This is a genomic window from Agrobacterium tumefaciens (genome assembly GCF_013337285.1).
Lineage (GTDB): Bacteria > Pseudomonadota > Alphaproteobacteria > Rhizobiales > Rhizobiaceae > Agrobacterium > Agrobacterium burrii.
Genome location: NZ_SUPW01000013.1, coordinates 1 through 57,671 on the forward strand (window position 1 = coordinate 1; position 57,671 = coordinate 57,671).

A 57,671-nucleotide genomic window follows, 5' to 3' on the forward strand; every position below is an offset into this window, starting at 1 on the left:
AAAAAGGAAGCCGCGCCTCGAGCGCGGCTTTTTTCGTTCACCATCCCCTCGAAAGGAACTGAAGTTCGCTAGTCTGCCGTTTTTTCGTCGACGGCAAAATTGAGCGCACCTCGAGATTATGCAATTGAAAAACTGGCGAAGCATCAGCCACAGCGTATCGCCATTTCGAACGCCGCATCCGGAGACGGGTGCGGTCATATTATTTTTAACTTTTTTAGATGATTTACACGTAAAAATTTTACCTTATGCTTTTTACTACTTTAAGTATTTATTAACCATGAAGCAGTTAGCTAGAGCCATCGAAACGGCGAGCTAACCTTTAAAAATCAGCTGGTTAGCAGGCATGACGCTGCGCGCCGTTCCCGGTGAGACCGGAATGTCCCTTTTCTAATCAGCCATTCAAGGGGCAATTTATTATGACCAGCATTTTGACAAACGTTGCAGCCATGTCTGCACTCCAGACCCTGCGTTCTATCGGCCAGAACATGGAAGCCACCCAGGACCGCGTGTCCTCCGGCCAGCGCGTCGGCGAAGCTTCCGACAACGCCGCATACTGGTCGATCGCGACCACCATGCGTTCCGACAATGGCGCGCTTTCCGCCGTACAGGACGCGCTCGGCCTCGGCGCCGCCAAGGTTGATACTGCCTATTCCGGCATGGAATCCTCCATCGACGTCGTCAAGGAAATCAAGAACAAGCTGGTTGCCGCCCGCGAACCCGGCGTCGACAAGTCCAAGATCCAGGAAGAAATTGCCCAGCTGCAGGATCAGCTGAAGTCGATTTCCAGCTCCTCGTCCTTCTCCGGCGAAAACTGGCTGCAGGCGAAGATCAGCGATGGCACGGGCAACCTGGCCAACGTCACCAAGCAGGTCGTTGGCTCATTTATCCGTGACTCCGGTGGGAACGTGTCCGTCAAGACGATCAATGTCGCACTGACTGCCGACACCGTCCTGTTCGATACGTCTTCTGGTGCCGCAAAAGACAAGCAAGGCATTCTCGATTCCTATGCATATTATTCCAAGTCCGGCACCTACGATCTCTTCAAACTGACAGCCGGTGCCACTGCTGCTGCGGCAACGACCAAGGTCGTAGCAGCCGAGACCTATACTGAAGCGCAGCTGAAGGGCAGTTCCCCTGGAAATGGCGCTGCTACCGCCAACTATGAAGTGATGGCAAACGGCCTGGCGGTCATCAAAAACGCAGCCGCGGGCTCCCCGATTGCTGCTACAGGTACATACCTGAAGATTGGCGACGACAAATATGTCAAGATCGTTTCTGCCGCTGCCGGCGCACCCGCCACCACCGATGGTCCAACGGCTCCAATCGTAAACACCTCAATTGGCTCTGTCGGCGGCGTCGCCGTATACCTCGATCAGGGCGCTGCGGCCACTGCGGACCTACTCGCTTATTCCCTGACGTCGCTCGACATCACCAAGGATCTCGCCGGCCCGACCGGTGTGACCCTGACTGCCGAGCAGGCTCTGGATGCCATGGTTTCCTTCGTGGACAAACAGCTCCAGAGTATGATCTCGGCCTCCGCCGACCTCGGCTCGGTCAAGATGCGTATCGAACTGCAGGAAAACTTCGTCAACAAGCTGACCGACTCGCTTGACAAGGGCATCGGCCGTCTCGTGGACGCTGAAATGAACGAAGAATCCACTCGCCTCAAGGCTCTTCAGACCCAGCAGCAGCTGGCTGTTCAGGCGCTGTCGATCGCCAACAACGACTCGCAGAGCATTCTCTCGCTCTTCCGTTAATCGCAAGCGACATCAAAAAAGGAAGCCGCGCCTTGAGCGCGGCTTTTTTCGTTATGGTTAAGCGAAATTATTATTTCCTAATTTTTATTAATAGCAATTTAGGCTTTGTTAACCATTCGCCGCCTAAAACCTAGTCATCGAAACGATTGGTTAACCAAGACGAAAAAGAGGTTAACAGGCATCAAGCCGCTCGATCGTTCCCGGCGGCAATCCGGAATGTCCCTTTTCATTTAAGCCAATCAAGGGGCAAATAATTATGACCAGCATTTTGACGAACGTCGCGGCAATGGCCGCCCTTCAGACCCTTCGCGCCATCGGCAGCAACATGGAAGAAACGCAGTCGCGTGTCTCTTCCGGCCTGCGCGTCAAGACCGCATCCGACAACGCCGCCTACTGGTCGATCGCGACCACCATGCGTTCCGACAATGGCGCGCTTTCCGCCGTACAGGACGCCCTCGGCCTCGGCGCCGCCAAGGTCGACACCGCTTATTCCGCCATGGAAACCACCGTCGATGTCGTCAAGGAAATCAGCAAGAAGCTGGTTGCCGCCCGCGAAGCAGGCGTCGACAAGGCCAAGATCCAGGAAGAAATCCGCCAGCTTCAGGACCAGCTGAAGAGCATCGGCGAATCCGCCTCCTTCTCCGGCGAAAACTGGCTGAAGGGCAAGATCAGCGACGCTTCCGGCAACCTGACGCCGGTCACCAAACAGATCGTCGGTTCCTTCGTCCGTGATGGCGCAGGTAACGTCGCCGTCAAGACCATCAACATTCAGGTCGACAACAAGACCGCGCTTTTCGATACGTCGACCGGCGCGACGAAAAACGGCATTCTCGACAGCTCTGCTTATTACTCCGACACAGGTGTTCTGCGTGAATTCGAAATCACGACCACAACGCCCGCCGGTGCTGCGACAACCACGCCATATACCGCAAAAGTATTTACCCAAGCTCAGCTTCTGGGTTTCCCATCCGGCACGACAACCACGGTTTCCGCTGCAGACGCAACAACCGGCCTCGTAACCGTTGCTGCGGCAACAACCGCAAAAAACAACGGTACCTACTTCAAGATCGGTGAAAACGCCGCGGGCGAAGCACTTTACGTGAAGGCTAACAATACGGTGCCAACACCTGCAGGCACGACGGTGACGACGATCGGCACCGGTGGCTCCTCCAACAACAATATCTATCTCGAAACCGCTGCGGCAACGTCGCAGATGGCCCAGAAGCTCGACTACTCGCTGATCGATCTCGACATCACCAAGGACCTCAGCGGGCTGACGGATGCCAAAGGCCAGCCGCTGACGGAGAATGACGGTCTCGACAACATGATCCAGTTCGTCAACACGAAGCTGGAGTCGCTTATCAGCGCAAGCGCCGATCTCGGCTCCATCAAGATGCGCCTCGATCTGCAGGAAGACTTCGTCTCGAAGCTGACTGACTCCATCGACAAAGGCATCGGCCGCCTCGTTGACGCCGACATGAACGAAGAATCCACCCGGCTCAAGGCTCTCCAGACGCAGCAGCAACTGGCCATCCAGTCACTCTCCATCGCCAATACCAGCTCCGAAAATATCCTGTCGCTATTCCGCCAGTAAGCGGCGCCCGTTGGCTACGGGCGGTTTCGTCCCGCTCTGGCAGCAACAGAATATTCGGATATGGAAACCGCGCTTCGCAAGAGGCGCGGTTTTCCGTTCGCCTGGATTTCTGTTCTCCAAGGCGTCCACGGAGCGCTTGAGAAAGTGCGCAAGCAGCGCGCGCGGCAGACCAATGCCGGCGGCTCGGGCAAGTGCGTAAGATTTTGAATTTATGGGAGAAAATGGTGCTGCTAGAGAGATTTGAACTCTCGGCCTCTCCCTTACCAAGGGAGTGCTCTACCCCTGAGCTATAGCAGCATCCGGTGCCGAAGCGTTTGCTTCAGCATCAAGCGTGGCGGCCTATTGCCATAGGTTTTTGACGAGCGCAAGTCGCAAAACGATATTCTTCATCAAGCGGGGCAAAAAAGCGTGCCCCCTGTTGAAAAACGCATTTTTCGGATATTGCTGAATTTATGAACGAACATCATGACAAACAGGCGAAGGCAACGGTTTGCGCGGGCGCTGTCGCAGAATCGTCCGCCGTGGCGGCGACCGGTGGCCAGCAGGCTGGGCCGGGCGAAAAGGCACGGCAGCGCGAGGCGGAACGCAAGGCGCGGGCGGCCAAGAAGCTTCGTGAAAACCTTCTGAAGCGCAAACAGCAGGTTCGTGCGCGCCGCGCCGGCGATGCGGACGATACAATCGGTCTGCCTGCCGCAAAAACGGACGAATCATCCTCATAGAGAATTCACCAGCATAAAATTGAAACGCCGCGGAAATTCGTCTAAGGACGCGCCTTTCCGCAAGGCATGATAAGAAAGGCGGGCACAGGCCCGTAGGACGCATGGATCGCATCAGAATTACGGGTGGCAACAAGCTAAACGGCATCATTCCCATCTCCGGCGCAAAAAACGCCGCCTTGCCGTTGATGATCGCATCGCTTCTGACCAGCGACACGCTGACGCTTGAAAACGTGCCGCATCTGGCCGACGTTGAGCAGCTCATCCGTATTCTCGGCAATCATGGCGTCGATATTTCCGTCAATGGCCGCCGCGAAAGCCAGGGCGAAGCCTATTCCCGCACCGTGCACTTCACCTGCCGCACTGTTGTGGACACCACGGCACCCTATGAGCTGGTTTCCAAGATGCGCGCCAGCTTCTGGGTCATCGGCCCGCTGCTTGCCCGTGAAGGCCGCGCCCGCGTTTCCCTGCCGGGCGGCTGCGCCATCGGCACACGTCCGGTCGATCTGTTCATCGAGGGCCTGCAGGCGCTCGGTGCGACGATGGAGATCGACGGCGGTTACATCAACGCCACTGCCCCCAAGGGCGGCCTGATCGGCGCGGTTTATACCTTCCCGAAAGTCTCCGTTGGTGCAACGCATGTGATGCTGATGGCAGCGAGCCTTGCCCGCGGCACGACAGTCATTCACAACGCGGCCCGCGAGCCGGAAGTGGTCGATCTGGCGCAGTGCCTGACGGCCATGGGCGCGAAGATCGAAGGCGCCGGCACCTCCACCATCACCATCGAGGGCGTCACCTCGCTCTCCGGCGCGCGCCACCGGGTGCTGCCTGATCGTATCGAGACCGGCACTTATGCCATGGCGGTTGCCATGGCCGGCGGTGACGTGGTGCTGGAAGGCACCCGCTCTTCGCTGCTGGACAACGCGCTGGACACGCTGCGGCTTGCCGGCGTGTCGATCAGCGACACGGAGACCGGTCTTCGCGTCGTGCGCAACGGCAACGGCATCCAGCCGGTCGATATCGTCACCGAGCCCTTCCCCGGCTTCCCCACCGATCTGCAGGCGCAGTTCATGGCGCTGATGACCCGCTCGCAGGGCGTTTCCCACATCACCGAAACCATCTTCGAAAACCGCTTCATGCATGTGCAGGAACTGGCCCGTCTCGGCGCGAAGATTTCGCTGTCCGGCCAGATGGCCCGCATCGAGGGTGTCTCCCGCCTGAAGGGCGCGCCCGTCATGGCGACCGATCTGCGCGCCTCGGTATCGCTGGTCATTGCCGGCCTGGTGGCGGAAGGCGAGACCATGGTGTCGCGCGTCTACCATCTTGATCGCGGCTTCGAGCGTCTGGAAGAAAAGCTCACCCGCTGCGGTGCATTGGTCGAGCGCGTTAGCGATTGATCCTTTCATTGCCGCTCATCCGTTTCCTACCCGTTGCAGAGCGGGCCTCGACTGCCTATTTCCAGTACAAGAAATAGACATTGCGGCCCGTGGCCCGCGGAAAAGGAAGAAAAAGATGAGCGGCCTGAAATTGCTCGCGCTGGATACTGAAGATCTCTCCGTCATCTCGACGCATATGCAGGACAGCGTCTTCAAGCTGAAAGACGTTGCCTTCGAGCCGAAGCATGGCCAGTTCACGCTTTCCGCCAATCGTTTCGTGTGGGAAAGCGCCGACAAGAAGAACCTGCCGCCGGAGCGCTGCCGCAGCGTCGTTTTCCTCAAGCGGGTCTCGGCCGTCCGCTCATATGGTATCAACCGCACCGATAAGGAACAGGTCCTGTCGCTTCTCGCCATCCGCTTCGTGCAGAATGGCGAAGGACCTGATGGAGCCGTTGAACTGACGCTTTCGGGCGGTGGGGCGATTGCGCTCGACGTCGAATGCATCGAGGCGCAGTTGACCGATGTGAGCGGCGCCTGGGAAACCGCCGCCAAACCGCATCATCCCGATAGCGAATAAACACTCCACACCGTCGCAACGGTTGCCTTTCGTGACCGTTTCGATTTATGCCACATACCTGAGCCGCGATTATTGCGCGGCGAGTTCGTGAACCTCGCGGCATCGTCCGCGGGGACAATGAAAGGGTAATGGCGTGGCAATCTGGCTGGAGCAGGCATCGGCTGATTTCGAACAGAAATTCGCAGCCTTCCTGACAACCAAGAGGGAAGTTTCCGAAGACGTCAATGCGACGGTTCGCGACATCATCAACGATGTCCGTCAGCGCGGCGATGCGGCCCTTGCCCATTATTCCCAGAAATTCGACGGCCTCGATTTTACCAAGGTGTCGATGCGGGTAACGGCGGATGAAATCGATGCCGCCTATTCGGCGGTCGACAAAAACATCATCGAAGCCCTAGAACTCGCGGCCCGGCGCATTGAAAAACACCATGCGCGGCAGATGCCGAAGGACGACATCTACGAAGACGATATTGGTGTGGGTCTCGGCTCGCGCTGGACGGCCATCGAGGCTGTCGGCCTTTATGTGCCCGGTGGTACCGCCAGCTACCCCAGCTCTGTCCTGATGAATGCCGTACCGGCAAAGGTCGCTGGCGTGGAGCGCATCGTCATGGTCGTGCCGGCCAATGGCGGGGTGATAAACCCCGCGGTTCTTGCTGCGGCGCGTATCGCCGGTGTTGAGGAAATCTATCGCATCGGTGGCGCGCAGGCCGTCGCAGCCCTTGCCTATGGCACGGAAACCATCGCGCCGGTCGCCAAGATCGTCGGCCCCGGCAATGCGTATGTGGCTGCCGCCAAACGGCAGGTCTTCGGCACTGTTGGTATCGACATGATCGCCGGACCGTCCGAAGTGCTCGTCATTGCCGACAGGGACAATGATCCCGACTGGCTGGCTGCGGATCTTCTGGCACAAGCGGAACATGATCGCGGCGCGCAATCCATCCTCATCACCGACAATGCCGAACTCGGTAAGGCGGTGGAAGCGGCCGTCGAGCGGCAGTTGAAGCGCCTGTCGCGCGCCGAGACGGCGGCAGCAAGCTGGGCCGATTTCGGCGCGATCATTCTGGTTGAAAAGCTCACCGACGCCATTCCGCTTGCCAACCGCATCGCCGCCGAACACCTAGAACTGGCCGTTGACGATCCGGACGCGTTGATGGCCCACATCCGCAATGCGGGCGCGATCTTCGTCGGGCGTCATACCCCGGAAGTGATCGGCGATTATGTCGGCGGCTCCAACCATGTTCTGCCGACAGCACGCTCGGCGCGTTTCTCCTCCGGGCTTTCGGTGCTGGACTTCGTCAAGCGCACCTCGATCCTGCGTCTCGGCCCCGAGCAGTTGCGCCAGCTTGCCCCGGCGGCAATCACCCTTGCCCGCTCGGAAGGGCTGGATGCGCATGCGCGTTCGGTCGCCATTCGCCTCAACCCGGAAAGTTAACAGATGGCTTCAGGCGATTTCCGGCTCTGCGACGTGGTTCTGGACGACAGCATCGGCCGGTCCACGCCTGATGTGGAGCATGAACGCGCCGTGGCCATTTTCGACCTGATCGAGGAAAATACCTTCGAGCCGTTTGGCCATGAGGGCGGGCCATACCGGCTGCATATTTCGCTTGTTGATGCCAAGCTGGTTTTTTCGATCAAGACCGAAGACGAGAAGGATGTCTCGACCCATATACTGTCGCTGACGCCGTTTCGCCGCATCATCAAGGATTATTTCCTGATCTGCGAGAGCTATTACGAGGCGATACGCTCCTCTACGCCGAGCCAGATCGAGGCGATCGACATGGGCCGGCGCGGCATTCACAATGACGGCTCGCAAACTTTGATGGACCGGCTTTCCGGCAAGATCAAGGTGGATTTCGACACGGCGCGCCGGCTCTTCACCCTTGTCTGCGTGCTTTATTGGCGGGGTTAGAAATGAGCAATCCTGCCGCAGCGCCAAATGAGGGACGAGCGCCGAAATCGGTCCTCTTCATGTGCGGCATGAACTCCATCCGTTCCCCCATGGCAGAAGTCATCGCCAAACGCCTGGTGGCGCCCGGCATCTATATACAGTCGGCCGGGGTCAAGGCTGGAGAGCGCGACCCCTTCGTGGATGCGGTGCTGGAGGAACAGGGATTTTCGCTCGGCAAGCACAGGCCGCGCACTTTGGACGAGATCGAGGATGATTTTTTCGATCTGATCATTACATTGACGCCCGAAGCCCATCATGCCGCGCTGGAACTGACGCGCTCGAATTCGCTCGATGTGGTCTATTGGCCGACCATGGACCCAACGGTGATAACAGGCACCCGCGAACAAATCCTCAATGCCTATCGCGAGGTGCGGGACCATCTTGCCAGGCTGATTGCGGAACGACTGCCGGGAAGGCCGCAGCCGGTGGCGGATACGGTTTCAAAAGAGTGAAAAACGCCCCTGCTTCGTGAAAATCGGTACTGATTTTCAAGCCGATGCTTTAGAGGTTCACAAATGTGCCGGGATTGTGTAGTTTCCGCGCAATTTTCCCGGACAGGACATGTCCGGCACTATCAACAGGAAGAAAACCCTTACATGACAAAAGAAGAAGTCCTTGAATTCCCGGGCATCGTAACCGAATTGCTGCCGAACGCAACATTCCGCGTGAAGCTTGAGAACGAACACGAAATCATCGCCCACACCGCCGGCCGCATGCGCAAGAACCGTATCCGCGTTCTGGCAGGCGACAAGGTGCTGGTTGAAATGACGCCTTACGACCTGACCAAGGGCCGCATCACCTATCGCTTCAAGTAATCCGTTTTCGGCATCGGACGCCCGGGCAGCGCAATGACAAACTCGAAACAAAAGCTCGTTCTGGCTTCCGGCTCACCGCGGCGTCTGGAACTGTTGCATCAGATCGGCATCGAGCCGGCACGCCTGATGCCGATGGATATCGACGAGACGCCCGCCAAGCTCGAGCATCCGCGCACGCTGTGTCGTCGTCTGTCGCTGCAGAAGGCTGAAGCGGCGCATGCCGCGCTCAAGGGCGAGCAGACGTGGAAGGACGCGTATGTTCTCGGGTCCGACACCGTCGTGGCCGTGGGCCGTCGTATCGTCGGCAAGGCGGAATATACCGAAGACGCCTCCGCATCGCTGCATCTTCTCTCCGGACGCAGCCATTGGGTCTATACCGGCATCTGCCTCGTGATCCCCGGCGGCAAAATCCGTCAGAAGGTGGTGGAAACCAAGGTGCGCTTCAAGCGCCTCTCGACGCGCGAGATCGATGCCTACATCGCGTCGGGGCAATGGCGCGGCAAAGCGGGCGCCTATGGCATTCAGGGCATTGCCGGCGCATTCGTGCAGAAACTGACCGGTTCCTACACCAACGTCGTGGGCCTGCCGCTTTACGAGACCATGTCACTTTTGTCCGGTGAAGGATTTGAGGTGACGTCGGGCTGGCTCGAAGGATAGACCATGGCAAAACCCTCCACCGAAGGCGCCGGAAACGTCACGCCGCTTCGTAAATCCCAGCCCTGCCCTGAATGCGGGCGGCCCTCGACGCGCGACGATTATCCATTTTGTTCGGATCGCTGCCGCTCGCTCGATCTCGCCCGCTGGCTGAATGGCTCCTACGCCATTCCGGTCGCAGACGATGAAAGCAGCGCCGGCGGGCAGGACACAGGTAAAAATACATCTGAATAACGTTACGCACCGCCGGAGATTCCGGCGGTGGATTGCATGATATTATTTTTGAGCTTCCACTTACATCTATATTCATAGGGCTGAAAACGGCCCGAAAATCCATATCAAAAAAGGCTGCCGCCCTGCCCCGGTAGCCATAGGGTCCTGCGATGGACGCAAGCCTGCAAAAAAGAGTAAGCCATGGCGCGTTGCTGTTTACAGTGCTGGCCGTCTGTCTGGCCATATTGGCGACGGTGCTGCTTGCCAATGACAAAAAACACCTCAGGAGCCTGCTGACCTATTTCAATCTGGCGCCTGCCATCTATTCCGCCGAGCCGCCGCCCAAAGTGAAACCTGTCAAACGGCAAAAGCTCGCCGCCAGGAAGGTCTATCTGCCGCCTCATCTACTGAAATTCGAGAAAGCTGGCGACAGGGCATCCTTCGCACGCGATTTCGTACTTTCAGGCAAGGACCTCTGTGACCGTTTCACCACCGAGGGTTTTTCCAACCTGGAGGGCTGGCACGCCAGCCCAGTGAATATCCGCAATTTCGAATGCATGGCCGATCTTGCCGAAGGGAATGCGGCAACGCCTGCAGAGCGGGCATCGCTGTTCCTTGAGATCAGGGGGGAGGCTTCTGGCGAGATCAAATCCATCCGAATGAAGGCCGTAGCGCCTGAGACGCCTGACGGCGCCGCCGTCAGGGTGAAGCTTGACGAGGCACTGGCCCTGATTATCGGGCAAACCCGCTGGGCTGACCTTGCCGCCATGCTTGAGCCGGCACGCGGGATGCAGGCCTATCAGGCGCAACATTTCGGCATTTCGGTCTCCGTCAAGCCGGAGCCGACCGCGCCGCATCGCATGAACGTGATTTTGCTCGCGAACGAACAGTCGTCGGGGCTGAAGCTAACGCGCCGTTTTTTTGACAGGGAGCGATGGCTGCCCGTCGCCAGCGCTTCGGATCGGCCTGTCGTCTATCCCTCCGTCAAGAAAAACAGTGCCCGCTGACGCGGAACCTGCTCAGCCTATCGCCGCCAGCTTGCGCCGGACCGGGGGGATTCTGCCGCTTTGCTGCGCCTGGCGCTTTGCTTCCCACTGAAGAGCAGTGCGAACGATGATCGCCAGATCGTTGAAACGCGGACGCCAACCCAACTCCAACTGAATACGGGTGGAATCCGCTACCATGGCCGCAATATCACCCGGCCGGCGCGGACAATGGATAACCGGGAAATCGTGCTCCGATTCCTGCCGCACCGCGTGCAGCACGTCCAGCACCGAATAACCGACGCCATAACCACAATTCAGGGTTCGAGTGCCGCCACCGGCGCGCAGATGCGCCATGGCCAGCATATGTGCATCGATGAGATCGCTGACGTGGATATAGTCGCGAACGCCCGTGCCGTCAGCGGTCGGATAGTCCGTTCCGTAGACCTCCACCCGATCCCTCCGGCCGGTTGCGGCCTCGCAGGCGACCTTGATGAGGTTTGCCACGCCCGTTGGCGAAGGTCCGGCGCGGCCCTGCGGGTCGGCTCCGGCGACATTGAAGTAACGCAGCGCCACATAGTTGAAATCATGCGCCTGCACGACGTCGCGCAGCATGATTTCAGAGGCGAGTTTCGACAGGCCATAGGGGTTTTCGGGGCTCAGGATCGCCGTTTCAGGCACCGGGCCATCAAAGGGCTGGTTTCCATAGACGGCGGCTGTCGACGAAAAGATGAAATTGCGAACGCCATGGGCGACCGCTGCCGCGACAAGGGCGCGGGTCGTGCCGGTGTTGTTTTCGTAATATTCCAGCGGCCGGCTGATCGATTCAGGAACGCTCAGGGAGCCGGCAAAGTGGAAAATGGTCTCGATCTGGTTTTCTTCGAAAATCTGGTCAAGCAAGGCGCGATCGGCCGCATCCCCCAGATAGAAGCGCGCAGCCGGCGCAACAGCCCAGCGAGACCCCGTGGAAAGCCGGTCGACAACAACGACCTCTTCCCCGGCATCGAGCAGCGCCCACACCATGTGGCTTCCTATGTAACCTGCTCCACCCGTGACCAGAACAGCCATGACTTTACTTCCCTGTTTGCTTTTCTTGAGCCCATCAAAGCCAATAATTCTTCATCATTGATTACTTGCACAGCAAATACGCGACCCAACCCTCAGCCCTCTGAAAAGGTGGCTTACGATTGGTTAGCGCAATGAAGTGCTTTTTATTTATTAGATGAAAATGTTCTCATAAAAGGAACAGAAGGCGCATATCACAGAAAAGCCCGCACGTCGATGGTTACGCCGTGGGGTTGTAGTTTTGGAGCTACACTGTGATTTTTTGAGCAATGCGCCTGTCGCGGTGGAATAGCAACGCGACAGGCAAACACTGTAGGAAGATCGAAACTTATCTGCTGAGGATGTAAGATGCCAGCCGGTCGGCCGCATCTTCAATCTGCTTTGGGTTGCGCAGGAAGCAGGCGCGCAGAAACAGTTCGCCCCCCGGGCCGAAGGCCGTGCCGGGTGCGAGGCCGACCCCGGTTTTATCGACAATATCAAACGCGGTAGCGCGGCTGTCCGTCACACCGTCAATCTTGAGGAAGGCATAAAGAGCGCCGTCGGGTTTAAGCGTTTCCACCCGGTTCGTTGCGATCAACGCATCGCAGAGAATATCGCGCGATGCCAAAGCGCGCTCGTAGTTTTGCTGGATGAAACCGTCGCCGTGGTCGAGAGCCGCAACTGCGCCGCGCTGCATGAATGGCGCCACGCCTGACGTGGAATATTGAATGAGGTTTTCGATGACCTGACCGATGGCCGGCGGCACGACAAGCCAGCCGACACGCCAGCCGGTCATGGACCAGTTCTTCGAGAAGGAATTGGCGAAGACGATCTTGTCGTCCGGCTCCATGATGTCGAGGAACGACGGGGCACGGGTGCCGGCATAGTGGTAAAGCGCATAAATCTCGTCCGCGACGATCCACAGATCGTGTTTGCGGGCAAGCGCGAGAACATCGCGGAGATTGTCGAGTGTTGCCGTCCAGCCGGTCGGGTTGGAAGGCGTGTTGATGAAAAGCGCCTTCGTCTTGCCGGTGATGGCGCTTTCCAGCCTGCCGATATCAAGATCCCAGCGACCGTCGCGGAAGTCGATGCCGACTGGAACCGCCTTTGCACCCGCCACACCGATGGCGGCGACGATGTTGGGCCAGGTTGGCGAGAGATACACCATCTCGTCGCCGGGCGAGGTCAGCGCCTGCACGGCAAGCACAATCGCCTGCATGCCGGAACCAGTAGCATAAAAATGCTCCGGCGGCAGCGACGCTGAGAAGTGCCGCTCATAATAACGGCTGAGCGCCTGACGCAGTTCTGGAATGCCGCGCTGCCATGTGTAGAAAGTCTCACCGTTGTTCAGTCCATCAATCGCACCCTGATTGATGAAGCCCGGGCTGGGCAGATCGCCTTCGCCAACCCAGAGCGGCAGGAGATTGTCCCGTCCCCGGGCATAGTTGACGAGTTCGACGATGCCGCTCTGCGGGGCCGCCAGAGAGCGTGCACTCAGACTGTTCAAGATGGACATTAAAGACACTCCGTTTGGTGCTTTCTAGCGCATCGAACGGGCCATATGCATGATATTCCGTGAGGCGAAGATGGATTTTCTTTATGGATCCATCCCCGGCAGGAGATTGCTGTCCGCGTGAGCCAGCAAAATCGGGCCGGGGATAATCTCGGTCTCAGCGAGTCTTGAGCAGATCGCGGATTTCGGTGAGAAGCTTGACATCTTCCGGCGGCGGAGCCGCTTCCGTCTTTTCCTCGGCCTTCTTTGTTTCGACCGAGGCACGAAGCCTGTTGACGCCCTTGACCATCAGGAAAATAATCCAGGCGAGAATGAGGAAGTTGATGAGAACGGTCAGAAAGTTGCCATAAGCAAAGACGGCACCCTGATCACGGGCAGCGGCAAGCGAGGGGGCGGTGACGCCCGAACTCAGCGGCAGGAAGTAGTTCGAGAAATCGAAGCCGCCGAAAATTGCGCCGACGATCGGCATGATGAGATCGTTGACGACGGAATCGACGATCTTGCTGAAAGCCGCACCGATGATGACACCGACGGCCAGATCCATGACATTGCCGCGGGCAATGAAGGTTTTAAATTCGTTTAGCATCCAGATTGTCCCTCTCTCCTGCTTCGAAAGCTGAAGCTATGTGACTGTCCCTACGCGCTCAACCATATAGATTCCCCTTCGCATTTGGAATTCGTCAAGATTGCATTTGTTAGCTTTTTTGCACGCTCGTCTTGAACTTTATGATCAGACCGCACTCATTCTCAACGGCATGGAATTCGCCTATGCTCATATCAGGGAATTCTTGCATGGGGAGGATGCGTGCTTCCTGGGTGGATCATATTCGGTTCGGCCTTCGCTTATGTCCTGCTGCTGTTTGCGGTTGCAAGCTTCGGGGATAGAAACAGCCGGAAAAGAAACGCCCCGAAAAAGGGGCGGCCGTTCGTTTATGCGCTCAGCCTGGCGATCTATTGCACCTCCTGGACCTATTTCGGCGGCGTCGGGCTTGCGGCGGACAAGGGGCTGGAGTTCCTGGGCATCTATACCGGGCCGATCCTTGCCTTCACCATCGGCATGCCGATCATTCGCCGCATCGTCGAGCTCGCCAAAACCGAGAAGCTGACATCGGTTGCGGATTTCATCGCCGCCCGTTACGGCAAGAACTCCACCGTGGCGATGATCGTCGCCATCATCGCGCTCGTTGGCGCCATTCCCTATATCGCCCTGCAGCTGAAAGCCGTTTCCAATTCGGTGGCGACGATGGTCGATCCCGGTGACTACGGCATCGGCAGCGGCAATCTCTATTTCCTCGATCTACCGCTGGTCGTCACCATCGTCATGGCCGGTTTCGCCGTCATGTTCGGGACCCGCCACACCGACGCGACAGAACATCAGGACGGGCTCATTCTGGCGATTTCGATGGAATCGCTGGTCAAGCTGGTCGCCATGTGCACCGTCGGCTTTTACGTGCTGTTCGTCCTTTTCGACGGGCCTGTGCATCTGTGGCGGCTCGCCACGGAGAATGAACAGGCCATGCGGGCCATATCCTATCACACGCCCGTCAGCCGCTGGATCGTCATGACCCTGCTGTCCGGCTTCGCCATCATCCTGCTGCCGCGCCAGTTCCACGTCACCGTGGTGGAAAACCGCACGCCGGAAGAGTTGCGCATGGCAGGTTTCCTGCTGCCGCTCTATCTCATCGCCATCAACATCTTTGTGCTGCCGATCGCGCTCGCCGGCATTCTGACGCTCGGCGCAAACGGCAGCGCCGATCTCTACGTCCTGCAACTGCCGCTTACGCATCAGATGCCGGTCGTATCCCTTATCACCTTCATCGGCGGATTTTCGGCGGCGACCGCAATGGTTATCGTTGCTTCGGTGGCGCTGTCGATCATGATTTCCAACGACATCGTCATGCCGATCTTTCTGCGGCAGAAGCTGTTGAACCGCTCGCCGCACCGGGACAATTTCGCCAAAACGCTGCTCAATATCCGCAGGACGGCGATCTTCGCGGTGATGCTGCTGGGTTATTTTTATTATCGCGCCGCCGACAGCGCGACGGGGCTTGCCTCCATCGGCTTCCTGGCATTCGCCGCCATCGCCCAGATGGCCCCTGCCCTTTTCGGCGGCCTGTTCTGGCGGCGCGCCAATGCCCGCGGCGCAATTGCCGGCCTCAGTTCAGGCTTTATTGTCTGGGCCTATCTGCTGTTTTTGCCGAGCTTCGGCGGGCCTGATAATTCCGAGGTGGCTGCGAATATTCTCGGTTTCCTGTTTTCCGGCAGCACCGTCTTCAACGGTCCCGAAGCCGATCCTTTCGTAAATGCGGTCATCCTCAGCCTCCTCGTCAACAGCATGGCCTTCGTGCTCGGCTCGCTGTCGCGCAACCCGCGTCCGGTGGAGCGCATCCAGTCGGGCATTTTCGTCAAGCGTCACTCGAAATCACAATTCGCCACGCGCGGCTGGAAAACCCGTGTCAGCGTCGGCGACCTCAAAAGCGCAATCGCCCGTTATCTCGGCGAAGAGCGCATGCTGCGTTCGCTCGCGACCTATGAGAAGACGGCGGGCCGGAAGCTCAATGACGACCAGCCGGCGGATATGGCGCTGATCCATTTTTCCGAACAATTGCTGGGCAGCGCCATCGGCTCCTCCTCGGCCCGCCTTGTGCTGTCGATCATTCTCCAGAAGGCGGAGGATACCAGCGCAGACACCGCCTGGCTGCTCGATCAGGCGAGCGAAGCTCTGCAATATAATCAGGACATGCTGCAAACGGCGCTGGCGCAGATGGATCAGGGCATCGCCGTTTTCGACAGCTCGCAGCAGCTGACCATCTGGAACCGGCGCTTCCGCACCCTGCTGGATCTGCCGGAACAATTCGGCCAGGTGGGCGTGCCGCTGACGGATATCGTCTCCATGCTGCAGGAGCGCGGCGACATGCCGGCCGGAGATACGGACGAGCTGATCACCAGTTTCCTGACCATGGACCTGCCCTTCTCGTTGGTGCTGGCCGGCGGTGAGCGCATTATCGAGGTGCGGTCCAACACCATGCCGGACAAAGGCATCGTCGCCACCTTCACCGACATTACGCAGCGGGTAGCGAGCGATCAGGCGCTGAAGCAGGCCAACGAGACGCTGGAGCAGCGAGTGGCGGAACGAACCGTCGAGCTTACCCGCGTCAACCGCGAACTGGCGGAGGCAAGGGCATCCGCCGACGAGGCGAATATCGGCAAGACACGGTTTTTCGCCGCCGCCGGTCACGACATTCTCCAGCCGCTCAATGCCGCGCGCCTCTATTCCTCCTCGCTTGTCGAACGGCTTGGCGCTTCGGGAGAAAGCGACCTCGTCCACAATATTGATTCAGCGCTGGAATCGGTCGAAACCATTCTCGGCGCTGTTCTCGATATTTCCCGCCTCGACACGGGTTCGATGAAGGCGCGCATGACATCGGTGCCGCTGAATGAGCTGCTGAAACGCATCGAAACCGATTTCGCACCGATGGCGCAGGAAAAGAACCTCGACCTCGTGGTCATGCCCACCTCGCTCACGGTCCGTTCCGACCCCAATCTCCTGCGGCGGCTGGTGCAAAATCTGGTGTCGAACGCCATCAAATATACGCTGAAAGGCAAGGTGGTGGTCGGTGCCCGCCGCCGGGGCGGCGAAGTCGTCATTCAGGTGACGGATTCCGGCATCGGCATTCCCGCATCCAAATTCCGCACCGTCTTCAAGGAATTCGCCCGGCTGGACGAGGGAGCAAAAACGGCCTCCGGCCTCGGGCTCGGCCTTTCCATCGTCGACCGGCTGTCGCGCATGCTGCACCATCCCGTGCAGCTGATTTCGACGCCCGGCAAGGGTACGACCTTCCGCATTCATCTGCCGCGTGAATCAGACCGCGTTGCGCCGGCCAAATCCGGCGGCGCGGTCAGCAATGCGGCGGCAAGCGACCGCCTTCAGGGGGTGCGTGTCCTGTGCATCGACAATGAGCCGAAAATCCTTGAGGGCATGACGCTGTTGCTGACGGGATGGGGCTGTGAGGTTCTGCCGGCAGGTTCGGTGGCAACTCTGGAAGAACCCTTCCTGAAACTCACCGCAGCACCGGATGTCATCATCGCCGACTACCATCTCGATGATGGTGACGGCATCAGCGCCATCCGCCTCATCCGGACTTTCTACGGCAAGTCGATCCCTGCCCTGCTGGTGACGGCGGATCGCAGTCCCGAAGTTCGCAGCGATGCCGAAAAATACGGTATTTCCGTTCAACACAAACCGGTCAAACCGGCGGCGCTGCGCGCCTATATCAACCAGGTCTCCAGCACGGCACGGGCAGCCGCGGAATAAAAAACTCCCGGACCTTGCGATCCGGGAGTTTTTTTGATTTTGCAAATTGGGGATATCAGGCGGCCCGGTTCAATCGATCCCTGCCCGCCGCCGAACCCTGCTCCATCTGGAAACGCTGGACGAGATCGAGCAAGGCCTCCACCTCGCCGGACAGCACCCGGCTCGCTGCACTCGATTGTTCGGCAAGGGCCGCATTCTGCTGCGTCATCTGGTCCATCTGGTTGACGGAACCGTTGACGTTGTGAAGCGCGGAAGACTGGTCCTGCGTTGCCGTTGCGATGGTTTCGACATGCTGGCTGACGGTGACGATCTGCTGGCTGATGGCGGAAAGAACCGTGCCCGCCTCCTGCACCAGTTTCGAGCCGGTGCCGACTTCGTGCGTCGACTGGTTGATGAGCTGCTTGATTTCACGCGCTGCGTCGGCGGAGCGTTGCGCCAGTTCACGCACTTCCTGCGCCACCACGGCAAAGCCCTTGCCCGCCTCACCCGCACGCGCCGCCTCGATGCCGGCGTTCAACGCGAGAAGATTGGTCTGGAAGGCGATATCGTCGATGACCTCGATGATCTGCTCGATCTTGCGTGAGGCGCCTTCGATGCGGCCCATGGCATCAACGGCATTGCTGACAACAGAGCCGGAACTGTCGGCGCTTTGCTTGGTAATGCGGACGGCCTCATTGGCCTCCCGCGCCCGCTCGGCCGACGATCTGACCGTCGCGGTGATTTCCTCGACGGCAGCTGCGGTTTCTTCCAGCGATGCCGCCTGATTTTCGGTGCGCTTCGACAGGTCAACCGAGGACTGCTCGATTTCAAAGCCGCTATGCTGGATGATCAGCGTCCGCTCACGGATCTGTCCCAGCGCATCGCGCAGGTTGAGCAGGGAACCGTTGAAATCCGTGCGCAGACGGTCCAGACGGCCGGCGAAAGGTGTCTCGATCGTACGGCTCAGATCGCCACGCGAGAGCCTGCCGAGACCGGATGCGATCTCGCTGACCGCGAATTCGATCTGGCTGTCCAGCTCCTGCTTTTCAGCGTCGTTACGATGGCGTTCGGATTCTGCCACGGAGCGTTCATCGGCGCTTCGTCCTTCGATGGCGAGTTTCTCAAGCGCGTTCTCGCGGAAGATCACCAGCGCGCGGGCAATGTTACCGAATTCGTTGGTGTTGGTGGCATAGGGGATTGGCGTTTCGAGATTACCCTCAGAAAGAGACTTCACCGCATCGGTCAGCTTACCCAGCGGCTGCAGCGTGCGCCTGATAACGAAATAGGCGAGCAGCCCGACACCGACCATGGCCAGCGCGCCGCAGATCAGCATCAGGTCGCGCAGGCCGAATATCTGGGCTTCGTAGACGGCCATGGGAACGCCGACGAAAAGAATGCCGACGGTGGCTCCGGTCTTGTTGGTAACTGGCATGTAACCGGTCATGTAATTGACGCCGAAAAGCGTGGCCGGACCGAAATATGCTTCGCCCTTGCTGACTTTTTCGAAAGCAGGATGATCGGTGGCAAGCTTGGTGCCTGCCGCCCGTTCGCCCTTCTCGTTTTTCAGATTGGTGGTGATACGGACATATTCACCGGCCTTGGTTTCAAAAATTGTGGCGATGCCGCCGTTTCCGGCCGCGGTGCGATCAACAAGGTCGTTATCGCGCAGCGTCCCGATACTGGCGCGGCTGACGCTCTTCAGCGGTCCATCACCCATGTCGAGGGTGACGCCACCGACCTTCATCTCGTAGAGGATCGCCATGCCGCGCATCGCACTGTTGGTATCGCGCAGCGCGGTGGTGATGATATTGTCCTTCAGGCGCATGTAGGTGGAAAAACCAACTGCCGCCACGCTGAGCATGATCAAGCCAATCGTCAGTGCGACGACCTTACTCGCAACGGTCTTAAAGAGCCGGTTGTGCATGAAACAGTTCCCCAAAGCCAAACCTGCGACAGTTCTAGTTGGCAACTGTTAAAAAACGCGAAATAAGGCACGTGAATCATGCCCCGTCGGCAGGAATACCACGGTCAACGACCCTTGAGATGGCCGGATTTGCAGGACGGGCAAACCCCGTCCGCAATCAATGGATATAGCCGAGCCGGATAGCCTTGGCGATTGCCTGAATACGGTTGACGGAATCGAGCTTGATCGTCGCGGAACCGAGATAGGCATTGACCGTGTGCACGGAAAGCCCGAGCTTGACCGCGATCTCTTCACTGATACGGCCGTCACCCGCCAGTTGCAGGCAGGCGATTTCCCTCTCGCTCAGTGCTTCCGAGGGTGCCGCCTTGCGCTCGTCGAGCGCCAGCATGTCCACCATGATCTCGCAGCATTTGATGTGCTGCTCGATGACGACCTCGTTGTCGAGGACGAGATTGGTGCCGCAGAAAACGATGTAACCATTGCCGATGGTGCCGAGCCGCACCGGCATGGCCAGCCCCGCATAGGGCAACGTGTCGTTTTCGATCCGGCGCAGCAACGCCGGAACATCCGGAAGATCGGCAAAGCCGCCGGCGTTCTTGTTGCGCCAGATAACCGGCAACAGCGACGTCTCGATATGATCGAGAAGAATATCACCGACCGCGCGGATGAACTGCGTGCTCTGCTCTGCGGCATTCATGCCCCAGTTTTCCAGCTCGCAGGTCATCTTCTTTTTGTTGGGGAAACCGGAAGCGGCAGCCTTCGTCACCACGAAATTTCGCGCGCCGACCAGCTTCTGCATGGCGACGAGCTTCGGAAACAGATCCGACCGGCTCGTTGCGACAGGAGTGCGGTAAAACATGCCCGTTTGACCTGTACCCTCATTGTCTTTCGTCTGTACCATCCGTCCGACCATTATACGAGGTTGTTGCGCACGGCGTAGGCAATTGCCTCCGAGCGGGTTTTTGTCGCGGTTTTACGCATCACGCTTGTAATGTAATTATTGATCGTATTGCGCGAAATGCCAAGGATCATCGCAATTTCGTCGCTTGTCTTGCCTTCTGCAATCCAGAACAGGCATTCGAGCTCGCGCTCGGTAAGATCGATATCACGCACAGGCTTTGCTTCGCTGGCGATGCCGAAACTGATGCAATAACCTGTTAGCAGGGCGATTTCGCGCAGACGCTCCGGTGAAGGAACAACGTGTTCGGGAAACAGCAGCAGGAGGGAAAGCCGGATGCGGCCTACGCAGAAGGACAGTGCGGAATATTGCCGGTCGATACCGTAGGGAACAGAAACGTCGTCAGGAAGAAACAATAATCGTGGCCGCAGAAGCGAAAGGCATTTTTCCATTTCGCTCGATCTGTTCTGGCTGTTCGTCAGTTCAATACCCAGCCTGCGTACCAGATCGAAAGGCCAGTCGGATGTGACGATGAATTTCAGCCCGGTTTCTTCGAGAAGATCATCCCGCGCCAGCAGATAATGCGAGGCGCCGGCGTAAGTTACAAGCAGATCCAGTGCACCTGCAACGTTACCGGCAGCGGCCGTGGCTGCGACATTTTTGGCAAGCTGGTCGCGCGGCAAGGGCTTACCCATGCCCTCCATAGGCTTGGCAGACAGCCTGCGGATATCAACATCGACTTTCAATCGCCTACGCCCTCTTGCTCCCAACGGGAGATTATACCTCGGGATGGAATCATTCCATTCAAGAAGCTTACCAAAACGGAATGGCGCGCCCCCGGAGACCGAATCATTTCATTTTATGGAACCGACCGGAATTTGCCATTACCTGACAACAGCCTTTCCACGTATTTCCTCATTCGTCTATTGCTAAAAAAACATACTGAAAAGCTGGCTGATTCATAATCGGCATTCTCAGCCTATTCCCAGCAAACTGTATCGTTGATGAATGATTTGTAAATGCTGTCCTGAAACGAGAATGCCACGGGCCGGCGACCAAGGATAGTAAAAAGCCCGAAAATGCGAAAAAGGCCGGGTAAACCCGGCCTTTTCAAAATCACGCTGCTTTTTCCACCGCCCATTTGCGCAGGATCTTGGCTGCTCTTTCCTCGCTGATTTCCACCATGCGGGAGAGCCTGCGTTCCGGTCCTTCGCGAACCCGGCGGTTGAAGGTGCCTTCGCTGTCGCCACCCGCCAGAAGATCGTCGGTGCTGTCGAAGCCGAAATCCGCTCCGAAACCTTCCATAAGACCACCAGCACCTGCATCCATGCCGGGAGAGAAATCCGGCAGTTCGAGACCGGCGGTCTCCTGGCTGAGCTGACCGGCAGCCGCACCATTGCCGGCAACCGTGCGGACCAGGGGACGCACACCGAGCCAGACGACGAGGAAAGCGACGGCGACGAAAGCGAGCGAGTTGATGATGCCGGCGGAATTGCGGCTCAGCACTTCCATGACGCCCGGACCGCTGGTGGCCTCGTCGAGCAATTGCGTTTCCAGGAAGTCCATTGCCGTCAGCGTGACGATATCGCCACGATCCGAAGAGATGCCTGCCGCCGACGTCACGATCTTCTGCATTTCGGCAAGATAGGCGTCGATCTTGGTCTGATCGACGGGTTCGCCGACCATCTTGGCAATACGGCCCTTGTTGACGACCACGGCAACTGAAATCTTCTCGACGGTATAGCCGTTCTTGACCGTGGCGACCGTTTTCGAGTTGATCTCGTAATTGGTCTGCTCTTCCTTCTTGGCCGACTGGTCGGAAGACTGCGGGCCGCCAGCGCCGCCCTGAGGGGCAGCCTGCGGCACGTTCTGTTCCACGGTCGCTGCCGTATCCGGCTGCGTCTCCTGGGATTTCTGGTCTTCCTTTACCGTGCGAACAGAGCGCTCGACACGCGATTCCGGATCGTAGACGGTTTCCTGAATCTGGCGGCTGTCGGTGTTCAGCTGCGCCGTGACGCTGGAGCGGAAATTGTCCATGCCAAGGAAAGGCGCCAGCGCCTTGTCGATATTGGTGGTGATTTCCTGCTGGACATTCTGCGCCAGTGTCAGCGAGCGGTTCATGGCGGCGTTGGTGACATCGTCGCCGGAAGCGAGAAGCTGGCCGGTGGAATCGAGCAGGGTCACGTCATCGACTTCAAGACCGGGAACGGCCGAGGCGACGAGGTGACGGATGGAGGCGGACGCCTTGCGACCTGCGGTGGCGCTGGCGCGGATCATGACCGATGCGGTGGGCTTCTGTTCGCCACGGCGGAAATTGCCGACATCAGGCATGACGATATGGACGCGTGCAGCCGCAATCCCGTCGATCTGCTGGATGGAGCGGCTAATCTCACCCTCAAGGGCACGAACGCGCGTCACTTCCTGCATGAAGGAGGTCAGGCCGAGAGAACCGACATTGTCGAAAAGCTCGTAACCGGCATTGGCGCTATCAGGCAGACCGCGCTCGGCCAGAAGCAGCCTTGCCTTGCTGGTAAGCCCTACGGGAACTTGAAGGCTCGAACCGTCGGTTCCGACCTGAAAGTCCAGCCCCGATTCGGCGAGCGCAATGCTGATCTTGTTGAGGTCGCTTTTTTCAAGCCCTACATAAAGGGTCTCGTAAGCGGGACGGTTCACGTAGAGCGCTGCTGCAAGGATAACGGCCATGGACAAAACGCCCACGCCGCCCAGCATCAGCAGCCGTGTCTGACCCAGCGCCGCGATATTTTTCAGGACCTGAGGGATTTGATTTAACAGATTCATTCTGTTCCGCACCGTCATTCATAGAATCCGAGACCTTTTGGCCCCGTAATGACAATAGGGTGCGAAGCTTGCGCGAGCGTTGCCTTTCTCCGCATTCGGCGAGGAAAGGAACGTCGGCGGGAATACGGTCTAAAACAGGTCGAAGTCGCCGGAAGCCTTGTCCAGCGGCTGGGAATGGCCATGGCGGAAGGCGGCGCCCAGCGCCTTTTGCATTTCGGCAAGCTTGACGAGGCTGAGCGCCGTGGAGACATCGACGATCCATTCACCGGGAATGGAACCGGTGACGGTGTCGATGAATTCGGCAAGACCGCGGGTCTTCTGGACGGCGAGGTCAATACCCTGCAACAGCTTGATGCCGTCGCCGGACAATTGACCGCTGGTCACTTCCAGCAACTGCGGCTCGATACGTTCGATGAGATAGGCGACGTCGTGCAATTCCGACACCACGCGCATGAGAACATCCGGCAGGGCTTCTTCGAACGGAGCGGTACCGGCGTGGTCTGCAATCTGCATTGGAAACTCCGTGACTAGAAAAATTCGATGTCGTTGGCGACGGGCTTTGGGGCCGGCACCGGACGCGTTTCCATGGCAACCGTCTTCTGAGTTTCCGCGCCGCTCAGCGGATGCTGACGCGCGCGACCAGAGACAGGCCAGAACTCGATCTTGCGGCCATGCTCTCCGCCCGTGGAGGAGCTTATGACAGGAATGCCTTCATCCTTCAGAAACTGCATGGCGAAGATGGCGTTCTGTTCACCGACATTCGAGAAGCTGGCGATCGTCTTCGCGCCGCCGAAAACCTTGGCCTCCAGCCGGTCGCGGCGGGCGCCCTTCTTCAGAAGGCCGTTGATCAGAAGTTCCATGAGATGCACGCCGTAACGCGTCGCATCTCCCCCGGTCACATTGCCCGTTCCCGGCAGCAGGAAGTGGTTCATTCCTCCAAGGCCGGCAACGGGATCTCTCAGACAGGCGGCCACGCACGAACCGAGTATCGTCGTCATGACCACGTCGGGATCGCTGACAACCTTGTACTCGCCCTGAATGATATGTACGCGCTTAGCCGCAGCTTCAATCATTTCAGCGATCCGAAAACCGCCTCGATGGCTGCACGCATCTTGTCGATGGTGAAAGGCTTGGCCAGCACGTTGTTCGCACCGAGCTGCGCCGCCTTCTGCACCAGCGCGCGGTCACCCTGCGCGGTGAGGATGATGAAGGCCGCCTTTTTGAGGGTCGGGTTGGCCCGCACGGCGTGCAGGAAACCGAGACCGTCCATTTTCGGCATGTTGAAGTCGGAGATGACGAGATGATGGGGCTGCTGCTCCATGATCTTCAATCCCTGCTCGCCATCGCCGGCGGAAGTGATCTGCTTGAAGCCGAGCTGTGTCAGCGCATCGCTGAGGAGCAACCGGCTGGTCACCTGATCGTCAACGATCAGAACTTTGATCTTTTCTGCGAGAGACATTAGTCAGCACCTTCTTTGCGGGCAATGGTTAGTTTCAGGATTTCTTCGCCGATGGAGGCCAGCGGCAATTGCTGTTCAACGGCGCCAAGCTCATAGGCCACGCGGGGCATGCCGTAGACGACGCAGGTTTTTTCATTCTGGCCGACAGTGCGCGCACCGGCATGCCGCATTTTCAGCAGTCCGGCCGCGCCATCACGGCCCATGCCGGTGAGAATGACGCCGACGGCGTTGCGTCCGGCAAGCTCGGCCACAGAATCGAACAGGACATCGACGGAAGGGCGATGGCCGTTGACCGGATCACGCTCGATGAGCCGGCAGCAGGGTGCTGCGCGGTTGGCGATCTGCAGGTGGCGCTCGCCGCCCGGCGCGAGATAAATCTTGCCCGTTTGCAGCCGTGCGCCATCCGTCGCTTCTTCCACGACGGGCGCGCAGATGCGGTTCAGCCGCTCGGCGAAACTCTTGGTGAAGGTCGACGGCATGTGCTGGGTGATGACGGTCGGCGGGCAATTGGCCGGAAATTTTTGCAGCACGGCGATCAGCGCCTCGACCCCACCCGTGGATGAACCGATGGCCACGACTTTGCGACCGGCCCGATAATCACTGACCGGCGTAGGCTGCACTGCCGCCGTGCTTTCCGGACGAGCCGCGCGATAGGCGGCATGCTGGGAGCGGGCGGCGGCTTTCACCTTGTCGGCGAGATCGCCAAAGGGACGCGCATCACCCGGAGCCGGTTTGCCGACGCAGTCGAAAGCACCGATTTCAAGGGCAGCGAGCGAGGCATCCGCACCGCGATGTGTAAGCGACGAGACCATGATGACCGGCATCGGCCGCAGGCGCATGATCTTTTCGAGGAATTCAAGGCCGTTCATTTCCGGCATCTCGATGTCGAGTGTCACGACATCGGGGTTGAGCTGCTTGATAGCTGCTCTCGCTTCCATGGCGTTGCCGGCCTGTCCGACCACCTCGACTTCCGGATCAGCCTTGAGGACAGCCGAAATCAGCCCGCGCATCGTTGGACTATCATCGACGACGAGTACCCGTGCGAGTGCGCTCATGCCTTCCTCCCGGATGCGTGACCAATGTAGCGGTAGGTGGTGATGCCGGTGTTATCGAACAGGTTCTTGGCGTCGCCGGAGACGCGTTCGGAATGGCCGATATAAAGATGACCACCTTCCGGCAGCAGTCCTGCGAAACGCGACCAGATGCGTGTCTGCGTCGGCTCGTCGAAATAGATGACGACGTTGCGGCAGAAAATGACGTCGAAATTGCCCTTGAAAGGCCATTGCGTCATCAGATTCAATTCGTTGAAGGTGATGAGACGCTTGACCTTGTCGTCGATGCGGAACTTGCGGCGACCGCCGGCATCGACCTCCGTGAACCATTGCTTGCGCATGGCGGGAGACACGGTTTCGAGCGCGTTGTCGTCGTAAACGCCGGCGCGGGCCTGCGCCAGAATCTTCGGGTCGATGTCGGTCGCCAGAATTTTGAAATCGTAGTCCGCCGCATTCGGGAACATGGCGAGCACGGTAAGGGCAATGGAATAGGGTTCCTGCCCGTCGGAACAGGCCGCCGACCAGATGCGGACACGTCCACCGCTCTTTGCTCTTGCAATGAGACCCGGCAGGACCTCGTCACGCAGATGTTCGAAATGATGGTTCTCGCGGAAGAAGCGCGTGAAATTCGTCGTCAGGTGCGACAACATTTCGCGCCGCGCCGGGGCGCCCTCGGTTGAGGAGACCAACGTGCAATATTCGCGGAAACCGGAGAGGCCGAGATTGCGGATATGCTTCGAGAGGCGGGAATAGACCAGCGACGCCTTGGTGTCGTTGAGATAGATGCCCGCATCCGCATAGATCATCGCAGCGATCTCCGACAGATCGCGTCGTGTCAGCGGATATTCACCGCTGGCAAGAACGTCGTCCGGAGACTGGCGCTGGTCGCTGAGATTAAGTGCTGCCATGGATGATCCGCTTTCAACCTGTCGCCGCAAGCGACATTTCCTGCTTCAGGGGCTGTCCGCGCGAAGCGCTGACAATGGCATCGACATCCAGAATGAGCGCAACGCGTCCGTCACCGAGGATAGTTGCGGCGGCAATGCCCGGAACATGGGTATAGTTGGCTTCCAACGACTTGATGACGACCTGGCGCTGACCCTGGATCGCATCGACCATCAGGGCGCGCTGGCCGCCGCCTTCCGATTCCACCAGAAGCGCGACACCTTCCACCGGATCGGCCTGTGTTGGACGGAAATTCAGAACGCGTCCGACATCAACCAGCGGGCAGAAGGAATTGCGGATGGAGATCAGCCGCTGGTTGGAGCCGAAGGAATGAATGTTCTTCGCTTCCGGCTGCAGTGTTTCCACGATTGCGGTCAAAGGCACCACAAGCGTCTGACCGGCCACCGTGACCACCATGCCGTCGAGGACGGCGAGCGTCAGCGGCAGGCTCATGGTGAAGGTCGAACCGTGACCGGGGCGCGAGGAGATGCTGATGCGGCCGCCAAGCGCCTGAATGGAACGCTTGACCACATCCATGCCAACGCCGCGGCCGGAAATGTCGGAAATCTTGTCTGCCGTCGAGAAGCCCGGCGCGAAGATCAGATTGTCGATCTCTTCGTCGGTCAGGTTCGCATCGGCGGCAATGAGATCATTGTCGATCGCCTTCTGGCGAACGCGCTCGCGGTTGATGCCGGCGCCGTCGTCCTGAAGTTCGATCAGGATGCGGCCCGAGCGGTGCTTGGCCGAAAGCTTGATGGTGCCTTCAGGGTTCTTGCCCGCCGCTTCGCGCTTTTCCGGTGTTTCGATGCCGTGGTCGACGGCATTGCGAATCATGTGGGTCAGGGGCTCGGCCAGCTTGTCGATAACGGTCTTGTCGACTTCGGTATTCTCGCCTTCGGTGACGAGGCGAATCTGCTTGCCGATCATATCGGCGACTTCGCGGACGATACGCGACATGCGCTGGAACACCGGCTTCACCGGCTGCGCGCGGATAGCCATGACGCTGTCCTGAATTTCGCGCGTCAGCTGCTGCAGCTCGTCGAGACCCATATTGACGGCGGAGGTGCCGCTCGCATCGTTTTCGATAACGCTCTGTGACAGCATTGCCTGATTGATGACCAGCTCGCCGACGAGGTTGATCAGGCGGTCGACGCGGTCGAGATCGACGCGGATGGTCTGGCCGACATTCGCATTGGCGGCCGCATTTGCGTTTGCCTGGGCTGCGGCGGGCGCTGCCGCCGCCTCGCGCTTTTCGATGGCGGCATTGACGCTTTGAGCAATCTGGGTCGTTGCAACTGCTGCCTCGACGGCTGCGGCAACAAAAGGCGCTTCCTGCGCGACGGCGGGCTCTTCTTCCGGTCCGCTATCGAGAGCCGAGAGATCGAACGGAACCGGGATCATCGGAAGTTCTTCCTCGTCCGCGGCGGCATCGGAAAGAACCGGCGTAATTTCGAGATCGCAATCCCATTCGGCGAATTCAAAAACGCTGCGGATAGCCTCTTCACCCTTGTCGGTCGTGATCGAAACCGTCCAGGAGAGATACGAGGCTTCAGGGTCGAGCTTGTCGAGCGTGGGAAGCTCCGACATGTCGCAATTGACGCTCATTTCGCCGACACGCGAGAGATCGCGCAGGAGAAGCGCCGCCTCGTTGCCTTTCGAATAAAGCGACGCATGCGGCTTGAACTTGACCTGGAAGGTCGGCGCTTCCATCAACGGCGTGGTTTCGTCAGCGAAATCCGAGAAGGAGAACGGGATCGGCTCGAAACCGCTGTCATCCGTCGGCTTGGGCGCGACGGGAGCCGGAGCCTTTATCGCAACCGGCACCGGCGCGGAAACCTGCACCGTTTCGCCATTGGCCAGCGCTTCCAGTTCCTTGACGAGACCACGGGTGCGGCTTTCATCAACGCTGCCGCCATCTCTTGCGGCATTGGTCAGGTCCGCCAGTACATCGGCGGAGCGCAGCATGACTTTCAGAACGTCCTGTGTCGGTTCCAGCTTGTTGGAGCGAACGCAGTCGAGGGTCGTTTCAAAAACGTGGGCGAAGGCCACGAGATCATCCAGACCGAAGGCGCCGGCCCCGCCCTTGATGGAATGAACGGCACGGAAAACGGCGTTGACGGTTTCCGGATCACGGTCGCCGTCATTCAATTTAAGAAGCCCCGATTCCAGTTCAGCGAGCTGCTCCTCGCATTCCTGGAAAAAGATTTCCTTGATTTCGTTCATATCCATCGTGAAATGTCCCGTATCAGGCGGTTACGCGTTCAATGGCATCGATGAGTTTCGCAGGATCGAACGGCTTGACGATCCAGCCGGTCGCACCGGCCTGACGGGCGCGGTTCTTCTTTTCTGCGTCGCTTTCGGTTGTCAGAACGAGGATCGGGATAGCCCGATACTTCTCGTTGCGGCGCACACCCTCGATAAAGCCGAAGCCATCAAGACGGGGCATGTTGATATCAGTCACGATGACATCGGGGTTGCTCTGTTCGAGAACTTCGAGACCTTCAACGCCGTCTTCGGCCTGAATGGTTTCAAAACCGGCATTGTTGAGCGTGACCAGGAGCATGTTCCGGATCGTTCTGGAATCATCCACGGTAAGAACTTTTTTCTTCACTTCTTGATCTCCTTCAGGAGCAAATGATCGATTTCGACGCCTATCAGTTTCATGGTCTTGTCGAATGCATCGGACGCCTTGGCAAAACCGAACGGTTTGCCGTCCTCCTCCCAGGACTTCGCACCGGCCATCAGGACCTGGGCGCAAAGTGCTCCGATACGCTCAACCTCGGACGCGTCCACCGACAAAGGTGCTCCTCTCAGCGTCATCAGCTTGCCGTGCAGCGCCGATGCCTCGTTGAGATCCAGCACCGGTGACAGTTTCAGCGTCGCCTCAGCTGCTTTTCTGGCTGCCATTACATGACTCCTTGGCGTCTGAATTGTTGGTATTCCTGGCCGTAATCCGTGCGGTCATCCCCACGGGCCATAAATGATGTGTCCTGACGCTCCGCCACGGCCATCGCCCCCGCCTGACCTTGACGGGCGATGCGGAACTCCCTGATGGTGCGGCCGAGTTCCAGAATGACGGTGTGAAGTGCGTCGGCCTCGGAGGCGCCGCCGCTCATATCGGCGGCGATCCGCCCCGCCTGCCGCTGGTGTTCACTCATGTCGGCAGCGACCGATTGCAGCTCGCCGACCTGGTCGGCCGTATGGCGGGAGACTTCGGCGATCATGTCGTTGATGCCGGACACCTGCCGGACGACGCCGCCGATTGCCTCCTGCGTGCGGTTGACCATGCGCACGCCGCCCTCGACCTGGGTTTTCGTGGTGCCGACGAGGCTTTTGATCTCTCTTGCAGCGTCGGCGGACCGTTGCGCCAAGGCTCGCACTTCCTGCGCGACGACGGCGAAACCACGTCCGCTGTCACCCGCGCGCGCCGCCTCGATACCGGCATTGAGGGCGAGAAGGTTCGTCTGAAACGCAATTTCATCAATCGTGCCGATGATCCTGCCGATTTGTTCGGCGGATTGCTCGATGTGCGACATGGCGTCGATCGCCTCGCCGATCGCCTTGCCGCTTTCGACCGCTGCCTCACGGGCACGGGAAACCGCTGTCTCCGTCGCCGATATGCGAACGCCGTTTTCGGCCGCGCCGCTGATCATCGTCTGGATCGCACGGGAGGTTTCCGCAAGCGCTTCGGCCTGCTGGCCGGAACGCTCGGCCATGGAACGACCCATTTCGGCAAACCGCGCGCTTAGCGCTTCGGCCTCGCCGATACCGTTTTGCGCCGATATCAGCGATGCGCCGATGGTCGCCAGCGCCGTATTGAACGAGGATGCAACATCACGATAGGCTTCCGGCACATCGCCGCCGATGCGGGCCTGCAAGTTGCCTGCGGCAAAGGATGTCAGCGCCGCACCCAGCAATGTCGCCGCTTCCGAACGGTCGCTGTCGCGCTGTTCCGCCAATTCGCGGCCATGGCGCAGGCGCAATTCATTAAACCGCAGCGAGACGGCGATCTCGGTATCGACCATCACCAGACGGACGACGTTTTTCACGGCTTCCGCCAGTTCGCGGGTTTTCTTGCGGTTACCGGGCAGGATGGAGCGTGGCGCATGTTCGGCCACCAGCCCACCGAGCAGATGTTCCAGAACGACCGCGTGACTGGCGATCTGCCAGCGCGGATCGAGACCCATGCGGCCGGCATTGTCAGAAAGAACCTTCACCCGCTCGGCATAAAGCGCATCGAAACGCGCATCCGTCAGCACACTCCAGTGCGAGGATTGCAGGTCGTGCAGGCGATCAAGCTGGTTTTCGCTTTCGAAAGACGGTGAACAGTCGGGCATCGACTGGAAACGGTTCATCACGTCCCGCAGACCAGCCTTGACGTAAGGCTCGAGCATGCCGCGATAATTGCGCAGGAAATCGGATTGCGTCTCGTCGAGGCCGGCAAAGCGAAGCCGTCCCGCCAGGCTTGCACCTGCCGATCTGCGCGCTTGATCTGATGGCAAATCCTGCCCCAACCGACGTCCCCAACACCATGACGGCCGGAGGAACCCGGCCAAATTGACCAAGGTTCAGAACGTCAGCACCCTTCGCGGATTTTTGAACGAACATACCCATCGCGGACGATGCGGCATCGACGCTTGCCTGACCTTCTTGAACCAAGAAACGAAAATACCGGATCCGGCCCGGTACGGCAGTGCGGCGTCATGCCTGGAAGGGGAGAGAACCCCATTCCGCCGTGGAAATACCATCAATCTTTATGGTTAATTCCTTGCTTGAAAGTTAAGAAACGTCGCCTCCAGCGTCAAACGGTAAAATTTGTAAAAGCTTTTAGCCGTTGCCGCCCTCACTTTGCCGCAAACCGGCAAAACCGAAAAGGAATCGGCCATCGCGGGCGGTTTTTCCGGCCTGTGCGCTGGACAAGCGCGTGCGGCTTCCCCTAAAACAAATCAACGGGATATTCGCTGAGCGGTGATGCTTTAAAGAGACCTTTACGATCAAGGAGATGCCAACTTGTTATGGATGGAGACATGCCGCCGTTCAAGGCGCCATCCGCAAGTGTTGATCGGCATCATGGTCGCAAGCCTGCTCGTCATGATCGGCTTTCAGGCACCTTCCGGCATCAAGACGCTTTCCAAGACCAGCCGTCTGGAGAGATTGGAGACGGTTGATCTCAGCCGTTCCCTCACTCTTGGCGACAGGGATTGCGATAGCGGCTGCAAAGCCGGGGATGCCGGTTCAGGTCTTCGCCCCGGCAACTTCCCCTCTCCCGCTTTGCGGATCGCCGTTGACGCCGGGCCGGCCGTTGCATCTGTTGCCATCGCGCCACAAGCTTTCCGAGACTTTGCGAGCGTGGTTCCAAGAGCGCCCCCGCATATTATCTATTAGTCATTCCGGCGGTCCTCATCATTCGGTTCTTATGAGCCTTGAGGGATCGGAGTCGTCGGAAACCCGCCGCAGACTCCAATTCCAGAGAAAAACCGCCGCCGCATATGACACTTGCAACCATTCTTCCATTTATTGTCGCCTTGCCTTTTGTCGGCGCCATTTTAACGGCTTTCATGCCGCGCGACGGCGCGGCCGCAGGCCCCGCCTCCGTGGCTGGCGCTGTGGCCCTCTTCGGCCTTGTCAGCAGTATTTTTCTTTATCCGACGATCAGCGATGGCAGCGCACTGAAATACGATGCGGAATGGCTGCCGCAACTCGGCCTGAACTTCACCCTGCGGCTGGACGGATTTGCCTGGTTATTTGCAATCCTCATTACCGGCATCGGCCTGCTCGTGGTCCTCTACGCCCGCTACTACATGTCGGCAAAAGACCCGATCCCGCGGTTTTTCGCCTTCTTCCTCGCTTTCATGGGCTCGATGCTCGGCGTGGTCCTGTCCGGCAACGTCATTCTGCTGTCGATCTTCTGGGAAATGACCAGCATCTTCTCGTTCCTGCTGATCGGTTACTGGCATCAGAATGCCGGTGCGCGTGACGGCGCGCGCATGGCGTTGACCGTGACCGGCATCGGCGGCTTCAGCCTTTTGGCGGGGCTGTTGATCCTTGGCCATATGGCGGGAAGCTATGATCTGGACAAGATCATCGAGGCCGGCGCCCAAATCCGCGCCCATCCTCTCTATCTGCCGGCGCTTATCCTCATTCTCGGCGGCGCGCTGACCAAGAGCGCGCAGTTTCCCTTCCATTTCTGGCTGCCGAATGCCATGGCGGCGCCGACGCCCGTTTCCGCCTATCTGCATTCGGCCACCATGGTGAAGGCCGGAGTGTTTCTTTTGGCGCGGTTCTGGCCGGTGCTGGCAGGCACGCCTGAATGGTTCTGGCTGGTGGGTATGGCCGGCGTCATCACCCTGCTGCTCGGCGCTTATTTCGCCATGTTCCAGCAGGACCTGAAAGGCCTGCTCGCCTATTCCACCATCAGCCATCTCGGGCTCATCACCACACTGCTCAGCCTCGGCAGCCCGCTGGCCGCGGTTGCGGCCATCTTCCACATGGTCAACCACGCCACCTTCAAGGCCTCGCTGTTCATGGCAGCCGGCATCATCGACCATGAAACCGGCACCCGCGACATGCGGCGCTTGAGCGGGCTCTACACCTATCTGCCAGCGACGGCCACGCTTGCCATGGCGGCAAGTGCGGCGATGGCCGGCGTGCCGCTGTTCAACGGCTTCCTCTCCAAGGAAATGTTCTTTGCCGAGGCCGTCGAAACCCACGCCGATTCGCTGCTGGACCGGGCGCTGCCCTATGTCGCGACGCTGTCGGGTGCATTTGCCGTCGCCTATTCGCTGCGCTTCATCCACACGGTGTTCTTCGGTCCCAAGCCCGTCGATCTGCCGAACCCCAATCCGCACGAGCCGCCGCGCTGGATGCGCTTTCCGATCGAGTTCCTGGTTTTCGCCTGCCTGATCGTCGGCATCGTTCCGAGCCTTTCGATCGGCCCGTTCCTGCATTCGGCCGTGCTTTCCGTTCTCGGGCCGCAGACGCCCGTTTACAGCCTGTCGATCTGGCACGGTTTCAACCTGCCGCTGATCATGAGTATCGCGGCGCTGATCGGCGGCGTTACCATCTATGCGCTGCTCGGCGGCTATTTCTCGCGCTGCGATGATGGCCCGCCGGTCTTCCGGCATTTACGGGGCCAGCGCATCTTCGAGCGCATTCTCGTCACCGTGTCCTGGAAGTGGGCGCGGTGGCTGGAAAGCACGCTCGGCACGCGGCGTCTGCAGCCGCAGCTGAGACTTCTCATTCTGGTCGCGCTTCTTGCCGGTTTCTCGCCGCTGTTCCTGTCGGAATTTTCTCTATCGCTGCCGCGCGTGACGACCTTCGATCCTATCTTCGCCATCCTGTGGCTGATCGGCATGATCGCCGCGCTGGGCGCCGCCTGGCAGGCGAAATATCATCGCCTCGCCGCCCTCATCATGCTCGGCGTCTCCGGGCTCGTCACCTGCCTTACCTTCATCTGGCTTTCCGCGCCGGATCTGGCCATCACCCAGCTGCTGGTGGAGATCGTCACCACGGTTCTCATCCTGCTGGGTCTCCGGTGGCTGCCGAAACGTTTCGAGAAGGTCGATAGCAGCGACGAATTGCCTGCGCAGCTTCGCCGCGCCCGCGACTTTCTGCTGGCCGCCGCCAGCGGCATCGGCATGTCGGTCATCGCCTATGCCGTCATGACCCTGCCGGTGCCGAACGCCATCTCCACCTATTTCCTGGAGCGCGCCTATACCGAAGGTGGCGGCACCAACGTCGTCAACGTCATTCTGGTCGATTTCCGCGGCTTCGATACATTCGGCGAAATCGCGGTGCTGGCGATTGTGGCGCTCACCGTCTTCGCACTGCTGCGCCGTTTCCGTCCTGCGCATGAAAGCATCGGGCTGCCCGAACAGCAGAAGATGCAAAATGCCTTCGATGCCGAACGTCCTGATCGCAGCAAGGGTGATACCGTCCACGATTATCTCTATGTGCCGTCGATCGTGATGCAATGGATGTTCCCGGTCATCATCACCTTCTCGATTTTCCTGTTCATGCGCGGCCATGACCTGCCCGGCGGTGGCTTTGCGGCCGGCATCACCATGGCAATCGCCTTCCTGCTGCAATATCTGGCCGGCGGCGCACGCTGGGCGGAGGACCGCATTCGTATCCTGCCGCTGCGCTGGATGGGTTTCGGCCTGTTGATGGCCGCAGTGACGGGTATCGGCTCGTGGTATTTCGGCTACCCGTTCCTGACCTCCTATTTCCAGTATACGGAGATACCCTATATCGGCAAAATGCCGACGGCATCCGCCCTGCTGTTCGATCTCGGCGTCTTTTCGGCAGTCGTCGGCTCCACCGTTCTTATTCTCATAGCACTGGCACACCAATCGTTGCGCAACTACCGCGTTCGCACGCCTGAAGCCGCAAAAGCGGAGGACGTGTAATGGAACTCATTCTTGCAATCGGTATCGGCGTCATGACCGGCTCCGGCGTGTGGCTTATCCTGCGCCCGCGCACCTATCAGGTCATCGTCGGGCTCTCATTGCTGTCTTATGCCGTCAACCTGTTCATCTTCGGCGTCGGCGGCATCAAGACCAATGCGCCGCCGGTGCTGGTCAATGGTGTCGATAGTTCCACGCTGGCCGACCCCGTGCCGCAGGCGCTGGTGCTGACGGCAATCGTCATCGGCTTTGCGACGACGGCGCTGTTCCTCGTAGTGCTGCTTGCCGCCCGCGGCCTTACTGGCACCGACCACGTGGACGGGAGGGAGACGAAATGATGTCATTCCCCTTCCACATCGTCATCGCGCCCATTCTTCTGCCACTGATCACCGCCGCCATTCTGCTGTTCTTCGACGAGCGCCAGCGCGTGGCCAAGGCCGCCATCAGCTTTACTTCGACCGTGCTATTGCTGATCGTCGCCATCCTGCTGTTCCGCGAGGTGAATTCGACCGTCAATACCGAAATTGCCGCCGTGGTTTCGAGCGGCGTCTACCTGCTCGGCAACTGGGCAGCCCCCTTCGGCATCGTGCTTGTCGCCGACCGTCTTTCTGGGCTGATGGTGCTGCTGACGGCGCTGCTGGCCATCCCCTCGCTGATCTATTCGATGGCGAAGTGGCACAAGGCCGGCGCGCATTTCCATTCGCTGTTCCAGATGATGCTGATGGGCGTCAACGGCGCGTTTCTGACCGGCGACCTCTTCAATCTCTTCGTGTTCTTCGAGGTGATGCTGGCGGCCTCCTACGGCCTGTTGCTGCATGGTTCCGGCCAGCAGCGCGTCAAGGCCGGGCTGCACTACATCGCCATCAACCTCGTCGCGGCGCTGTTCTTTCTGATCGGCGTCAGCCTGATCTATGGCGTCACCGGCACGCTGAACATGGGCGACCTTGCCCATCGCATCGAGGGGCTGAACCCGGACCAGCGCATGCTGCTGGAAACCGGCGCTGCCGTCCTCGGTATTGCGTTTCTGGTCAAAGCCGGCATGTGGCCGCTGAATTTCTGGCTGCCATCGGCCTATGGTTCGGCTTCCGCTCCGGTTGGCGGACTGTTTGCGATCATGAGCAAGGTCGGCATCTATGTCATTGCCCGCCTGTCCTTCCTGCTTTTTGGGCAGACGGCGGGGGAATCGGCCGGCTTCGGCCATGATGCCCTGCTCGTCGGCGGCATCGCCACCATCATCTTCGGGGCGATCGGCGTTCTGGCGTCGCAGGCGCTCGGGCGGCTTGCCGGCTTTTCGGTACTGATATCATCGGGAACGCTTCTCGCCGCCATGGGCACCGGCAATCCGACTGTGGCGGCCGGCGCGCTCTATTATCTGGTCAGCTCTACCCTCACCATCAGCGCCTTCTTCATGCTGATCGAGCTGGTGGAGCGCGGCCAGGATGCCGGCGCGAACGTTCTGGCCGTGACCATGGAAGCCTATGGCGAAGGCGAGGAGGAAGAGGAGGAAGAGGAAGTCGGCGTGACGATGCCCGCCACGATCGCGGTACTCGGCGCCTGTTTTGCCGCGTGCGGCATTCTTCTGGCCGGCCTGCCGCCGCTTTCGGGTTTCATCGCCAAATTCTCGATGCTGACAGCCATTCTCAACCCTTCCGGGCTTGGCGCCAATGACAGCATTTCCACGCTTTCCTGGTGGCTGGTCTTCCTGATCGTCTTTGCCGGTTTTGCCTCGCTGATCTCGATGACCCGTGCCGGCATCCGCACCTTCTGGGCCTCCATAGAAGGCACCGTGCCGCGTGTTCTCGTCATCGAAATAGCACCCATCATGCTGCTGCTCGCCCTGACACTTGCCATGACCGTGCAGGCGGGTCCGGTGATGCGCTACATGCAGGAAACGGCGCGTATCCTCGATCTGCCCGCAAGTTATATTCAGGGCGTCATTTCCGCACCGCGAGCGGGAAGCAACCCGGAGGCGGAGCCATGATGAGCCGTCTCCTCCCCTACCCGCTGCTGACGGTTTCGCTGATCTTCTTCTGGATGACGATCAACAGCTTTTCGCCCGGGCATCTGCTGCTTGGCACCGCTGTTGCGCTCATCGCCTCCTGGGCGATGGCGTCGCTACGGCCAGCCAAACCGCGTATCCGCAACTGGCACAAGCTCGCGCTGCTGATCCTGATCGTGCTTTACGATATTATCAGGTCCAATATCTCGGTCGTGAAGATCATCCTGTTCAAGCGCGAAAGAGACCGCAAATCCGGCTTCCTGGCGGTGCCGCTCGATATTCGCGATCCCATGGCGCTGGCCATTCTGGCGACAATCCTGACCTCGACGCCGGGCAGCGCCTGGCTCGAATATAATTCCAGCCAGGGCACGCTTCTCCTCCATGTCCTCGACGATGTGGATGAGGCGGCGTGGATAAGCCTCATCAAGAACCGATATGAAAAACTGTTGATGGAGATATTCGAATGAGTTCGATTATCCTTTTCTGGTCCTTTTCGCTGGCGCAGTTCATGCTGGCCATTGCCATGACGATTTCAGTCTATCGCATCGCCATCGGCCCGCGCGCCCAGGACCGGGTGCTTGGCATGGATACGCTTTATGTCAACGCCATGCTGCTTCTCCTCACCTTCGGCCTGCGCACCGGCAACGACATCTATTTCGAGGCATCGCTGCTGATCGCCATCCTCGGCTTCGTCTCCACCGTCGCCCTCTCCAAATTCATGATGCGCGGCGAGGTGATCGAATGAACAACGCCGCAGAATTTCCGCTCTGGGCCGCCATTCTCGTGGCTTTCTTCGTGTTGCTGGGCGCGTCGCTGACGCTGATCGGCACCATCGGCTTTGCAAGGCTCAACAGCTTCTACGAGCGCCTGCATGCACCCACACTCGGCACCAGCTGGGGCACCGGCGGCATCGTTATGGCCTCGATCATCTATTTCTCCGTCTCAGGTGACCGCTTCGCCTTCCACGAGATCTTCATCGGCATTTTCATGACGGTGACGACGCCGGTTTCGCTGATGCTGCTCGGGCGGGCCGCGCTTTATCGGGACCGGGCGGAGCAGAATACGGATAATCGGGAGCATCTTTAGGCTAAATATCCGGAGGATGAGGCGTGGGACCAGCAACGTTATTCGATAAGTCCTTCATAGAAATGCTCAGCGTCGATCAAGCGGCAATGTTCGACCTCATGTTTTCGACGGTGATCTCGCCAATATTCTACGTCGAAGTTCTCGCTGATTTGGAGAAAGACGACCCAAAAACTCGGACGCGCGAAAAGGTAGTCGCCGACGTCGCTAAGAAGACGCCTGTCATTCACTCTTATCCGAACGTGTCGCATCAAACGCTTTGTTTAAACGAGTTGCTGGGCTTTCCAGTAGAGCAGCGCAGATTCCCGACGATCCACGGCGGAAAGCCTGTTATGCACAAGGGTAAGCTTGCACTGGTGAAGGAGCAGTCCGATGAGTCGAAAGCATTCGACCGTTGGCAGGCGGAACGCTTCCATGACGTCGAGCGAGAGTTCGCGAAGGACTGGCGCGCTGCGCTCAAGGATTTCGACAACGGCGCGCTGGCGACGCTCACCAAAAAGTCTTTGCAGATCGACGACTCACCGAAGAACCACGAGCACGCTTTGGAGATCGCCAGGGATGTTCTCACCCGCAACGGACAGCATTTTCTCAACCTCAAGCTTGGTTATCATTTTTTGGGCCTTGATCCGAACCTTTGGCGCATCGTTGAAGCAAGATGGAAGGCCAAGGGGCACCAATCAATCCCGGACTACGCTCCGTATTTTACGCACTGCCTGACAGTAGACATCTTCTTCAATCTCCTCATGACAAAGAGGATTATTTCGCCCGACAGGCCAAGCAATCGCACGGATGTAGCATACCTCTACTACCTGCCTTTCTCGACGCTGTTCGTATCGGAGGACAGACTCCACCGCCGGATAGCCCCGCTCTTCATGGGGAAGGATCAATTCATGGTTCAAGGCGCAGAACTAAAGGCGGACCTAATGAAGCTTGATGAGTACTTCTCCGCTTTGCCCGAGGAAGAGCTAAAAAAGGGCCTATTCAGGGTCGCCTCGAGCCCGCCTGATGACGACGCCTATCTAACTACGCGTCTATGGAGGCAGTGCGGTCTTTCGACGGCCCCGAAACCCCCTGTAACCGAGCAAGCGAAATATACGGGGCTCCTCAGCCAGATGAAAGAGATTATCGCGTTGGCGAAGCACCCCCAACAACGCTCGTTCAGCCGGTCCGAACTCAAGAACGCTGACCATCAAATGATTCGGCGTATGGTCCCGAGAGAATGGGGAAAATGGACTATCATACCGCCCGACGTGGAAGGCTTCGACGAATAGACCGCTTCCAGCTATTCGTGACGCTTTCTTTCGCGGGTAAAGTTGGCCAACAACGACTAAAAATTTTTAAGCCAAGGTGGAGACTTCACAAACGCAATCCAGTTAACATCAAAACTGAAGTAATTTGTCTTCGTGGAAATAATGGTGCCCGGAGGCGGATTTGAACCACCGACACGCGGATTTTCAATCCGCTGCTCTACCAACTGAGCTATCCGGGCACTTCAGGTCCTTGAAGAACCTCCGCTTTTGGCGGGCGGGGCTATTTTGGTGCCCCGAAAGTGAGCGGGGTTATAACATCTTGTTCGGACATGGCAAGCGCCATCGCGAAGTTTTTTGACAGTTTTTTCACGAGGGCTGTGGATGGCTGGAATGTCTACCCGGCACTGGCCGGATTGCGGGAGAAAACCCGTTATCGGCCATGTGCCGCGCCCTACGGCGTCCGGCCGCTACCCGGCCCGGCATAGCGGCATGGGAAGCGGCAGCTAGGCCGTTTCGCTGCGTCGTGCGGCAAGGCCAAGCGCGAAAGGCACCACGGCCACCAGCGCCGCCATGACGGGCGAGGAAGCGAAGATGCGGCTGGCAAGCGAGGTAACGGCGACTGAGCGCACCACCATCATCAGACGGGAATTCTCGCGGTCTCTTTCATGGTGCGCCTGTGCGGGCCTGTGGCGGGAATGCCGGGCCGCCTCCAGCCGTTTGACATCACGGCGGATCTTGTCGACCTCTCTGCGAAGCTCTTCCAGTTCGGCGCGCAGCGACGGATCAACGGTATTCTCAGCACGCGTCCTCTTCGCCGTGGTTTTTTCCGTCTTTGCTTCCGCGGCTATCGCCTCAGCCTCTTCATCCAGCTCTGCCAGATGGTCGTCGAGGTCCGTGGGCTTGTCGAAACCGTGGGATCGCAGTGGTGCTTTCATCGCTGTCTCCTGGGGCGTGCTGAATTGCGGCGGCGGGCGTCTTTGCCCGGTCTCGCCGTTTCAACGTCTCAGCCGGGCAAAGGATGCACATAAAGCGATCAGCGCGGTATATTCGGCTCAAAAAAACAGGCCCCGAAGGGCCTGTTTACTGTTCTGCCGTGAAGCCTCAGGCCGCCTTGGCGGCGCTGGCATAGGGATCGAAGCGACCGTAGAAGGTTTCGCCCTTGGCGGCCATGTCCTTCAGGAGTGGCGTCGGCTTGAAGCGCGGGCCATAAGCCTCGCTGAGCTTTTCGGCCAGAGCGACGAAATTCTTCGCGCCCATGCCGTCAATGTAGGACAACGCGCCGCCGGTATAGGGCGCGAAACCGAAACCGAGAATCGAGCCGACATCCGCCTCACGCGGATCGGTGACGATGCCTTCTTCCACCGTGCGGGCGGCTTCCAGCGCCACGGTGACGAGGAAGCGCTGTTTCAGCACCTCCATATCCACGTATTCAGGCTTCTGCTGCGGATAAAGGTCCTTCAGGCCGGGCCAGAGGGACTTCTTGGCGGGCTTTTCCGGATAATCGTAAAAGCCCTTGGCGTTCTTGCGGCCAAACCGGCCCTCGCCTTCCACCAGCTTCTTCACCAGTTCCATATGGCGCGGATCGACGGCCTTTTCGCCGAGATCGGCGGCGGTGGCTTTCAGGATCTTGTAGGAAAGATCGATAGCCACCTCATCGTTCAGCGCCAGCGGGCCAACCGGCATGCCGGCGAATTTCGCGGCATTTTCGATCATGGCGGCGGGCACGCCTTCGATCAGCATGTCGTAGCTTTCCGCCATATAGCGCAGCACGCAGCGATTGACGAAGAAACCGCGCGTATCGTTGACGACGATCGGCGTCTTTTTGATCTTGGCCACATAATCCAGAGCGACGGCGAGCGCCTTGTCGCCGGTTTCCTTGCCGAGGATCACTTCCGTCAGCATCATCTTCTCGACCGGCGAGAAGAAATGGATGCCGATGAAATCGGTCGGGCGCTTCGAGTTCTTCGCAAGGCCCGTGATCGGCAAAGTGGAGGTGTTGGAGGCGAAGATCGCACCTTCCGGCAGCACCGCTTCCACGGCCTCGATGACGGCCTTCTTCACATCACGGTCTTCGAAGACGGCCTCGATGACGAGATCGGCATCCGCGAGTGCGGCGTAATCGGATGTCGGGGTAACGAGGTCGAGCAGGGCCTTGCCCTCCTCCTGCGTCAGCCTGCCCTTGCCGATGGCGGCCTTGACGCTTTCTTCACAATGGCCCTTGCCCTTGTCGGCGGCTTCCTGATCGCGGTCCACCAGCGTGACGGGTATGCCGGCTGCGGCGGTAACATAAGCGACGGCAGCGCCCATGAAGCCCGCGCCGACAACGCCAACCTTTTTGAACTCCGTCTTCGGCTGGCCGGCCGGGCGGCGCGCGCCCTTGCCCAATTCCTGCATGGAAATGAATAGCGAGCGGATCATGCCGAAGGCTTCCTTCGAGCGAAGGACTTCGGTGAAATAACGCTGCTCCACCTTCAGCGCCGTATCGAAGGGCAATTGCAGGCCCTCATAGACGCATTTCAGAATGGCGAGTGCGGCCGGATAGTTGCCGGCGCTTTCGCGGCGCAGGATCGCCGGAGCTGCGGGCCAGAGCTGGGCAGCGGCCGGCGTCCAGATGCCGCCGCCGGGGGCCTTGAAGCCCTTTTCATCCCAGGGGGCGACCGGCTTCAGGCCGTCCTTGATCATCTGCTTTGCGGTTGCGACCAGCTGATCCGGTTCGACCACCTGATGCACCAGCCCCATGGCCTTGGCGCGCGTGCCGGTCAGCGACTGGCCCGTCGTCATCATCTGCAGCGCCGATTGCGCGTCCGTCAGGCGCGGCACGCGCTGGGTGCCACCGGCACCGGGAAAGATGCCGACCTTGACTTCCGGCAGGGCGATCTTGAGGCTCTTGGCATTCGACGCGACACGGCCGTGGCAGGCAAGCGACAGCTCAAAAGCGCCGCCCATGCAGGTGCCGTTGATGGCCGAGACCCACGGCTTGCCGTTGGTTTCCAGCTTGCGGAAGAGGCCCGTCATGCGGCCCACGAGTTCGAACAGCTTCGCCGCCGCCTGATCCGGGTTCTTCGCCTTCTCGTCATTGTAGAAGGAGAACATCGACTTGATCATCGAAAGATCGGCGCCGCCGGAAAACGTGCTCTTGCCTGACGTGAAGACGACGCCCTTGACGGCGCTATCGGCAACGGTGGCGTCAAGAATGGCGTTCAGCTCGTCCATCACGTCAGACGTGAAGACGTTCATGGATTTTTCCGGCATGTCCCAGGTGACGAGGGCAATGCCGTCTGCGTCCGTCTCGATGGTGAAATTGGTGTAAGTGCTCATTTGGGATTCCTCTTCCCTGAAATTTCCGTGCGGTTACGACAGTCCGATCACGAGGCTGATACAACCGACCACGAGAACGAGAAACACAACCAAACCCCAACGCTCTGCCCGGAGCCGCTGGACGTAGACAGGAGAAACGGGGCGGATGGACGCCTTATGATCCTGTGCCATGTCCTTTTCCAGATTGTGCCGAGCCAGCTGCTGTTCGATCTCGTTCTTGGGTCGCTCGTAAACCTCGCGCCTCATGACCAGCCTCTCAAACCCGCTCGATAACCGTCGCCGTGCCCATGCCCGCGCCGATGCAAAGCGTGACGAGCGCCACATTCAGATCGCGCCGCTCCAGCTCATCCAGCACCGTGCCGAGGATCATCGCGCCGGTTGCGCCCAGCGGATGACCCATGGCGATGGCGCCACCATTGACGTTCATCCGGTCGTGGCTGATATCGAAAGCCTGCATGTAACGCAGCACCACGGCGGCGAAGGCCTCGTTGAGTTCGAAAAGATCGATATCGGCAAGCGACATTCCGGTCTTTTTCAGCAGCTTTTCGGTCACGTCCACCGGGCCGGTCAGCATCAGCGCCGGGTCGGAGCCGATATTTGCGAAGGCCTTGATGCGGGCACGCGGTTTCACGCCCATTGCCTCGCCGCCCGCCTTCGAACCAACCAGCACGGCGGCAGCGCCATCGACGATGCCGGACGAGTTGCCGGCGTGGTGGACGTAGTTGATGCGCTCCACTTCCGGGTGGGCCATGATGCCGACGGCTTCGAAACCGCCCATTTCGCCGGGCATCTGGAAGGAAGGATTGAGGGAGGCAAGCGCCTGCATGTCCGTGCCGGGGCGCATATGCTCGTCGCGGTCAAGGATCGTCAGGCCGTTGCGGTCTTTCACCGGAATGACTGACTTGCTGAAATAGCCCTTCTCCCAGGCATGCGCCGCGCGCTTCTGGCTTTCCACCGCGTAGGCATCGACATCGTCACGGGAAAAGCCGTATTTCGTGGCAATGAGATCGGCGGAAACGCCCTGCGGCATGAAGAAGGCCGGGAAATTGACCGAAGGGTCCATGTACCATGCACCGCCCGACATGCCCATGCCGACGCGCGACATGCTTTCCACGCCACCAGCGATGACGATATCGTCCGAACCCGCCTTGACCTTGCCAGCCGCGAAGTTGATGGCGTCGAGACCCGAAGCGCAGAAGCGTGAGATCTGCATGCCCGGTGCCTTGTTGGAATAACCGGCCTCGAAGGCGGCAGCCTTCGGGATCACTGCACCGGCATCCATGACAGGATCGACGCAGCCCATGATGATGTCATCGACAGCAGAGGTGTCGAGCCCATTGCGGTCACGGATGGCTTCGAGCGTCTTGGCGGCAAGGCGAACGGAGGGCACCTCATGCAGGCTGCCATCCTTCTTGCCGCGTCCGCGCGGGGTGCGGACATGGTCGTAGATGTAAACGTCGGTCATAAACTCTCTCCCTATGGCGTGCTTACCGCCAACCTTCTCAGAATGCTTCCGCAGCCAGTTCCATCATGGTGTCCGCGCCGGTTTCGATGCGGGCCTTGCGCAGCGCCGTTTCCGGCATGATGCGCTCCATGTAAAACTTTGCCGTGACAAGCTTGGTCTTGAGGTAATCCTCATCCGAAGCGCTACCCGCCGCAAGCGCTTCGCTGGCGGCTTTCGCCATACGCGCCTGCATGTAGCCCAGCACCACGATGCCAAAGAGATGCATGTAGTCTGTCGAACCGGCACCGGCATTGTCGGGCTTGGCCATGGCGTTCTGCATGAACCACATGGTTGCGGCCTGCAGGTCGTTCAAGCCCTTCTTCAGACCCTTGGTGTAAAGCGCAAGCTTTTCGTCGGCGCGGTTTTCCTCGCAGAAATCACCGATTTCCTTGAACAGCGCCATGACGGCGCGGCCGCCATTCATGCCGAGCTTGCGGCCGACCAGATCGAGAGCCTGAATGCCGTTGGCGCCCTCATAAATCATGGTGATACGCGCATCGCGGACATATTGGCTCATGCCATGTTCCTCGATGTAACCGTGGCCGCCGAAGACCTGCTGAGCCATCACGGCGTGGTCGAAGCCCTTGTCGGTCAACACGCCTTTCAGGATCGGCGTAACGAGGCTAAGCAGATCATCCGCCGCCTGCCGCTCTTTCTCGTCGGTCGAGCGATGGGCGATATCGGATTGCAGCGCGGTCCACAGAAGGAAAGCACGGCCCGCCTCGTTATAGGCCTTGATGGTCATCAGCGTGCGGCGGATATCCGGGTGCACGATAATCGGATCGGCCTTCTTGTCCGGGAATTTCGCGCCGGAAAGCGAGCGGCCCTGAATGCGCTCACGGGCATATTCGACAGCGTTCTGATAGGCGATCTCGCCAACGGAAAGCCCCTGCAAGCCGACGCCCAAACGGGCCTCGTTCATCATCACGAACATGGCCGAAAGGCCCTTGTTCTCCGCACCCAGCAGATACCCTGTCGCATCATCATAGTTCATGACGCAGGTGGCATTGCCGTGAATGCCCATCTTGTGCTCGATCGCGCCACAGGTGACGCCATTGCGCTCCCCGAGCGTGCCGTCGTCCTTCACCAGGAATTTCGGCACGATGAACAGCGAAATACCCTTGGTACCCTCTGGCGCGCCTTCGATGCGGGCAATCACCAGATGAACGATGTTGTCCGTCATGGAATGTTCGCCGGCGGAGATGAAGATCTTCTGGCCGGAAATCTTGTAAGTGCCGTCGCCCTGCGGCACCGCCTTGGTGCGCAGCAGGCCGAGATCGGTGCCGCAATGGGGTTCGGTCAGGTTCATGGTGCCGGACCATGTGCCGTCCACCATCTTCGGCAGCCAGGTTTCCTTCTGCTCCTGAGTGCCATGCACGAGGACTGCGGCAATCGCGCCCTGCGTCAGGCCGGGATACATCATCAGCGACAGGTTGGCGGAAGACATATATTCGCCGATCGCCGCATGGAGCGTATAAGGCAGGCCCTGCCCGCCAAATTCAGACGGAACGGCAAGACCGATCCAGCCGCCCTCGCAATAGGCGTCATAGGCTTGCTTGAACCCGTCAGGCACGGAAACCGAACCATCATCGGCGCGCTTGCAGCCCTGTTGATCGCCGGAAAGGTTGAGCGGGAAAAGCCGCTCTTCAGCAAGCTTCGCCGCCTCGCCGGTAATGGCCTCGATCATGTCAGGGGTTGCATCTTCAAAGCCGGGCAGGTTGTTATACCGCTCGAGGCCGAGAACGTCGTTCAGGATAAAAAGCGTGTCTTTGACTGGGGCCTTGTAAACAGGCATTACCGATGTTCCTCCGCATCGTGGGGCCGGAGACAATCCGGCGGATATGGGATGACAATATTTGACGTGCGCGTAAACGTCAAATAAATTTCAACGGAATCTCGCCGATCCTCTCCTCCCAAATGGCTGCTCAGCCCGGCGCGGCCCGCCCCCGCGCCACAAAAGTTAAAAAATTCCAACCATAGTTAACCACTTCTTTACCACGTTTCGTGAATTCTCCGACAAGAGGTAACTGCTTCGTTCATCGGCGCATTTTCCTCCAAGGGGGCGAATACCGGCTCTGGAATTGCTGCATGTTGCAGCGACGGCATGCACAGGCAGGCAACGTCGCGACAACAACCGGGCATAGCGGGCGGAAGCGAAGCGAGCGAGAAGATGAACGGATTGCGATCGAATAACCAACAGCCAAGCGACAGATCGTCTCTTGATGCTCTCAATCGCACCATTGAAGGCCTTGAAGCCCGTATTGAAGGGCTGATGAGCCAGAAGTTTCCGCGCGAGCCGCGTCCGAGCCCCGCGCCCGAGCCGAAAGGCGAGGCTTACGCCGCGCCGCGCGAACCCCGCGCCACGGTTACCCCGCCGCAACTTGACCCCGTCAACGAAATCCGCCAGCGCCAGCGCCTTCTCGAGGCGAGCTTCCAGCGCCCGCAGGAACCCGTTGCGCGTCCGGAACGGACAATTACCCGCCCGCTTGCACCGGAATATCGGCCGAACGTTCAAAACACGACGGCCAACGCCGCTCCGCGCGTGCGTTCCATTCCGCCATATCAGGAACCGCAGCGCAATGACGCCGCCCTGCAGGAGATCGCGCAGGCGCTCGTCAATCTTCGCCATGAGCTGAAGCACGATATTTCCGAGGGCGTGGCCCGCGAAGCGCAGGGGCTGCGGACCGAAATCCGCAATATTCGCGCGGTGGCGGAAGACCAGCAATTTATCGGCGACCTGCGCGATGACATCGCCCGGCTTGCCGGCAGCATCGACCAGCTCGGCAACCTCGCATCTCCTGACGCCTACGGGCTGCGCAACGAGTTCGAAGACCTGCGTCTCACCATCGACCAGCTTGCGCGCGAAGACAGCGTGCACCGGATCGAAAGCCGCTGGAACAATGTGGAAGACACGTTGCGCGGTTTCGATGCGACCTCATTGCAGGATGAGATCGTGTCGCTTGCCTATCGTCTTGATGACATCAAGACCCAGCTTGGCGGCATGAGCAACAATCCGGCCGTGCGTGTGCTCGAGGAAAAGCTGATTGCGATTGCCAGCGCCGTGGAGCAGCTCGGCAAGCATATGCAGCCCAATGAGGCCGCCTTTACCGAACAGTTTTCCGGTCTCGACCAGCGGCTGGACGAAATCAGCCGCGCCATTGCCGCGACCAATACCCGCTCCAACACGCAGGCTACGGATAATGCGCTGGCGCAGCGGCTGGAAACCCGTCTGAACGGCCTTGCCGAACAGCTCGGCGATATCAACCGCCTCGCCGCCGCCAAGCCTGAGCCGGCACTGGACCTGACTGCCCGCCTTGAAGCGCTGTCTGGCAAGATTGACGAACTCAGCACCGCCCGCGACGCCGCCCAGCTGCATGAGCGGCTGGACCAGCTTTCGCTGCTTCTGGAGCGGTCGCAGCGCCCCTCGCAGCAGGCGGAACTGACGTCTTTCCTCAGCGACATTTCCCGCAAGATCGATGCGCTGGATCATGGCGCCGTCAATGATGGCCTGGCAGAACGGCTCGATACGCTGTCGCGCCGCATTGAAGACCTCGATTATCGATACAGCCAGCCGCAGCCGGCATCGGGCCTCAGCGAAAGCGCCTTTTCGCGCCTGGAAGAGCGGCTTGGCAATATCGCTGCGCGTCTTGACGAGACCGCTCATGCCGCCCCCGCCGATAGCGGCGCGCTCACAAGCCTCGAAAACCAGATCGCCCACCTTTCCTCGCTGATCAGCCAGCCGGGCTACCACCAGCCGGCCGGCATGTCGCCGGAACTCGACTCCCGCATGGCGGCAATCGAGGACTATATGGCGTCGAACGACGAATATATCATCGAAGCGGCTCGGCAGGCGGCCGAAGCGGTTCTGGACGCCTATACCCGCAACAATCTTTCGGCTGGCGCAAACCTCGCCGACATGACGATGCTGACCGATCTTGCAACCGATCTGCGCAGCCTCGAAGCCTTGAGCCGCAATACCGAAGAGCGCACGCACCGCACTTTTGAGGCGCTGCATGAGACGCTGGTGCAGATCGCCGGCCGTCTCGATAGCCTGGACAACGCTCCCGCCTATCGCGAAGAGGCCGCGCCCCGCAAGGTTGCGCAGCATATGGTCACGCCCGCCCGCGAAGATGTGGCCATGCCAGCCGCCATCTTCCCGGAAGAAGGTTACATCGCCGAAGAACAGGCGATTCTCGACGCCGACGAAAACGAAGCGGATGCGATGGCCGTTGTGCCGCCAGCTGCCGCAAAACCCGCCAAGGCGGAAAAGAAGAGCCTGCTTGCCGGCCTGACGAAACGGTTCAAGACCAGCACGGCGAAGACCGTCAAAGCTGCGGAAGAGCCGGTCTCGGCCTCCTCTGCCCGCACGCAGGTGGAGCCGGCTCCATCGCTCGACCCGATCGACGTGCTGCCCGCAGGCCAGGAAAACGAACTTCTGGAGCCGGGTTCGGGCGCCCCTGACATCAAGAAGATACTGGAACGTGTGCGCGCCAGCCAGGTGGCTGCCAGCGGCAAGGCCGTAGATGCCGAAGGACGGACGGATTTCATTGCCGCCGCCCGCCGCGCAGCACAGGCTGCGGCCATGGAAACATCGCCAGAAAAGCTCGAAACCGGCAAGAAGAGCCGCAAGGCCGACGCTTCGGCGCTGTCGCGCTATCGTCGCCCGCTGCTGCTTGGTATCGGCGCCATTCTTCTCGCCATGATGGCCATGCCGCTCGTCAAGACGATGATCGGTGGCGCGGAAGCTCCGGCACCAGTCATCGAGCAGAAGATGGACAATGCACCGGTCTCGGCACTTCCCGAAACCGGCGACAAGGCCGTGACCATCCCTTCCGATCTCGCCATCGATCCCGAGCAGGCGGCATCGGCTGATAGCATCGAGAATAATGCGCCGGCGCAGAACAGCATCGATGCCCGCACCATTGGCGGCGCACCGCTCGCAGACGAGCCGCCGGTTGCCGATGTGTCGGTCGTGGACCCGGCAACGCCAGACACGGTCGCAAAGAGCGAACCGCAGGCTCCGACGCAAACCGTCACCACCGTTGTTCCACCGCAGGACGCCATCGCGGTTCCCGCCGGCATTGAGCCCGCATCTCTGGCCGAAGCGGCCGCCAAGGGCGAAACGCAGGCGCTGTTCGAGATCGCCGCCCGTTATACCGAAGGTCGTGGTGTTACCGCCGATCGTGCGGAAGCAGCGAAATGGTACAAGCTTGCGGCGGATCGTGGCCTGGCGCCTGCGCAATACCGTCTCGCCAATCTTTACGAGAAGGCGAACGGTGTGGAGCGCAACCTTTCGGAGGCCAAGCGCTACTACACGCTGGCTGCTGAACAGGGCAATGCCGGCGCCATGCACAACCTCGCCGTCCTGCTCGCATCCGACGCGGCCGGCCAGCCGGATTTCACCGCTGCGGCGCAATGGTTCATCAAGGCCTCGGAACTCGGCGTGCGCGACAGCCAGTTCAACCTCGCCATTCTTTATGCCCGCGGCAGCGGCGTGAAGCAGGATATCGAGGAATCCTACAAATGGTTCGCGATTGCCGCCAAGGATGGCGATGCGGACGCCGCCCAGAAGCGTGACGAGGTTGCCGGAGCCATGAACCCGCAACAGCTTCAGAGCGCCAAGTCCAAGGTGGACGCTTGGAAGGTCAAGCCGCTTTCGGAAGACACCAACAGCGTCAACCCGCCTGAAGAGTGGGCTGGCAAGGAAGGTGTGAAGACCGCCTCCGTGGACATGGAAAAGGCGATCCGCAACATTCAGGCGATCCTGAACAAGAACGGCTTCGATGCCGGCCAGCCGGATGGCAAGCTCGGCAAGAACACTGTCACCGCCATCAAGGATTTCCAGAAATCCGTCGGTCAGGCACCCGACGGGCGCATTACCAATGAACTGGTGACTGCACTGCTCGCCCGTAACAAGTAAGCCTTCCGGAACAGGTGAAGCGGCCGCCCTGGCCGCTTTTGCACCACTCGGCGCAGGAATGTGGCTGGCCATCGACACACAGCCGCTATCTTTCCAAATTATCAACGTATTTACCGTTGAATGTTGACAGGTCAGGCCCTCGCGGGCATGACGGATGAAGGCTGGGCATGCCCGGTCTTTTCAGACAGAAAGTGTAAATCGCGGCGCGGCCCCCTCACCCGGACAAGCCCTGCCGCCCGGAACCATTTGCCCGAGGTCCGAGCCGTGACTGTCTATCTGCCGATCGCAGAACTGTCGGTGAACATTTTCATCATTCTCGGCATGGGCGCGGCCGTCGGTTTTCTTTCCGGAATGTTCGGCGTGGGCGGCGGCTTTCTGATCACCCCGCTGCTGATTTTCTACAATATCCCGCCAGTCGTGGCTGTTGCGACGGGTGCTAACCAGGTGGTTGCCTCTTCCGTCTCCGGCTCGATCACGCATTTCCGGCGCGGCACGCTGGATATCAAGCTCGGCAGTGTGCTGCTTGTCGGTGGCCTCGTCGGGGCGACGGTCGGCGTGTGGATATTCTCCTTCCTGCGCAGCATCGGCCAGCTCGATCTCATCGTTTCGCTGCTCTATGTCATCCTGCTCGGCACCGTCGGCGCACTGATGCTGAAGGAGAGCATTTCGGCGCTGCGCCGCGCCGCCCGCAACGAAACCGTGACGCTGCGCCGACCGGGCCATCACAACTGGGTGCACCGCCTGCCGCTGAAAATGCGGTTCAAGAAATCGAAGATCTATCTCAGCATCATTCCCATCGTCACCCTTGGTTTCGGCATTGGCATCCTCACCTCGATCATGGGTGTCGGCGGCGGTTTTATCATGGTGCCGGCGATGATCTATCTTCTGCGCATTCCGACCAATGTCGTCGTCGGTACATCGCTGTTCCAGATCATTTTCGTGACCGCCTATACGACCATCGTTCAGGCGGCGACCAACTATTCCGTCGATGTGGTGCTGGCCTTCATCCTGATGGTGGCGGGTGTCATCGGCGCGCAATATGGCGTGCGCGTCGGGCAGAAACTGCGCGGCGAACAATTGCGCGCCCTTCTCGCCCTTCTCGTGCTCGCGGTCGCCCTTCGTCTTGCGGTCTCGCTGGTGGTGCGCCCGGAAGACCTGTTTTCGGTCGCCGTGGGAGGGCTGGGCTATTGACCTCTCGCCTGCTCATCGCCGCCCTTCTGCTCTTGCCGTGCCTTGCCTTTGGGAGCATGGCCTCAGCACAGACGCCGCCGCTTGCCCTGCCTCCCGGTACGCAGCAGCGGTCATTGCTGGAAAATATCGAAATCGGCGCATCGACGACGGAAATTCCCATCGCCTCCGATTTTCGCGGTGCGGATTTCACCCTCTTCGGCGCGTTGAACAACACCGACCAGCTGCTGCTGGCGATCGGCCAATATGATATTGTCGTTACGCTCGAAGGGCCGACCGACTACATGACCGTGCGTAAGAAAGAACGTATTGCGGGCATCTGGATCAATACAAGTGCGATCACCTTCACGCCGCTGCCGGAATCCTATTCCATGGCCAGTACACGCGACATCACGGATGTCGCCTCCCCAGGCACCTTGCGGGCCATGGGGCTGGGCGTTGACCACCTGTCGCTCAAGAGTGCGGTGTTTTCCGGCGTGCCCGACAATGTCTTCGATTTTCAGGAAGCCTATCGGCGTCTGAAGCTTTCCAGCGGTATCTATCGCAATGACACGACCGGGGTGAGACTGGAGCGCACCGGCCTGTTCTGGGCGACGCTTCGCCTGCCCGCCAACGTGCCGAACGGCGTGCACACGGCTCGCGCCTATCTGTTCAAGAGCGGCAAATTCATCGCGCAACGCGAGCTGAAACTGCGTGTCGTCAAGACGGGCATGGAACAGGCCATCACCGATGCGGCGCACCAGACGCCGCTTGCCTATGGCGCACTCTGCGTTCTGCTGGCCGTCGTGACCGGCTGGGGCGCCAGCATCATCTTCCGCAAGGACTGACCGCTTTTTCATCGCGAAAAAGAGAGCGTTTGCCGCTCGCAAGGGCAAAGATAGCATTCGCTTCCTTTGACGGTTTGCGGTAAAATTCAAGGCGTTACAACCATGCACCCAGACAGTGGCGGCAGCGCGGTTGCAACCGGGATGAAAAGGAGAAATGTCATGTTCAAGCACATTCTCATTCCCACCGATGGCTCGCCGCTGGCGCAGATCGCAATCGACAAAGGGTTCGCTCTGGCCAGAGAGGCAGGCGCAAAGGTGACCGTCGTGACGGTATCGGAACCCTTCCACGTGATTGCGAGCGACGTCGAAGACATTGCCGCCATTGCCGAAGAAGAATTCCACCGTTGCGAGGAGGCTGAGCATCTTCTCAGAGACACGCAGGCGCACGCAGCGTCGATGGGGCTGGATTGCGAAGCCCTGCTGGCACGGGCGGGACGGCCGGACGAAGCGATCGTCGAAATCGCCGACAGGACCGGCTGCGACCTCATCGCCATGGCCTCGCACCGGCGCAGGAGCTTTATCGAGATGCTGCTCGGCAGCGTCACGGCAAAGGTACTGAAGAACTCGAAGATACCGGTGCTGGTTTACCGGCAATAGAGCATTTCCGTCAAAAGTGCGTAGCGGTTTTACGTCCGGACAATGCGTAAAAACAAAAAGACAACGGCGATGATACGCTCAGCCGAGCAGATTTGAAAACCGCACCGAATAGATGCGGTCCCGTCCCATCAGATGCGCGACGAGCGCCGCATGATCGAACAGGCCGCGCATGGCCTTGTGGCGCAGATCCAGCCCGCCGCTCATCACCCCGAAAGCCGGCATCAACAGACGTGAACCATCCGTGGCGAAACACGGCCGCCGGACCGTCTTCTCGCGGCGGCGAACCGTGGCGGAGGGATGCAGATGCCCGGCGATTTCGCCGGCGGCATCGCCGACCTTCGGCTCATGGCGGAAAACGAGACTGCCATAAAACATCTCATCCACCGAAGACCCCGGCAGATCGACCGTGCCATCAGGATCGTGATTGCCGTTGATCCATATCCATTCGCGGCCACGGGCCATCTCGCGGATGAGTTCGCGCAGCATCAGCGGCAGGTGCTGAGAACCAACGCGATCGTGGAAATTGTCACCGAGACTGACGACGATCTTCGGATCGTAGCGGCTGACGAGGGACGACAGGATTTTGAGGGTGGCGATGGTGTCATATGGCGGCAGCATCCGCCCGCGCCGGGCAAAGGCCGCACCTTTTTCCAAATGCAGATCGGAGACGACAAGCAGGGACAGGTCCGGCAGGTAAAGCCCGCCCAACGGGTCACACCAGGCGGCGACGCCATTGATGGCGGTTTCGCTGCCGAGGCATTCGAAGCCGTTGGAAAACCTGTCGCTCAATGTCAGCCGGCTCAGCACTTTTACATTCGTTCCTTTATTTTCAGGACATCGCCTCGGCGATCAGCTCGTCGGCGGCTTCGGCCAGTACCTGATCCATCGCCTCGCCCGCCACCGTCTCGCGGCCGATTTCCAGCATGACCGGAACGGCAAGCGGCGAGACATGCTCCAGCGCGCGGTGGGTGGTATGACCCTTGATTCGCTTCAGCATATCGCCAAGACGGCCAATGTCCAAAAGTCCCGCCGCCGCATCGCGCCGCGTCGCTTCCAGCAGGATATGATCCGGCTCATGGCTGCGAAGAACGTCATAAATAAGATCGGCGGAGACCGTGACCTGCCGGCCGGTCTTTTCCTTGCCCGGATGGCGGCGCTCAATGAGGCCGGATATGACGGCGCAATTGCGGAAGGTGCGCTTCAGCATGAAGGATTCGTCCAGCCACGCCTCAAGATCATCGCCCAGCATATCCTCATCAAGAAGGTCTGTCAGCGACAAGCGGCGGGATTTCAGCCGCCTGCCGATATCCTCCATGGCCCAGATGGCGAGCGAATAATCGGTGGCGACGAAACCCATGGGTTTTGCGCCCGCCCGCTCCAGCCGCCGCGTCAGAAGCATGCCCAGCGTCTGGTGCGCCAGCCGTCCCTCGAAGGGATACATGACCATGAAGAAGCGCTTGCGGAACGGGAACGTTTCGACTAGCAACTCGTCGCGCTTCGGAATGATCGATTTTTCTTTCTGGATCGCCAGCCAGTCGCGCACCTGATCCGGAAGCGCCTGCCAACGGGCGGGGTCGGAGAGCATGGAACGCACCTGATCCGCAAGGTAAGTGGAAAGCGGAAACTTGCCGCCGGCATAGGAGGGGATTTTCGGGTCCATGGAGAAGGCCTGCGACACCAGGCATTCATTCTCCCTGATGCCTTCGAACCGCAGCACCTTGCCCGCAAAAAGAAACGTATCACCCTGCACCAGCTGTTCGAGGAAATATTCCTCCACCTTGCCGAGCGACATGCCGCCACGGCCGACCGTACCCTTGGCGTTGCGCTTGACCATGCGCACATTGAGTTCCGTCGCCTCGACGATAGTGCCGAGGTTCAGGCGATATTGCTGGGCGACGGCCGGATTGGAAACGCGCCAGCGGCCGTCCTTCATCTGACGGATGCGGGCGTAACGCTCATAGGTGCGCAGCGCGTAACCGCCTGTCGCGGTAAAATCCACCACCCGGTCGAAGGTGGCGCGCGGCAAATCCGCATAGGGCGAAGCGCTCGTTACTTCACGATAGAGCTCGTCGGCATCGAAAGGTTCGGCGCAGGCCATGCCGAGCACATGCTGGGCGAGAACATCAAGCGCGCCTTCGGCGATCGGCGGCGTGTCCTGCGCGCCGATGTAGTTGGCATCCAGTGCTGCCCGGCACTCCATCACCTCGAAGCGGTTGGCGGGGACGAGGATCGCTTTTGACGGCTCGTCCATGCGGTGGTTGGCGCGGCCGATGCGTTGGGCAAGGCGGCTCGCGCCCTTCGGCGCGCCGACATGCACGACGAGATCAACATCGCCCCAGTCTATGCCGAGATCGAGCGTGGAGGTGGCGACGACAGCGCGCAACTTGTTCTCCGCCATGGCCGCTTCCACCCTGCGGCGCTGGCCGGCATCCAGCGAGCCGTGATGCAGCGCGATCGGTAAGTTGTCGTCATTGATGGTCCAGAGTTCCTGGAAAATCCTTTCCGCCTGCGAGCGGGTGTTGACGAAGATCAGCGTTGTCTGGTGCTGTTTCAGCGCCGGATACAAATCCTTCATGGCGTAGCTTGCCGAATGGCCCGACCATGGGATGCGTTCTTCCGTCTGCAGAATGGCGATGTCCGGTTTTGCCCCGCCTTCGACCGTGATGAGACCGGCCGGCGGTTCGCCTTGTCCCTGCGGTGCGAGGTAACGGCGCAGATCCATCGGCTCCGCCACGGTGGCGGAAAGGCCGATGAAGCGCACATCGGGCGCATGTCGGCGCACCCGGGCGAGTGCCAGCGACAGCAAATGGCCGCGCTTGGAAGTGACGAGCGAATGCAACTCGTCCAGCACCACATATTTCAGGTCACTGAAAAAGCGCTCTGCTTCCTTGTTGGCGAGCAGCAGCGAGACCTGTTCCGGGGTGGTCAAGAGAATATCGGGCGGTTTGACCTTCTGGCGCTGACGTTTGGCCTGCGGCGTGTCACCCGTGCGCGTTTCGATGGAAATCGGCAGGTCCATTTCGAAGACTGGCTTCGTCAGGTTGCGCTCGATATCCACGGCAAGCGCTTTCAGCGGCGAAATATAGAGCGTGTGCACGCCGACAAAGCCGGAGCCGGGCGGCACCTTGCCGCGTTCCGCCAGATCAGTGAGCGAAGCCATGAAGCCGCCCAGCGTCTTGCCGGCGCCCGTCGGCGCGATCAACAGCATGTTTTCCCCGCCCCGCGCCCGCGCCATAAGCTCCAATTGATGCGCGCGCGGAGACCACCCTTTTTCAGCAAACCATTTCTGGAATGGAAGGGGCAAGGTGCCGACATGTGTGCCGGAAGTGGGAGACTCGGTGTGTTTCACGCCTTCAAGGTAGTGAAAAAGCTGCAAAAAAGAAGGGCGGAACATGGCCGCTTGACAGGAAACCATAATCATGGATAAATAATATCCACGATACTGAAGCACCAGAACATGGGAAAGACCGATGAAACTCGGCGACGGCGTGGAACAGGCCATTCACAGCGTAGGCATGCTGGCGGGACTTTCCGAAGGCGGCGTGCTTTCGGCAGCGGCGCTTGCGGAATTCCACGGCGTCTCCACGAGCTATCTTCTGAAACACCTGCAATCACTGTCGAGCGCGGGAATTGTCGCCACCGTGCCGGGGCCGAAAGGCGGTTACCGTCTGGCCAGGGCGACCGACAAGATCACGCTGCTCGATATCGTGCTGGCGGTCGAAGGACCGCAGCAAGCCTTTCGCTGCGCGGAAATCCGCCAGCGCGGACCGAACCCCTTGCCGGGGCGTTATTTCACCAAGCCTTGCGGCATCAATGCCGCGATGCTGAAAGCGGAGAAGGTCTACCGGGCGGAACTTGCCAAGACCAGCATCGCCGACATTCTGGGTGATCTTGTCGCCAATGACGATGGCGGGATTGCCGCGCGCGGCTGCGCCTTTCTGGAGTTGAACGAGCGCAAGACGATGACGCGCTGAAACCCGAAAAGACAGAACCACCGACAAACCTGCCAAGCCAATACCGGTGAGCCTGACAGCTTTCCGGACGGATACTGCATGCCCTCAAATACACCCCAACCACTGGAGAGACCGATGAAAACCCGTATCAACTATGCCAAAGCCTCCCCCGAAGCCTTCAAGGCCGTGATGGCGCTGGAAAATTATGTCCAGAGCAGCGGCCTTGAGCGCCGCTTCGTTCACCTCATCAAGCTGCGTGCCTCGATCATCAACGGCTGCGCCTTCTGTGTGGACATGCATGTCAAGGAAAGCCGCCATGACGGTCTTGCCGAACAATGGATCAACCTGATGAGCGTCTGGCGGGAATCTACCGTTTATACCGAACAGGAACGGGCGCTGCTCGGCTGGGTAGATGCGGTGACCAGGATTGCCGAAACCGGTGCGCCGGATGATGCCTTCGAGACCCTCAAGGCGCAGTTCTCCGACGAAGATATCGTGAAGATCACGGTTGCCATCGGCGCCATCAATACATGGAACCGCATCGCCGTGGGCTTCCGCTCGCAGCACCCGGTGGATGCGGCTGCGAAGGCAGCCTGACCCTTCGATCTAAAAAGGACGACCGCTACATGGCGATGTAGCGGTCGTTCCTGTGATTGACGGCAAGGGTAAGGTTCATGACCAGCGCGCCGAGGATGGAGCAGAGGATGACGAAAGGCGTCGCGACGAAAAACGAGCAGGCCAACACCATGCCATCAAAGGCGAGCTGCACGAGGCCGGCACGCCAGCCGAAACGATCCTGTAGATAAAGCGCCAATATGCCGAAACCGCCGAGGCTGGTGCGGTGGCGAAACAGAGCCAGCATGCCGGCGGCGACTGTCAGTCCGCCAAAGAGTGCGGCTGCAATCGGGTTGATGCTCTCAAATGCGAAAAAGCCCGGCATATATTCGGACAATAATGCCGTCATGGCGATGGCGCAGAAGGTCTTGATTGTGAAGGCAAGGCCGAGGCGACGGAAGGCGAGATAATAAAACGGCAGGTTGGCAAGAAAAAACACCGCGCCGAAGCT

The 57,671-nt window shown here is 59.5% G+C and carries 51 protein-coding genes and 2 tRNA genes (1 of these 53 running past the window's edge); 27 read left to right on the forward strand and 26 right to left on the reverse strand.

Translation table 11 applies throughout. The features are described from left to right. Positions 1–416 precede the first annotated feature (416 nt). Complete coding sequence (locus FCH38_RS22495) at positions 417–1,757, forward strand: flagellin (RefSeq protein ID WP_174375232.1); 1,341 nt, start codon at positions 417–419, stop codon at positions 1,755–1,757. Positions 1,758–2,013: 256 nt separating this feature from the next. Further along, positions 2,014–3,351 carry a flagellin gene (locus FCH38_RS22500; protein WP_153513166.1) on the forward strand — a complete coding sequence of 446 codons (1,338 nt, stop codon included), beginning with the start codon at positions 2,014–2,016 and terminating at the stop codon, positions 3,349–3,351. A gap of 222 nt (positions 3,352–3,573) precedes the next feature. On the opposite strand, the gene FCH38_RS22505 is transcribed toward FCH38_RS22500, so the two are convergent. After that, positions 3,574–3,648: transfer RNA gene (locus FCH38_RS22505), tRNA-Thr, on the reverse strand. 155 nt (positions 3,649–3,803) lie between these two features. Here FCH38_RS22505 and FCH38_RS22510 point away from each other — a divergent pair. The 10 genes from FCH38_RS22510 to FCH38_RS22555 all read left to right on the forward strand — a co-directional run bounded on the left by FCH38_RS22510 (position 3,804) and on the right by FCH38_RS22555 (position 10,657). After that, positions 3,804–4,070: a hypothetical protein gene (locus FCH38_RS22510; RefSeq protein ID WP_153513165.1), complete on the forward strand. Its 267-nt coding sequence runs from the start codon at positions 3,804–3,806 to the stop codon at positions 4,068–4,070. A gap of 101 nt (positions 4,071–4,171) precedes the next feature. After that, the gene (gene murA, locus FCH38_RS22515) at positions 4,172–5,464 is read left to right on the forward strand and encodes a UDP-N-acetylglucosamine 1-carboxyvinyltransferase (RefSeq protein WP_174375233.1); all 1,293 of its coding nucleotides are present in this window, start codon (positions 4,172–4,174) and stop codon (positions 5,462–5,464) included. A 115-nt stretch (positions 5,465–5,579) separates the two neighbouring features. Beyond that, positions 5,580–6,020, forward strand: a complete 441-nt coding sequence (locus tag FCH38_RS22520) for a DUF2948 family protein (RefSeq protein WP_046800569.1) — start codon at positions 5,580–5,582, stop codon at positions 6,018–6,020. A gap of 133 nt (positions 6,021–6,153) precedes the next feature. Continuing rightward, positions 6,154–7,452, forward strand: coding sequence for a histidinol dehydrogenase (gene hisD, locus FCH38_RS22525; protein WP_174375234.1), 1,299 nt, complete (start codon positions 6,154–6,156; stop codon positions 7,450–7,452). 3 nt (positions 7,453–7,455) lie between these two features. Next, complete coding sequence (locus FCH38_RS22530; RefSeq protein ID WP_003493818.1) at positions 7,456–7,929, forward strand: UPF0262 family protein; 474 nt, start codon at positions 7,456–7,458, stop codon at positions 7,927–7,929. A gap of 2 nt (positions 7,930–7,931) precedes the next feature. Further along, positions 7,932–8,420 (forward strand): low molecular weight phosphatase family protein, encoded by a 489-nt coding sequence (locus FCH38_RS22535; RefSeq protein WP_149898551.1) that lies wholly within the window; start codon positions 7,932–7,934, stop codon positions 8,418–8,420. A 144-nt stretch (positions 8,421–8,564) separates the two neighbouring features. Next, entirely contained in the window at positions 8,565–8,783 is a 219-nt protein-coding gene (gene infA / locus FCH38_RS22540) for a translation initiation factor IF-1 (RefSeq protein WP_004432473.1), read from the forward strand. Positions 8,784–8,816: 33 nt separating this feature from the next. After that, the gene (locus FCH38_RS22545; RefSeq protein WP_149898550.1) at positions 8,817–9,440 is read left to right on the forward strand and encodes a Maf-like protein; all 624 of its coding nucleotides are present in this window, start codon (positions 8,817–8,819) and stop codon (positions 9,438–9,440) included. 3 nt (positions 9,441–9,443) lie between these two features. Further along, positions 9,444–9,671 carry a DNA gyrase inhibitor YacG gene (gene yacG, locus FCH38_RS22550; RefSeq protein WP_153513162.1) on the forward strand — a complete coding sequence of 76 codons (228 nt, stop codon included), beginning with the start codon at positions 9,444–9,446 and terminating at the stop codon, positions 9,669–9,671. A gap of 149 nt (positions 9,672–9,820) precedes the next feature. After that, complete coding sequence (locus FCH38_RS22555; RefSeq protein WP_174375235.1) at positions 9,821–10,657, forward strand: DUF6030 family protein; 837 nt, start codon at positions 9,821–9,823, stop codon at positions 10,655–10,657. Positions 10,658–10,669: 12 nt separating this feature from the next. Here FCH38_RS22555 and galE read toward each other — a convergent pair whose 3' ends face one another. The 3 genes from galE to mscL all read right to left on the reverse strand — a co-directional run bounded on the left by galE (position 10,670) and on the right by mscL (position 13,776). After that, entirely contained in the window at positions 10,670–11,701 is a 1,032-nt protein-coding gene (gene galE / locus FCH38_RS22560; RefSeq protein ID WP_174375236.1) for a UDP-glucose 4-epimerase GalE, read from the reverse strand. Positions 11,702–12,026: 325 nt separating this feature from the next. Continuing rightward, the gene (locus tag FCH38_RS22565) at positions 12,027–13,193 is read right to left on the reverse strand and encodes a pyridoxal phosphate-dependent aminotransferase (protein ID WP_174375237.1); all 1,167 of its coding nucleotides are present in this window, start codon (positions 13,191–13,193) and stop codon (positions 12,027–12,029) included. A 154-nt stretch (positions 13,194–13,347) separates the two neighbouring features. Beyond that, entirely contained in the window at positions 13,348–13,776 is a 429-nt protein-coding gene (gene mscL / locus FCH38_RS22570; RefSeq protein ID WP_142841089.1) for a large conductance mechanosensitive channel protein MscL, read from the reverse strand. A gap of 219 nt (positions 13,777–13,995) precedes the next feature. Between mscL and FCH38_RS22575 the strand changes: the two genes are divergently transcribed. Further along, on the forward strand, positions 13,996–17,505 hold the full coding sequence (locus FCH38_RS22575) for a PAS-domain containing protein (protein ID WP_174375238.1): 3,510 nt from the start codon (positions 13,996–13,998) through the stop codon (positions 17,503–17,505). A gap of 55 nt (positions 17,506–17,560) precedes the next feature. Here the strand turns inward: FCH38_RS22575 and FCH38_RS22580 are convergent, their stop codons facing one another. From FCH38_RS22580 to FCH38_RS22640, 13 genes are all read right to left on the reverse strand, one after another. After that, positions 17,561–19,408: a methyl-accepting chemotaxis protein gene (locus tag FCH38_RS22580; protein ID WP_174375239.1), complete on the reverse strand. Its 1,848-nt coding sequence runs from the start codon at positions 19,406–19,408 to the stop codon at positions 17,561–17,563. A 157-nt stretch (positions 19,409–19,565) separates the two neighbouring features. Further along, positions 19,566–20,267 (reverse strand): transcriptional regulator VisR, encoded by a 702-nt coding sequence (gene visR / locus FCH38_RS22585; protein ID WP_174375240.1) that lies wholly within the window; start codon positions 20,265–20,267, stop codon positions 19,566–19,568. Positions 20,268–20,320: 53 nt separating this feature from the next. Further along, complete coding sequence (gene visN, locus FCH38_RS22590; RefSeq protein WP_174375241.1) at positions 20,321–21,052, reverse strand: transcriptional regulator VisN; 732 nt, start codon at positions 21,050–21,052, stop codon at positions 20,321–20,323. A 370-nt stretch (positions 21,053–21,422) separates the two neighbouring features. Continuing rightward, positions 21,423–23,105 (reverse strand): flagellar basal-body MS-ring/collar protein FliF, encoded by a 1,683-nt coding sequence (gene fliF / locus FCH38_RS22595; RefSeq protein WP_174375242.1) that lies wholly within the window; start codon positions 23,103–23,105, stop codon positions 21,423–21,425. Between the two features lie 129 nt (positions 23,106–23,234). Next, the gene (cheT, locus tag FCH38_RS22600) at positions 23,235–23,618 is read right to left on the reverse strand and encodes a chemotaxis protein CheT (protein WP_153513157.1); all 384 of its coding nucleotides are present in this window, start codon (positions 23,616–23,618) and stop codon (positions 23,235–23,237) included. Positions 23,619–23,632: 14 nt separating this feature from the next. Continuing rightward, positions 23,633–24,178, reverse strand: a complete 546-nt coding sequence (cheD, locus tag FCH38_RS22605) for a chemoreceptor glutamine deamidase CheD (RefSeq protein WP_046800555.1) — start codon at positions 24,176–24,178, stop codon at positions 23,633–23,635. Beyond that, positions 24,175–24,564, reverse strand: a complete 390-nt coding sequence (cheY2, locus tag FCH38_RS22610; protein ID WP_149898541.1) for a chemotaxis response regulator CheY2 — start codon at positions 24,562–24,564, stop codon at positions 24,175–24,177. Before cheY2 ends, cheD begins: the two co-directional genes overlap by 4 nt. Then, positions 24,564–25,619, reverse strand: a complete 1,056-nt coding sequence (cheB, locus tag FCH38_RS22615; RefSeq protein ID WP_174375243.1) for a protein-glutamate O-methylesterase CheB — start codon at positions 25,617–25,619, stop codon at positions 24,564–24,566. Before cheB ends, cheY2 begins: the two co-directional genes overlap by 1 nt. After that, entirely contained in the window at positions 25,616–26,524 is a 909-nt protein-coding gene (gene cheR, locus FCH38_RS22620) for a protein-glutamate O-methyltransferase CheR (protein ID WP_142841080.1), read from the reverse strand. Before cheR ends, cheB begins: the two co-directional genes overlap by 4 nt. 13 nt (positions 26,525–26,537) lie before the next feature. After that, positions 26,538–28,790, reverse strand: coding sequence for a chemotaxis protein CheA (locus FCH38_RS22625; RefSeq protein WP_174375244.1), 2,253 nt, complete (start codon positions 28,788–28,790; stop codon positions 26,538–26,540). A 16-nt stretch (positions 28,791–28,806) separates the two neighbouring features. Continuing rightward, positions 28,807–29,172 carry a chemotaxis response regulator CheY1 gene (cheY1, locus tag FCH38_RS22630; protein WP_004439870.1) on the reverse strand — a complete coding sequence of 122 codons (366 nt, stop codon included), beginning with the start codon at positions 29,170–29,172 and terminating at the stop codon, positions 28,807–28,809. Beyond that, on the reverse strand, positions 29,169–29,468 hold the full coding sequence (locus FCH38_RS22635) for an STAS domain-containing protein (RefSeq protein ID WP_153513153.1): 300 nt from the start codon (positions 29,466–29,468) through the stop codon (positions 29,169–29,171). The genes cheY1 and FCH38_RS22635 overlap by 4 nt, the downstream gene beginning before the upstream one ends. After that, a complete protein-coding gene (locus FCH38_RS22640) occupies positions 29,468–31,075 on the reverse strand; it encodes a globin-coupled sensor protein (protein ID WP_174375245.1) in 1,608 nt (535 codons plus the stop codon). The genes FCH38_RS22635 and FCH38_RS22640 overlap by 1 nt, the downstream gene beginning before the upstream one ends. 505 nt (positions 31,076–31,580) lie before the next feature. Between FCH38_RS22640 and FCH38_RS22645 the strand changes: the two genes are divergently transcribed. The 8 genes from FCH38_RS22645 (at position 31,581) to FCH38_RS22680 (ending at position 39,319) form a co-directional block, all read left to right on the forward strand. Next, on the forward strand, positions 31,581–31,946 hold the full coding sequence (locus FCH38_RS22645; protein WP_174375268.1) for a hypothetical protein: 366 nt from the start codon (positions 31,581–31,583) through the stop codon (positions 31,944–31,946). Between the two features lie 104 nt (positions 31,947–32,050). Further along, positions 32,051–34,969 (forward strand): monovalent cation/H+ antiporter subunit A, encoded by a 2,919-nt coding sequence (locus tag FCH38_RS22650; RefSeq protein ID WP_153513151.1) that lies wholly within the window; start codon positions 32,051–32,053, stop codon positions 34,967–34,969. Further along, positions 34,969–35,304, forward strand: a complete 336-nt coding sequence (locus FCH38_RS22655) for a Na+/H+ antiporter subunit C (protein ID WP_149898535.1) — start codon at positions 34,969–34,971, stop codon at positions 35,302–35,304. The genes FCH38_RS22650 and FCH38_RS22655 overlap by 1 nt, the downstream gene beginning before the upstream one ends. Then, positions 35,301–36,947 carry a monovalent cation/H+ antiporter subunit D gene (locus tag FCH38_RS22660; RefSeq protein WP_174375246.1) on the forward strand — a complete coding sequence of 549 codons (1,647 nt, stop codon included), beginning with the start codon at positions 35,301–35,303 and terminating at the stop codon, positions 36,945–36,947. Before FCH38_RS22655 ends, FCH38_RS22660 begins: the two co-directional genes overlap by 4 nt. Beyond that, a complete protein-coding gene (locus FCH38_RS22665) occupies positions 36,944–37,432 on the forward strand; it encodes a Na+/H+ antiporter subunit E (protein WP_174375247.1) in 489 nt (162 codons plus the stop codon). The genes FCH38_RS22660 and FCH38_RS22665 overlap by 4 nt, the downstream gene beginning before the upstream one ends. Beyond that, positions 37,429–37,710, forward strand: a complete 282-nt coding sequence (locus tag FCH38_RS22670; protein WP_080810635.1) for a K+/H+ antiporter subunit F — start codon at positions 37,429–37,431, stop codon at positions 37,708–37,710. The genes FCH38_RS22665 and FCH38_RS22670 overlap by 4 nt, the downstream gene beginning before the upstream one ends. Next, the gene (mnhG, locus tag FCH38_RS22675) at positions 37,707–38,051 is read left to right on the forward strand and encodes a monovalent cation/H(+) antiporter subunit G (protein ID WP_035227592.1); all 345 of its coding nucleotides are present in this window, start codon (positions 37,707–37,709) and stop codon (positions 38,049–38,051) included. Before FCH38_RS22670 ends, mnhG begins: the two co-directional genes overlap by 4 nt. Positions 38,052–38,074: 23 nt before the next feature. After that, positions 38,075–39,319, forward strand: a complete 1,245-nt coding sequence (locus FCH38_RS22680; RefSeq protein ID WP_174375248.1) for a hypothetical protein — start codon at positions 38,075–38,077, stop codon at positions 39,317–39,319. Between the two features lie 142 nt (positions 39,320–39,461). On the opposite strand, the gene FCH38_RS22685 is transcribed toward FCH38_RS22680, so the two are convergent. The 6 genes from FCH38_RS22685 to FCH38_RS22710 all read right to left on the reverse strand — a co-directional run bounded on the left by FCH38_RS22685 (position 39,462) and on the right by FCH38_RS22710 (position 45,915). Further along, a tRNA-Phe gene (locus tag FCH38_RS22685) sits at positions 39,462–39,537 on the reverse strand. Positions 39,538–39,801: 264 nt separating this feature from the next. Beyond that, positions 39,802–40,233, reverse strand: coding sequence for a hypothetical protein (locus FCH38_RS22690; protein WP_174375249.1), 432 nt, complete (start codon positions 40,231–40,233; stop codon positions 39,802–39,804). 166 nt (positions 40,234–40,399) lie between these two features. Then, the gene (locus FCH38_RS22695) at positions 40,400–42,616 is read right to left on the reverse strand and encodes a 3-hydroxyacyl-CoA dehydrogenase NAD-binding domain-containing protein (RefSeq protein ID WP_174375250.1); all 2,217 of its coding nucleotides are present in this window, start codon (positions 42,614–42,616) and stop codon (positions 40,400–40,402) included. Positions 42,617–42,649: 33 nt separating this feature from the next. Beyond that, positions 42,650–42,862, reverse strand: coding sequence for a hypothetical protein (locus FCH38_RS22700; RefSeq protein WP_174375251.1), 213 nt, complete (start codon positions 42,860–42,862; stop codon positions 42,650–42,652). A 10-nt stretch (positions 42,863–42,872) separates the two neighbouring features. Continuing rightward, complete coding sequence (locus tag FCH38_RS22705; protein WP_174375252.1) at positions 42,873–44,081, reverse strand: acetyl-CoA C-acetyltransferase; 1,209 nt, start codon at positions 44,079–44,081, stop codon at positions 42,873–42,875. Between the two features lie 37 nt (positions 44,082–44,118). Beyond that, positions 44,119–45,915: an acyl-CoA dehydrogenase C-terminal domain-containing protein gene (locus FCH38_RS22710; protein WP_174375253.1), complete on the reverse strand. Its 1,797-nt coding sequence runs from the start codon at positions 45,913–45,915 to the stop codon at positions 44,119–44,121. 375 nt (positions 45,916–46,290) lie between these two features. On the opposite strand from FCH38_RS22710, the gene podJ reads away from it, so the two are divergent. The 4 genes from podJ (at position 46,291) to FCH38_RS22730 (ending at position 52,652) form a co-directional block, all read left to right on the forward strand. Next, the gene (gene podJ, locus FCH38_RS22715; RefSeq protein WP_174375254.1) at positions 46,291–50,040 is read left to right on the forward strand and encodes a cell division protein PodJ; all 3,750 of its coding nucleotides are present in this window, start codon (positions 46,291–46,293) and stop codon (positions 50,038–50,040) included. Between the two features lie 264 nt (positions 50,041–50,304). Further along, positions 50,305–51,231 carry a sulfite exporter TauE/SafE family protein gene (locus FCH38_RS22720; protein ID WP_149898525.1) on the forward strand — a complete coding sequence of 309 codons (927 nt, stop codon included), beginning with the start codon at positions 50,305–50,307 and terminating at the stop codon, positions 51,229–51,231. Continuing rightward, entirely contained in the window at positions 51,228–52,055 is an 828-nt protein-coding gene (locus FCH38_RS22725; protein WP_174375255.1) for a TIGR02186 family protein, read from the forward strand. Before FCH38_RS22720 ends, FCH38_RS22725 begins: the two co-directional genes overlap by 4 nt. 159 nt (positions 52,056–52,214) lie before the next feature. Then, positions 52,215–52,652 (forward strand): universal stress protein, encoded by a 438-nt coding sequence (locus FCH38_RS22730; RefSeq protein ID WP_149898523.1) that lies wholly within the window; start codon positions 52,215–52,217, stop codon positions 52,650–52,652. A gap of 78 nt (positions 52,653–52,730) precedes the next feature. Here FCH38_RS22730 and pdeM read toward each other — a convergent pair whose 3' ends face one another. Both pdeM and FCH38_RS22740 read right to left on the reverse strand, forming a co-directional pair. After that, the gene (gene pdeM, locus FCH38_RS22735; protein WP_174375256.1) at positions 52,731–53,459 is read right to left on the reverse strand and encodes a ligase-associated DNA damage response endonuclease PdeM; all 729 of its coding nucleotides are present in this window, start codon (positions 53,457–53,459) and stop codon (positions 52,731–52,733) included. 22 nt (positions 53,460–53,481) lie between these two features. Next, positions 53,482–56,073 carry a ligase-associated DNA damage response DEXH box helicase gene (locus FCH38_RS22740; protein ID WP_236776685.1) on the reverse strand — a complete coding sequence of 864 codons (2,592 nt, stop codon included), beginning with the start codon at positions 56,071–56,073 and terminating at the stop codon, positions 53,482–53,484. A 49-nt stretch (positions 56,074–56,122) separates the two neighbouring features. Between FCH38_RS22740 and FCH38_RS22745 the strand changes: the two genes are divergently transcribed. Together FCH38_RS22745 and FCH38_RS22750 are read left to right on the forward strand one after the other, a co-directional pair. Beyond that, positions 56,123–56,626 carry an RrF2 family transcriptional regulator gene (locus FCH38_RS22745; protein ID WP_174375258.1) on the forward strand — a complete coding sequence of 168 codons (504 nt, stop codon included), beginning with the start codon at positions 56,123–56,125 and terminating at the stop codon, positions 56,624–56,626. A 114-nt stretch (positions 56,627–56,740) separates the two neighbouring features. Further along, on the forward strand, positions 56,741–57,202 hold the full coding sequence (locus FCH38_RS22750) for a carboxymuconolactone decarboxylase family protein (protein WP_149898519.1): 462 nt from the start codon (positions 56,741–56,743) through the stop codon (positions 57,200–57,202). Positions 57,203–57,227: 25 nt separating this feature from the next. Here FCH38_RS22750 and FCH38_RS22755 read toward each other — a convergent pair whose 3' ends face one another. Beyond that, positions 57,228–57,671, reverse strand: partial view of a YitT family protein gene (locus tag FCH38_RS22755; protein ID WP_137083434.1) — the 3' portion only. Its footprint extends 198 nt past the window's final position; 444 of the gene's 642 nt are visible here — the last part of the coding sequence; its start codon lies beyond the right edge, outside the window; the stop codon is at positions 57,228–57,230.

Bases quoted from the DNA above. Each gene is read 5' to 3' on its own strand.
- galE (WP_174375236.1), bottom strand. From the start codon at position 11,701: ATGGCTGTTCTGGTCACGGGTGGAGCAGGTTACATAGGAAGCCACATG.
- FCH38_RS22645 (WP_174375268.1), top strand. From the start codon at position 31,581: ATGGAGACATGCCGCCGTTCAAGGCGCCATCCGCAAGTGTTGATCGGC.
- FCH38_RS22655 (WP_149898535.1), top strand. From the start codon at position 34,969: ATGGAACTCATTCTTGCAATCGGTATCGGCGTCATGACCGGCTCCGGC.
- FCH38_RS22705 (WP_174375252.1), bottom strand. From the start codon at position 44,081: ATGACCGACGTTTACATCTACGACCATGTCCGCACCCCGCGCGGACGC.
- FCH38_RS22710 (WP_174375253.1), bottom strand. From the start codon at position 45,915: ATGCCTGTTTACAAGGCCCCAGTCAAAGACACGCTTTTTATCCTGAAC.
- cheD (WP_046800555.1), bottom strand. From the start codon at position 24,178: ATGATTGAAGCTGCGGCTAAGCGCGTACATATCATTCAGGGCGAGTAC.
- FCH38_RS22690 (WP_174375249.1), bottom strand. From the start codon at position 40,233: ATGAAAGCACCACTGCGATCCCACGGTTTCGACAAGCCCACGGACCTC.
- murA (WP_174375233.1), top strand. From the start codon at position 4,172: ATGGATCGCATCAGAATTACGGGTGGCAACAAGCTAAACGGCATCATT.
- FCH38_RS22495 (WP_174375232.1), top strand. From the start codon at position 417: ATGACCAGCATTTTGACAAACGTTGCAGCCATGTCTGCACTCCAGACC.
- cheB (WP_174375243.1), bottom strand. From the start codon at position 25,619: ATGAGCGCACTCGCACGGGTACTCGTCGTCGATGATAGTCCAACGATG.
- FCH38_RS22695 (WP_174375250.1), bottom strand. From the start codon at position 42,616: ATGAGCACTTACACCAATTTCACCATCGAGACGGACGCAGACGGCATT.
- mscL (WP_142841089.1), bottom strand. From the start codon at position 13,776: ATGCTAAACGAATTTAAAACCTTCATTGCCCGCGGCAATGTCATGGAT.
- fliF (WP_174375242.1), bottom strand. From the start codon at position 23,105: ATGAATCTGTTAAATCAAATCCCTCAGGTCCTGAAAAATATCGCGGCG.
- FCH38_RS22520 (WP_046800569.1), top strand. From the start codon at position 5,580: ATGAGCGGCCTGAAATTGCTCGCGCTGGATACTGAAGATCTCTCCGTC.
- FCH38_RS22635 (WP_153513153.1), bottom strand. From the start codon at position 29,468: ATGGCAGCCAGAAAAGCAGCTGAGGCGACGCTGAAACTGTCACCGGTG.
- FCH38_RS22730 (WP_149898523.1), top strand. From the start codon at position 52,215: ATGTTCAAGCACATTCTCATTCCCACCGATGGCTCGCCGCTGGCGCAG.
- FCH38_RS22700 (WP_174375251.1), bottom strand. From the start codon at position 42,862: ATGAGGCGCGAGGTTTACGAGCGACCCAAGAACGAGATCGAACAGCAG.
- cheT (WP_153513157.1), bottom strand. From the start codon at position 23,618: ATGCAGATTGCAGACCACGCCGGTACCGCTCCGTTCGAAGAAGCCCTG.
- FCH38_RS22740 (WP_236776685.1), bottom strand. From the start codon at position 56,073: ATGATTATGGTTTCCTGTCAAGCGGCCATGTTCCGCCCTTCTTTTTTG.
- cheR (WP_142841080.1), bottom strand. From the start codon at position 26,524: ATGGCAGCACTTAATCTCAGCGACCAGCGCCAGTCTCCGGACGACGTT.
- cheY2 (WP_149898541.1), bottom strand. From the start codon at position 24,564: ATGTCTCTCGCAGAAAAGATCAAAGTTCTGATCGTTGACGATCAGGTG.
- FCH38_RS22535 (WP_149898551.1), top strand. From the start codon at position 7,932: ATGAGCAATCCTGCCGCAGCGCCAAATGAGGGACGAGCGCCGAAATCG.
- FCH38_RS22650 (WP_153513151.1), top strand. From the start codon at position 32,051: ATGACACTTGCAACCATTCTTCCATTTATTGTCGCCTTGCCTTTTGTC.
- FCH38_RS22530 (WP_003493818.1), top strand. From the start codon at position 7,456: ATGGCTTCAGGCGATTTCCGGCTCTGCGACGTGGTTCTGGACGACAGC.
- FCH38_RS22500 (WP_153513166.1), top strand. From the start codon at position 2,014: ATGACCAGCATTTTGACGAACGTCGCGGCAATGGCCGCCCTTCAGACC.
- infA (WP_004432473.1), top strand. From the start codon at position 8,565: ATGACAAAAGAAGAAGTCCTTGAATTCCCGGGCATCGTAACCGAATTG.
- FCH38_RS22750 (WP_149898519.1), top strand. From the start codon at position 56,741: ATGAAAACCCGTATCAACTATGCCAAAGCCTCCCCCGAAGCCTTCAAG.
- mnhG (WP_035227592.1), top strand. From the start codon at position 37,707: ATGAACAACGCCGCAGAATTTCCGCTCTGGGCCGCCATTCTCGTGGCT.
- FCH38_RS22555 (WP_174375235.1), top strand. From the start codon at position 9,821: ATGGACGCAAGCCTGCAAAAAAGAGTAAGCCATGGCGCGTTGCTGTTT.
- FCH38_RS22545 (WP_149898550.1), top strand. From the start codon at position 8,817: ATGACAAACTCGAAACAAAAGCTCGTTCTGGCTTCCGGCTCACCGCGG.
- FCH38_RS22665 (WP_174375247.1), top strand. From the start codon at position 36,944: ATGATGAGCCGTCTCCTCCCCTACCCGCTGCTGACGGTTTCGCTGATC.
- FCH38_RS22510 (WP_153513165.1), top strand. From the start codon at position 3,804: ATGAACGAACATCATGACAAACAGGCGAAGGCAACGGTTTGCGCGGGC.
- FCH38_RS22565 (WP_174375237.1), bottom strand. From the start codon at position 13,193: ATGTCCATCTTGAACAGTCTGAGTGCACGCTCTCTGGCGGCCCCGCAG.
- FCH38_RS22625 (WP_174375244.1), bottom strand. From the start codon at position 28,790: ATGGATATGAACGAAATCAAGGAAATCTTTTTCCAGGAATGCGAGGAG.
- FCH38_RS22660 (WP_174375246.1), top strand. From the start codon at position 35,301: ATGATGTCATTCCCCTTCCACATCGTCATCGCGCCCATTCTTCTGCCA.
- podJ (WP_174375254.1), top strand. From the start codon at position 46,291: ATGAACGGATTGCGATCGAATAACCAACAGCCAAGCGACAGATCGTCT.
- visR (WP_174375240.1), bottom strand. From the start codon at position 20,267: ATGTTTTACCGCACTCCTGTCGCAACGAGCCGGTCGGATCTGTTTCCG.
- FCH38_RS22580 (WP_174375239.1), bottom strand. From the start codon at position 19,408: ATGCACAACCGGCTCTTTAAGACCGTTGCGAGTAAGGTCGTCGCACTG.
- yacG (WP_153513162.1), top strand. From the start codon at position 9,444: ATGGCAAAACCCTCCACCGAAGGCGCCGGAAACGTCACGCCGCTTCGT.
- FCH38_RS22745 (WP_174375258.1), top strand. From the start codon at position 56,123: ATGAAACTCGGCGACGGCGTGGAACAGGCCATTCACAGCGTAGGCATG.
- FCH38_RS22670 (WP_080810635.1), top strand. From the start codon at position 37,429: ATGAGTTCGATTATCCTTTTCTGGTCCTTTTCGCTGGCGCAGTTCATG.